The organism is Mycobacterium sp. IDUB_37, from assembly GCF_055419245.1.
Genome location: NZ_JBVAXG010000012.1, coordinates 1 through 57671 on the forward strand (window position 1 = coordinate 1; position 57671 = coordinate 57671).

Consider the following 57671-nt stretch of genomic DNA (forward strand, 5'->3'; position numbering starts at 1 on the left):
CTGGCCCTGGCCGGAACACTCACCGGCAACCTCGGCGGCCTCGGCGCGGTCTTCTCCGCAGCGCTGGACAACCTCTCCGCCAGCATCGGCGCGGCTCTCGGCGGCGGACCGGCGTTCGCCACGATTCTGAACGGATTGATCCAGACCGGAGCCAACCTGACCGGGAACTTCCCCGCGCTGGCAACCCAATTGACCGGCGGTTTCGGCACCGGCCTGGCCACTCTCAACGCCGCTCTCAACGCGGCGTTCGGCACTGCCCTCAGCGGTGCTCCCGCCTTCCAAAGCACCATCGGCGGGCTGATCGGATTCGGCCAAGGTCTGGCCGCGAACTTCGGCGCGACTCTGCCGAACCTCGGAGCGCAATTCAACGGTGCCCTCAATGCAGTCCTCACCGGCGGATTCCCGGCATTCCAAGGCGTGGTGGGAGCCGGGCAGAACCTGGCCGCCCAACTCGCCGGCGGCTTCGGCCCCGGCCTGGGCACTCTCAACGCTGCACTCAACGCGGCCCTCAGCGGTGGACTGCCAACCTTCCAGGCAGGCCTGGGCGGGCTGCTCGGCATCGGCCAAAACCTGTCGGTCGGCGTCGGCGCGATCCTGCCGACCCTCGCCGCGCAACTCGGCGGCACCCTCGCCGGTGGCTTCGGCACCGGGCTTGGCAGCCTCAATGCAGCCCTCAACGCGGCCTTCACTGGCGGCGTGCCCTTCTTCCAGTCGGCCCTGGGCGGATTCATCAACGCGGGCCAGACGCTAGCTGGCACACTCGCGGGTGCATTGAACGGCGGACTAGGCGGCGGGCTAAGTGCCAACCTGGCCGGCCTGAACGCCGCCCTGGGTGGTGCGTTCTCAGGTGGTCTGAGCGGCTTCGCTGGGGCGCTGACCGGCGGCTTCAGCGGCCTCAACGCAATTCTCGCCGCCAGCCTCAGCGCCGACATAGGAACCCAACTGGGCGCCGCGCTGACGGGAGCATTCAACAGCGGCCTGGGCGGCCTGCTCAACTCAGGCCTGTCGCTCGCCGGCGGCCTGGGTGGTGCCCTGAACGGGTTGACACAGACCGGCGCTTTCGTGACAGGCAACCTGGCAACGGCCCTTGCTGGAAGCGGGCTGACCGGGCTGGCCGTGGCGAGCATCTACACCAACGCGCTGAGTCAGATCGCTGACATCGCCACCAGCAGCTTCGGCGCAAGCCTCGGCGTTGGACTGGCGGGTCTCGGCTTCTCCGGCGGGGCGCTCGTGAACGGCCTGCAGGGCGCCTTCTCCGGCGTCACCCAAACCGGCGGCGGCCTGCTGGGGACCGCGATCGGGACCGGGGGTGGCCTCGCCGGCACCGCCGCCAACGTCGCGTCCAACCTGCGGCTTGGTCTTATGGCCGCTTTGGCAGCCAGCCTCGGCCTCTCACTGGCTTAATCGGGCGCGGTGCTTGCGTCGCGGCTCTTGCCGGCCGACGCAAGCACCGCGAGAGTGCTCGAATTGCCAGCATTTAAATCGTTTCTCTAAACATCTGCGCACCCTCGCCCGCCGGCCCGGCCGTCTGGGACGCCGACATCCCGCACCGCGGCGAAGACCGGAAACCCGAACACCTTCTACCTCGCACGCACCCCATTCTTTGCAGGGGATCAATCGAGCATCATCTGCCCCTACAAAGACAGATGCGCCCGGCCAGAGGTGGCCGGGCGCATCTGATCCAACTGTTCCTATCCGGAGGAATTCTGGTAGGACATTGCCTTCGCGAGATCCTGAGGCAAGGAGTTCAGCAGGAACGGAAGGAAACCACCGAACTTTGTGCCGCCGAGCTCGATGACGAGTGGCGGAATGCCAGGTATACCCAGTACCTGGCTCAGGGGCACCGTGGCGTTGATCGGGTGCGGGTCGACCAGTAGGCCTGACATTGGCAACCCTGCGATGGTCGGAATGGTGATGGGGATGGGCAGGAGCGGCACGGGTATCGTCACGGTCACCGGAAGCGGCGTATCGATGATGACCTCACCGTTGAGGAAGCCGTCCAAGACATAGGCCGGCATATTCCCAACTGCGTTCGCCGCGCCCAAGAGGTTGCCTCTGACGATTGCATCGCCAAATGCCGTCGATCCTTCGGCCAACCCGCCGAAGGCGGCGAATGGCGAACCTATGGCCGCAAATGCGAGTTGCAGCGGCAGCCCGAACATGGCTTGCCCGCCGATACCGCTCGCGCCCGGATTCAGGAGGTCGAGGGTCACTGCGAAGTCCGCCGAGACGCTCGAGTCGGTCAGTGCACCGATGCCGTTGGCGAAGTCACGCGCGATGAAACCGCCCCACGAGTTAGCCGGGAACGTGCTGGCGGTTCCCTGCGCCTGCTGGCCGAGAGCGGTAACTATGGGGAGCAGGGCTGCAACCGGGCCCTTCAGCCCAATCGGTCCAGAGATCACGATCTCCGGAGCCGTCAGGTTGGAGAGATCGAGCGAGATGCCCAATCCGCTGGTGTCGAATCCGGTGATGAAGAGATCGATGCCACCCTTGGCGACGTATTCCACTGCGTCTTCGTAATGGCCCGTCTGGATCGACGTGCCAGCCAGGGCAATGTCCTTCTGGAACGTCGGGAATGTTTGTCCAAGGCCCGCGCCGATCTCCTGCAACTGGTGTCCGAGAAGGCTGTAAAAGCCGGTCGTGCCGTTGACAAACTGCTGCACCCCGGCCGTGAAGTTGGCCGGGTTACCGCTGTTCAGGAACAGACTGATGTTGGGGCCCAGGTTTGCAGGGAAGCCCTTCATAAACGTCGCGTACTGCTGCCCGGCAAGCTGCGCATAGTGCGCCTGGTTAACGCCGATCTGGTTCAGGACCGGGAAGGCCCGGTAGTGAAGCCCCATCGCGCTCAGGTTCCGGGATGTGTTGTCGAAAAGTGTCTGGTAAGGGCTCGGGTAAGGCTGTGTCCCTGCGTCAGCCGCGGGCTGCGGGAACAGCAGATTCGTCAAGTTCGTCAGGGCCGAGTTGAGGGTTCCCGGCAGGTTGGCGAGGTTAGCCGGGTTTGTGAGCGCACCAAGAGTCGTCGGCAGATTCGGGAGTACTAGGCCGAGCCCGTTGAGGTTGAGTCCTGCGGTGCCGTTGCCGAAAATCCCACCTAGCAACCCACCGAGGCCGCCGCCGCCGGTGGTGGTACCCCCGCCACTCGTGCCCCCACCGAGCAAACCGCCCAGCAGCCCGCCGAGCGGGTCCGTGGGAGCCGCGCTGAAGCCTAGGGAGAGGCCGCGTGCGGCGGCGATCTCGGCCTCGACGTAGGACGCAGCACCGCCGTTCAACAACTTCACGAATTCGGCGTTGAACGCCGAGGCTTGGGCGTTGACGGCCTGAAATTCCTTGCCGTAGGCGCCGAACAGATTGGAGATAGCCACCGAGATCTCGTCGGACGCTGCGGCAGCGATACCTGTGGTCGGTGCCGCCGCAGACTCAGCCGCGGCGCCAAGCGAGGACTGCAGCCCCGCCAATTGCCCGGCCGCAGCAGACACAAAATCTGGCTGAGCGATTACAAATGACATGGACTTACTCCCCTCGACACACACCCGACGTATGCCGCCTGTACCCGTTACGTTTGAGCACCAAACGCTGATGCGCAGCATAGTTTGACGACCTAGTCACGCGGGGCGGAATTGATGCATTACATCCAAAATTGGATAGGGATGTGGCCGGTGCCGAGCGATACGCCGTATTGATACGGGCGTTAATAAGCCTATCTAATTTGGTTTTGGCCGCAGCGTGCATGTTCTGAAATGCCGTCGACCCGACCGCGCCACGCCTGTTGCACACTCCATCAGATGAAGTAGCGGCGATGTTAACGATGATTCCCAAGTTAGAGAAGTTACGCGCGCACTGGCCGGGATCGCGGACCAGCCGATCCCAAGATGAAAGCTTTCTTCGTTTTCTGCCGATAATAGCCGCATTACGAAGGTCGCAAGATGCAGCGCCCCGCCTCCTGTACCAATCTGTGGGGAAGCGACCCACCACGGCGCGTTCCGACGGCTGATGCCGCCCGGGTTGGGTCCAACAGTGCCAACAGCTGCCTTTTCGTCGGCCGGCCGAACCGCTGGCGCCGGAACTCGCCGCGGTTCGGGGACGCCCAGATCGCTGGCGTCCCCGAACTGACGTACTAGAGACCGATCGGCGGGAAATCGGGAGACACGCCGCCGAGTGCGGCTGCGAGGCTCCGAGGCAGGAAGTCGAGCAAGCCGGGAAGAAGGCCGCCGAGCGGCGTCCCCGTGACTGTCGAATTAATGTTGACTCCCGGCCCGAAGAGGTTACTTCCGTCAATCACTGCGCTGTACGGAGCCGCGGGAACGAGGATCCCGTTCAAAGGAACATTGAGGGTGGTGGGGAAGACCTCTCCGCCAAGGCTGACGCCGAGCGAAAGAGGCAAGGTCGACTGGCCGTTGAGGAAGCCATTCACGAAAGCACCCGGAGCGTTGATCGCCGCAGTAGCGGCGCCCAGCACGTTTCCGCCCTGAATTGCGCTGGCAAATGTTCCCAGGTTCGAACCCAGCGCATTCAGGCCGTTGACTGGCCCTCCAAGCGCATCGATGGCCAACGCAAGAGGCAACCCCATGTGAGCGTCGATCGAAATTCCGAGGCCGAACGGGCCGTTTGGATCATTGATGATGCCGACCGTCGACGTGACCTTAGTATTTGTCAACGCGTCGATGACATTGGTGAAGTTCTGCGCAACCTGCGTTCCGATGGTGCCGGGCGGGAGCGCGTTGGTGAAGTTCTGCGCCATCTGTCCCGGAATCGAGAAGATGGGCAGCAGGTCTCCCGCGGCACCCAACGGAGTCACGGTGATAACGCCGTCCGCGCCGGTTACGGTACTGAAGCCTGAGAAGAGCGGATTGAGGAGGCCTCCGCCGATCCACTTCAGCCCACCGTTGACATCGCCCACAGCGAAAGCCTGTTGCGCGTTCTGGAAGTAGGTCGGGAATTCGCTGAAGCCGGTCTGCAGGTCATGACCCGCGTTCTGCAGCGAGGTGCCGATCAGGTTGGCGTAGCCGACCTGATTGTTGACGATCCCCTGCAGGATGGCGCCGGGGTTCGAGGGCACCAGAGCGGCGATGTTGGATGGCAGGTTAGCGAATTGAGCAGGAAGGTTCTGGATCGCGCCGGAGAAGCCGGTCGAGATAGCCTGCCCGTAAGCCGACTGGTTGATTTGCAGTTGGCTGAGGATCGGCGTCGGATTGGCGCTGAGCGCTGCTCCCAGAGCCTGCAGGTTGGCGGAGGTAGTGCTGGCCAGCGATTGGTAAGTGCCAGTGACCGCATCTAACAGGCCCTGCGTCCCGGTCGCCTCCGCGCTGGCATAGGCACCCGCTCCGACGTTCAGCAACCCGACGAACTCGTCGTGAAACGAGGCGGCCTGAGCGCTGAGGACCTGAAACTCGCTGCCGTGTGCGCCGAAAAGCTGCGAAATCGCCGCTGATATCTCGTCCGCGCCCGCGGCCAGAATTCCGGTCGTCGGACTGGCGGCGGCCGCGGTGGCCTGCTCCAGAGACGACTGGATTCCCGCCAAATTTTGCGCCGCCGCTTGCACCAGTTCTGGCGCGGCGATCACATACGACATAACTATCTCCCTTAGTTGCCCGATGGGTGACCGGTGGTCACCGTGTAAATAAATTTAACTTGGAGAATCCTACTCGCCAGTAAGTTCCGGCAAATTCCCAGGAAACTGACAGGTTTGGCATGTTGCGCCGGACGCTAGGTTGCAACAGCCAGAAGTAATGAATTCATTCCAAGCGGGAGCGGGCTGGTGTGGCCAACGGGCCTCACAGCGATGTCAACGCAACACCGGGCAACGGTAATCCCCAGCTCAGCGCTACACAGCCACCGCCCCGATCGCCTGCGCCAACTCGGCTGGCAGGAAACTCAGCAGCCCCGGCAGCAAGCCACCGAAGGTTGTGCCGGCCAGTGGCACAGTTGCCTCGAGCAACGGAACGTTCAGCGACGCCACTTGCAGCGGAGTCAGCAACCCGCCAAGCGGGATGAGGGTGATCGACTGCAGCCCGCCGACGCAAAGTGAAAGCGGGAACGTTGCCTGGCCGTTCAAGAAGCCGTCGGCGACGGCAGCCGGCGTGTTGATCAGTGCGGCCGCGGCCCCGAACCCGTCGCCGGTCTGGACGGCGTCGAGTACCGTATTCATGCTGAACCCCAACGCGTTGAACGCCGTGACCGGCGGACCAACCGCGTCAAAGGCGAGCGCTAACGGCAACCCGACGTGCAGATTGCCGGTAGCCAGGTCCAGCGTCTGGGAGGTATCCGTCAGCGCGCTGATCACGTTGGTCACGTTCTGCGCTGCCATTGCGGCGACGGAGCCCGGAGGAAGCAGGTTGGTGAAGTTCTGCGCCATCTGCCCCGGGATGCCGAGGATCGGCACGAGGTCGCCCACGCTGCCCAGGGCAAAAATAGTGATGATTCCCGTGTCGGGATTCAGGCCGACGTTGAAGCCGGTGAAAAACGGGTTCAAGAACGCTCCCCCGGTCTGCAGCAGTCCCCCGGTGACATCGCCGGTCATGAAGGCCTGCGACGCCGCCTGCATGCTGGCCGGGAAGGCATTCAAGCCCGCCACGAAGTCGTTGCCGGCAACCTGTAGCGACGTGGAGATGGTCTGGGCATAACCGAACTGCTGGGCGACCACTTGCTGGAGGACGGCGCCCGGATTCGACCCGGCCAGCCCAGAAAGCGCGCTTTGGATGTTGGTTGGGACGTTGGCCAACTCGGCCGGCAAGTTCTGCACAGCATTCTGGAACCCCGTGGCAATGCTCCGCCCATAGGCCATCTGGTTGCTGACGAACCGCTGCAGCAGCGGCGCCGGATTGCTGGCGAGCGCGTTCTCGAGGGTCTGCAGATTGCTGGCGGTATTCGACAAGAACGTTTGGTACGGGGCTGCGATGTCGCCCACGAGTGCCAATTCGGCATTGGTCGCCTCGGCATGCAGGTAGGTCGCGCCCCCAGCTGTCATCGCGCCGACGAACTTCTGGTGAAACGCCTGCGCCTGGGCGCTGACGGCTTGGAAATCCTGACCGAAGTTGCCGAACATCGATGCGATTGCGACCGAGATCTCGTCCTGAGCCGCGGCGGCGATTCCCGTCGTTGGCGTCGCTGCGGCCGCTGCGGCATCGGCCAGCGACGAATGGATACCGGCCAGGTCTGCAGCCGCTCCCCGGAGCAACTCTGGCGTGACAAACACGAACGACATCGCGAATCTCCCTTGATTCAATCCCTAATGACCACTGGTCATAGGTATGTGCAAGGGTTACGGCCCGCCCGCGCCGCGATTCTTGAGAGCGCATGGCCTAGGAGCGCAGAACGGCTCCGACTCGCTCGGCGGCACATCGCACCGCGGCATCGCGGGCTGCGGTTGCATCGTCTTCGGTCAGCGTGCGGTCCGGTGCGCGGAATCGCAATGCGAACGTCAGCGACTTGCGTCCCTCGCCGACCTGAGGGCCGACATACACGTCGAATAGCTGCAGGTGTTCGAGCAGATCGCCGGCGCCGTCGCGCACGGCGTCGGCGACCGTCTGCGCGGCGGCGTCGGCCGACACCACCAGGCTGAGGTCCTGAAAAACAGCCGGAAAAGGCGACACCCGTGGCGCGGGCAGCAACCCAGCCGTCGGAATCGCATCAAGGTTCAGCTCAATCGCGCAGGTGCCCTTGGGTAGCCCCGCGCGTTCGATGACGGCGGGATGCAACTGGCCCGCGTACCCGGCAACAGCGCCGGCAACGAGCACTTCGGCGCACCGGCCCGGGTGCCATGGCAGGTGCTGAGCAGGCTGCAGCGTGACGTCGACGCCACTGGCTCGCGCAATGATCCGAACCGCTTCAAATGCATCGGCTGCCTCGACGGCACGTCCCGGGCCCCACGGACCACGCGGCTCACGGAGTCCGCACAATACAGCGGCAACGTGCTGAGGTTGCCGGGGCAGCGAAGCGTTCAGGGTGGCGATCTCATCGCCGGTAGGCCGACGGTCCACCGGGATCAGGTCGACGCGACGCGTCTGGTCGGTGGGCTGCACCACCTGTGCGATGGCGAACAGCGCGGCATCACCCAAACCACGGGAAACGTTGCGGTTCAACGCTTCCAGTAGGGCCGGCAATAGGGTGGTGGCCAGCCGTGGGCGATCGGCTTCCAGGGGGTTGATCACGTTGGTGGTGTCACGTCGCGGGTCATCGACCGGCAGTCCCCAGAGGTCGAACACGCCGGCCGGCAGGAACGGCGTCGGCAGGATCTCGACGTAGCCGGACAGCGCCAGCGACTTACCGACGGCGCGTCGCCGCTGCTGGGTGGCGGTGAGCCCGCGGCCCGCGGGTGCCGTCGGCAGCACCGACGGAATGACCTCGAGTCCCTCCAGTCGCAGCACCTCTTCGACGAGGTCCGCGGGCTGCAACAGATCGGGCCGCCAACTCGGCGGGGTCACGGTCAAGGTGTCTCCGTCGGCGTCCACCCGCGCTCCAATCTGAGCGAGGCGCCGCGCGGCGGTGCCCGGGGCGTAAGCCACTCCGGCGAACCGGTCCGGCAGATCGGCGGGGATCCGGATCGCCGGTGGAGACCAGTCGTCGCGCGGCGGCTCACCCCGCCAGTCGGTCAGGGTGGGTTGTACCTCTCCCCCGGCGATGTCGACCAGAAGATTGGCGCAGCGATCCAGGACGGCCACCGAAATGGCCGGGTCGACCGCGCGTTCGTAACGGCGGGCCGCCTCACTGGGCAGGTGCAGTCGCCGCTGCGTACGCGATATGGCGGCGGGGTCCCAGACGGCAGCCTCCAAGAGCACGTCTGTCGACTCGTCTCGCACCTCGGTGCTGGCTGCTCCCATCACGCCGCCGATCGCCGATGTCGCGACATCGTCGACGATCAGAACATCAACGGGTTCGAGCTTGCGCTTGATGTCGTCGAGGGTCACGACGGTCTCACCCGGACGGGCGAAGCGCACCTCGAAGCCGCCGGTGATCCGGGCACGATCGTGGGCGTGCATCGGGTGGCCGAGCTCGAGCATCACGTAGTTGGTGACGTCGACCGCCGGCGACGTCGCACGAATCCCGCACAGCAGCAGACGCCGCTGCAGCCACCACGGCGACACCGCAGCCGGGTCGATGCCCGTGACCGGGCGGAGCGCGAAGCGCCGCACCCCGGTTTCCGGGTGCACGATCAGCGGCCAGGCCTCACCCTCGGCGGGCAACGGCGCTACCGCAGCAGGATCCGCGAACTCCAAGTCGAAAGCGCACGCGATCTCGCGGGCCAGACCCCGCACGGACATGCCGTACCCGCGATCCGGGGTGATGGCCAGATGGAAGACCACGTCGTCCAAGCCCAACACGGCGGTGCCATCGTCTCCGGGTTCGGCGGTGCCGGCCGGCAACACCAGGATCCCGGAATGGTCGGCGCCCAGACCTAGCTCGGCCGCCGAGCAGATCATCCCGTTGGAGTTGCGTCCGTAGGTCTTACGCTCGGCGATTTTGAAGTCGCCCGGCAGTGTGGCCCCGGGCAGTGCCACCACCACCAGGTCATCGACCACGAAATTGGTTGCGCCACAGACGATTTCTTGTGGCGTGTGAGCACCGACGTCCACCAGGCAAGCTCTGATCGGCTTCTTGAATCCGGTCAGCTCTTCGACCTCGGCGACTCGCCCCACGACCAACGGGCCCTCGACGGGACCGAGCGTGGCCACCTCTTCGACCTCGTGGCCGACCCGGACCAGCGCTTCCGCCAATTCCGCGGGGCTCACATCCCAACCCGGGGCGCCGGCCGAGACAACCTCGCGTAGCCAGGAGTAGGGAACCCGCATCACGCACCCACCCCGAATGGCAGCGAGAACCGGACGTCGCCCTCAACCATGTCGCGCATGTCGGGGATGCCGTTGCGGAACTGCAAGGTTCGTTCCAATCCCATCCCAAATGCGAAGCCCGAGTAGACCTCTGGGTCGATACCGGCAGCACGCAAGACGTTGGGATGGACCATTCCGCAGCCACCCCACTCCACCCAGTCTGCGCCGCCCTTCTTGTTGGCGAACCACACGTCGACTTCGGCCGAGGGCTCGGTGAAGGGAAAGAAATGCGGGCGCATCCGAGTCCGCGCCAGCGGTCCGAACTGCGCACGGGCGAATGCGTCCAGGGTGCCGCGCAGATGCGCCATGGTCAGTCCGCGATCCACTGCCAACCCTTCAACCTGATGAAAGACCGGCGTGTGGGTGGAGTCGAGTTCGTCGGTGCGGAAAGTACGACCGATCGAGATGACGTAGACCGGCAGCTCACGCTCCAGCAGGGTCCGCACCTGCACAGGCGAAGTGTGGGTTCGCAGCAATTGCCGGGAGTTCTCCGGAGCGATGTAGAAGGTGTCCTGTTCGCTGCGCGCGGGATGGTCGGGCGGAAAGTTGAGCGCATCGAAGTTGAACTGTTCGGCCTCGACCTCTGGGCCTTCCGCTAACTCCCACCCCATCGCGACAAAGGTGTTCGCGATGTTCTCGGCAAGGATCGTGATCGGGTGGCGGGCGCCGGTCGGCTGCCGGGTCGACGGCAGGGTGACATCGATGCGCTCGGCAACCAAAACGGCCGCGTCCCGCTCCGCACGCAGGACTACCAGGCGCTCGTCGTAGCTGCGTTGTGCCTCACCGCGGGCGATGTTGACCCGCTTGCCTGCGTCGCTACGTTCTTCCTTCGGAAGGCTGCCGAGCGCCTGTCGAGCCAGCGCAAGTGGCGAACGATCGCCCAGGTACTCGGTCTTGGTGTGTGCGAGCGCATCCAAACTATCGGCGCGTGCGATTGCTTGCTGGGCGGTCTCGACCGCCTTCGCCAGCGCTTCCGGCGACAGATCAACGGGTTGATCACCCACGCGGGGGCACTCTCCTTGCTGACGAGGTTGGTCGGGCTGCCCGGCCTCTACCTGGCGCGATGGGCTAGATCGCGGCCCGCATCGTCGTCGCGGACGGGTTCACGGCGCGGGTGAGGCGCAAGTGCCGATCATAAGACATGACGGGTTGTGTCCCGGATCACCGTCTCGATCGGTTCTGCAGCCGTGGCAAACGCAAGTGGACGCCCGACGTCGCGTGATTGCGTCGTCGGGCGTCCACATGCGGGTTAGTTGTCGTCGAACTCCTCGAACGTCTGCGAGAACTGCCACGGGTTTTGCGGCGTACCACTAGCGGTGTTCGACAACTGCCCCAGCGGACCCGGCATGTCGCGGTTGGCCGACCACATGTGCAGGCCACCCAACCCCTTCTCCTCAGCAAAAGCGGTCAGCTTCTGGGCATCCGCCACGGTGAAGACCTCGGCCGGGTTGTCGTTGACACCGATCATCGGCGTGACGGCGATCTTGTCCCAGAGTTCGGCATCGGTCAGCGTCGGATACAACACCTTCAACTGGCCGTGCACAGCCGTGGCTGCGGAAATCGCGTGATCACCCATCCTGCCCTGGACCTCCAGACTTGGGTCGAAATAGTCCATCGCCATGATGTTCACCCGGTCGATGTGCACACCGTTGGCGATCGCGTTCGTCACCACGCGCAGACCATCATGAGTGAGCCCGCTCGGCAGTACCGGAAGCGTGAACGACACCTCTAGCGGCTCACCCGCAGCAATCGCCTCCTGCTGCAGAATCGCGATCGCCTGCGACCTGCGGGTCAGCGACGCCACGTCGCCCTGAGCGGAACCCTCGATGTCGAAGTCCATCTTGGTGAAACCATAGGTGTCCATTACCGAGCGGTATTTCGCTGCCAGGACATTGACATCCGGGGTGACCAGCGCGAGTTCCTGGTTGGCCGCACCACCGAAGGACACGGTCGCGTTGATGCCCGCATTGTGCATCGCCGTGATCTGGTCATTGATCTGATACAGCAGGTTGCCGCCATGGACCGCGTACGCGTCGAAACCACCCCAGGCCGCCTGGCCGGAAGAGTCGGCGGTGATGAAGCCCAAAGTGACGTCGTCAATCCCACCGAATTGAGCGGCACCAGAGAAGTTGAACTGCGGCCATAACGTCATGTCGATGTACGGCGAGAACACCGGCTCACCCGTGTTACCCGGGTTCGGGTTGGTGGGTGGGTTCGTCGGCGGGTTCGTCGGCGGGTTCGTCGGCGGGTTGGTCGGTGGGTTAGTCGGTGGGTTCGTGGGCGGGTTGGTCGGCGGCTCAACCGGATGACCATTGACCACCGCGTTCTCCGGTGCCGCCGACGTCCCGGCGGCGTGCTCAACCTGGAAGCCGATCGTCACTGACTGCCCCGGTGCGATCGTCTGCGTCCAAGACTCTGACGTGATCACCACGTGGTTGCCCGTCTGAGTCATCTGCCCGTTCCACGCGCTCGACATCGTGGCACCCGCCGGCAAGTCAAACTCGACCTTCCAGTTCGTCAGAGGAGTCGTGCCTGTGTTGGTCAGCTTGTAGTCAGCGACATAGCCGTTGTCCCACTGGTCTTGCATGACGAACTGGCCAGTCACCCCAGTTCCGCCGGCCGGCGGAGTCACCGGCGGGTTGGTCGGCGGGTCTGTCGGGGGGGTCGTGGGCGGGTTCGTCGGCGGATCCGTCGGCGGATTGGTCGGCGGGTTCGTCGGAGGATTGGTCGGCGGGTCCGTCGGCGGGTTCGTCGGAGGATTGGTGGGCGGGTTTGTCGGAGGATTCGTCGGGGGGTTGGTGGGCGGGTTGGTCGGCGGCGTCGTCGGTTGGCCGTTGACCACCGTGTTCTCCGGCACCGCGGGAGCGCCCGAGCCGTGCGCAACCTGCATTCCGACAGTGACCGACTGACCCGGCGCGATCGTCCGCGTGTAGTCCTCCGGAGTCAGAACGAAGTGGTTGCCCGAATGCGTCAGCTGCCCGTTCCACGCGTTCTCGACCCGTGCATTCGCCGGTAGGTCGAACTCGACCTTCCAGTCCGTCAGCGGAGTCGTTCCCGAGTTAGTGATCGTGTAATGCCCGACGTAGCCGCTGTCCCACTGCGACTGGACCGCGAACGACGCTTGCGCGCCCGGCTCGACGGCGCTCAGAGTCGCGAGTTGAGCAGCATGCCCCGAAGCACTCGACTCCGAACCGGTGCCTGCCGCGCCGCCGGCACTGGTCAACGCCTCGCTGCTGCTCGCCGGGCCCTGCCCGCTGGAACCAGTGCCGCCGCCGCTGCCGGCCAGCAGGCCGCCGGTGCCGCCGCTACCGCCCGCGGCACCCGTACCACCTGCGCCGCCCAGCCCGCCGTTGCCGAACAGTCCTGCGCTGCCACCGGCACCCCCGGTTTGACCGGCCGCTCCAGCAGCGCCTTTGCCACCGTTTCCGTACAGCAACCCGCCGTCGGCACCGCGAGCACCCGGAGTCGTTGCATCCGCCCCATCGCCAATCAGCGGACGGCCCAACAGCGCCTGTGTGGGCGCGTTCACCAGACCCAGCACCTGCTCCTCGAGAGCCCGTAGCACCGACCCGTTGGACGCTTCAGCACTCGCATAGGAACCCGCCCCAGCAGTCAAGGCCCCCACAAACCGGGCGTGATATGCCTCTACCTGAGTACGCACCGATAGGTACTCCTGGCTGTGCGTACCGAATAGGGCCGCGATAGCGGTCGAAACCTCGTCGGAGGCCGCGGCGACAATGTTGGTCGTTGGCCCGGTAGCGGCGTTGACCGCCGAACCGATGTCTTCCAGTCGGGCCGCCGCGGTCAGCAGCAGTTCCGGCTCCAAGAGCACAAATGGCATGTGATCCTCCGTTTATTTTTTGGCGGCCGGCCATTCCGGCACGTGGGGTTTCGCAATTTCTGAGCTGACATCGATTCGGCTTCTTTGCCGCATTTTTGGCGCGCTCTGACACCACCGCGGATGCAGCGACGGATCGCACAGCGGTGTTAGTTATCTCGATATGAGTCGATATTCAATTCCGAGGTGGATATGAATCAGGTGTCGTCGAACTCCTCGAACGTGTGGGAGAACTCCCAGGGGTTCTGACTCACACCACTGCTGGTATTCGACAGGACACCCAACGGACCTGGGAAGTCGCGGTTCGCCGACCACATGTGCAGTCCACCGAGACCGTTCTGCTCCGCAAAATCGGTCAGCTTCTGTGCGTCAACAAGAGTGAAAATCTCGGCCGGATCGTCATTGACACCAATCATTGGCGTCACGTCGACCATTGCCCAGATCTCTGCGGAGGTCTTCGTTGGATAAAGCGGCGTCAATTGCGCGTGGACAGCTTTAGCCGCGTCAATCGCGTAGTCACCCATTTTTCCGGCATATGGCAAGCCCGGGTCGAAGTAATCCATCGCCATGATGTTCACGTGCCCGATGTCCACGCCATTGTCGATAGCGTTCTGCACCACTCGTAGGCCGTCGGCGGTGAGACCGGTCGGCATTACCGGAAGCGTGAATGAGACTTCCACCGGCTTACCGCTGGCGATTCCGTCGGCCTGCAAGATGGCGATGGCCTGCGAGCGACGCGTAAGTGATGCGATGTCACCTACGGCGGCGCCTTCGATATCGAAGTCGAGCTTTTGAAAGCCGTAGGCATCCATCACGGATCCGTATTTCGCGGCCAAGTCGTTCACGTTGAGAGTCACCAGGGCAAGCTCCTGGCCGGCCGCGCCGCCGAACGAGACGGTGGCGTGGATGCCTGCCTGGTTCATGGCGGTGACCTGGTCGTTGATCTGGTACAGCAGGTTGCCGCCGTTGATCGAGTAGGCGTCGAAACCACCCCAGGCCGCCTGACCCATTGAGTTGGCGGTGATGAAGCCGAGCGTCACGTCGTCGATGCCACCGAGGCCGGCGGCGCCCGCGAAGTCGAATTGCGGGAACAGGGTCATGTCGACGTAGGGCGAGAAAACGCCGTCTCCGGGCGGAAACGGAGGTGTGCTGCCGCCCGACACTCCGGCAATCCCGGGCTGGCCGAACAGCAGTCCGGGACGCCCGCCGGCACCGCCGGCGCCGGGATTGCCACCACCCGGGGCTGCCCCACCATTGCCGCCGGGACCGCCGTTGCCGAACAGTCCGGCATTGCCGCCGGCACCACCGACGGCGCCGGAACCGCCCCGCCCGCCGGCACCGCCGCTGCCCAATAACCCTGCGTTGCCACCCGCGCCGCCCGGCTGACCGGCCCCGCCGCCTGCACCGTCGCCTCCGCTGCCGTACAGCAGGCCGCCATCTGCGCCACGACCGCCCGCCACCGACGCGTCGGCGCCATCACCGATCAGGGCACGTCCCAACAGCAGTTGAGTGGGTGCATTGATGAGATTGAGCAACTGCTGCTCAAGGGTGCCCAGGACGGACGCGTTAGCCGCTTCCGCGCTGGCGTAAGCACCCGCGCCGGACGCCAACGCCTGCACGAAACGGGCATGGAATACGTCCACCTGCGCGCTGACCGCGCGATATTCCTGGCCGTAGGCGCCGAACGCCGCCGCGATGGCGGTCGATACCTCGTCGGCTGCCGCAGCCGCCACGCCCGTCGTCTTTACCGCGGCGGCGTTGGCTGCGACCACACCCCAACGAACCTCCGCCAGATCGCTCGCGGCAGCAGCCACTACCTGCGGGTCCGCGATCACATACGACATGCCCGGCCTCCGATCGACTCATCGCGACCGGGTCACATTGACACTTCGTCAATAATTTTTCAATTTATAGCCACAATCCGAATTTTTCATTTGTGGCAAACATGAATTTGACCTGAGAGGACATATTTCGCCTGGTGAAGCGAACGTTTCGCAAATTGCCCAGAGTTTGCCTGAGCTCATCAGTTTGCGGTCAGCACCTGCTGCGGAGGGGCGACTGTCGACTCAGACGCCGGGTCACGCTCCGGGCTTGGTAAGAAACGACGCGTCGCGACGTAGGCGACCAGCGCCCCCAGCACCCCGAACACAATCCCGGCGGCCATCCCCCACATGCTGTGCGCCAGTACCAGGAACCCGAATCCGGCCGAATTGACGAGCATCACGAACCGCACCGGCGTCCAGTGCGCAGATCCGGGGAACCGCGTGCCGACCAGCATTCCCAGCATCAGCGCGACGGCGTGGCCGGCATTGGTGAACTCACCACCGATGACCGCGGCCGACACGCTCACGGCAAACCACCAGACAATCCACGCCGGCCGGAACTGCCGGGGAATCGCGGCGGTCAGACCCCCGAGCACGGCGAGGGCGCCATAGCTCATTCCGACATCGCTGGCTCGAGTGACCGACCACGGCATCCACCCGAACTTGACGGCCGTGGCCAAGGCCGCGGCCACCACCAGCGTCGCTCCGATGTGGCCGACGAGAAAAGTGAGGACGAGGCGAATGGTGTGAAGTTGCAGTTCGGCCAGCACGAGCAAACACGTCAAGAAAGGCAGCCAGAAGTAGAGCGGCCCGGCTTCGACGACAAACGCGCTGCCCAGCAGCGTTCCCAGGCGTCCGTGCGACAAGTTGTGCAGGTTGGTGCTCGCATGCCGGATCACCCGGTCGTGCGCCTGCGGGCTCAGCATCAGCATCGTGGTGCTGATCGCGAACAGAGCTGCCACGTAGCCCACCGTGAAGCGGACACGCGACAGCCGAGCCAAAATGTCAGAGATCATTACTAACCACTATGCATGGGCGTTTGTCTCATCCGTGTTATCGCCAGCTGACAACTCCCTATCAGTCTTCAAGCGATATATCGCTAAGTCCGGCGGAATCCCTGTCAGTTTGCTGGAAAACATCGGCCTGCGTGCCCTTTTGGCGGTCACGCCCATTGCGTCCAACTCACTCTGCGGGATCAAATCGAGCGTCGGACTCGACACCATGACGCCGCCCTTGGTGGCGCGCTCCATCACTCGCGCAGCGATGTTCACGTCCACGCCCAGCCAGTCCGAACCCAGTCGTTGCGGACGGCCGGTATGGATACCCGCTCGCATACGAGGCGAATAACCTTCGACTTCAACGGATTTGATTGCTTCTTGGGCGGCAATCACCGCCTTGACCGCAACCCCGGGTCGACGGAAGACCGCCATGATCCCGTCGCCCATCCGCTTGACGATGTGTCCGCCCGCTTCCAGCAGCGGGGACTCGACGGCACGGGCAACCTGGCGCAGCAAAGTCAGCGCCGCATCGTCCCCCGCCTGCAACGACCAAGTCGAAAATCCCACCAGATCGGTGAACACGAGTGTCACCTCGGGGTTTGCCGGTTTCCGTGAGACAGCCTCGGTCATGGCTTGCCAGACCTGCAAGACACCGAGGCCGACCTCACGCGAGGCCGCGTCGCGATCCCCCAGCAGGCGGTCGGCGGCGCGCGCGGCGGCTCGGGGACCACCCTCTCCGGCTGTCGACAGCGGATCGCCGAACTCGGGGTCACCGGGCAGGAAGCGCCGCGCCCGCTTGAAGAACTGCACAGCGTCTGGACTGGTGTTGGTGCTCTTAAGCCACTGAGCTGGGGTTTTTCTCCGCCGAGAGTCCGCCGCTACGGCTGTTGCAGTCTGTTCGGTCGCGTCGGACTCCGCTTCGCCAGCCCCGACCTCCACTCGGCCAGGGTAGGCGGTTTCCACTGGGGCAGGCAACGAGGTCTACGCCACTCGCGTCACACTTGACAACAAACGCGCTGCTCACACCGCCGCGGCGGCAAAGAGATCGCACCAGCCGAGCCGTTCACGTTCGGGTGAGTAGGCGCGTTATCTCGCTCCCCAGGCCGGCAAAGGGACCGCCGAACTGAGTGCCATCCAGGGGAATGATTGTTGACGTCCCTCCGGTGCCGTGCAGCGTCACGATAGCGGGCGACACAGGCGAAAATAGGCCGCCGACGGGGAAGTTGTAGTCGAAGGCCGTGTAGCCCGTCAGCGGATTGACCTCCACCGATCCGGTAACTGTATTTCCGCCGAAGAAGAAACTACCCAGGGCATTGAACGGTGTTTGAAGGAGCGCCGTCGCGGCGCCGCCAGGATTTCCAGTCTGCATCGCGGTGTTGAAGGCGATCGCCCCAGACCTGACTGAGAGGGCCACGTTTGCAAATGGACTGACTGTGTCGTAGAGAAGCGCGAGAGGCGTGGGTACGTTCAAAAATCCTTCGCTGAACGCGTATGTCAGTCCGCTGGACTGCCCATACAGGGTCAGATTGATCGGACCGAACGGAGTCGAGTAGTCCAAGACCGGATAGCTGACAGGCGCAGCCGTCAGGCCACCAATCGGGATGATCGCGCTCAACGCTTGCTGGACATTGGCGGCTTCCGCGTTCGCATATTGAGCGAAGCCGGCTCCCAGGTTGCCGAGGAATCGCTGCTGAAACGCCTGCGCCTGCGCGCTGACGGATTGGAACTCCCGGCCAAAGTCACCGAAGACCCGGGCAATCGCGGCTGACACCTCGTCTTGGGCCGCGGCGGCTATGCCCGAGGTGGGTGCCGCAGCCGCCGCCGAGGCTCCCTCCACTTGGGGGCCAAGGCCCTGCAGAGCCGCAATCGCATCCGCCGCAGCGTCCGTTGCCACGCTTACAAACGACATGTCAATCTCCCCCGAGTTGCCGAGCACCAACGACGACCGATGCTCACATGTGGCCCGTATCGACTCAGTTCAAACCTGTTTGGACTGATTACGAAATAGTTCATCGATTCCTTACCACTGCGCTTGCCCGCACGACTGGATAACTACTCGATAAACCCTGCGCCGACACGTGCGGATCACGTAGACAACGTGTGTTGTCAGCGTTTATCGTGGGCGGAAATCAGGGGCTCGGGAGGCCGTCATGACCGTGACATCTACGACAGCTGACCCTCTCGGGCCCGATTCGCTGACCTGGAAATATTTCGGTGACCTGCGCACCGGGATGATGGGCATCTGGATCGGCGCGATTCAGAACATGTATCCGGAGCTGGGCGCGGGAGTCGAAGAACACTCCATCCTGTTGCGCGAACCACTGCAGCGCGTGGCGCGGTCGGTGTACCCGATCATGGGCGTCGTCTATGACGGCGAGCGGGCGGCCCAGACCGGCCAACAGATCAAGGGCTACCACCAAACCATCAAGGGAGTCGACAGCGTAGGACGCCGCTATCACGCGCTGAACCCCGAGACGTTCTACTGGGCGCACGCGACGTTCTTCATGCTCGTCGTGAAGGTGGCGGAATACTTCTGCGGCGGCTTGACCGAAGCCGAGAAGCGCCAACTATTCGACGAGCACGTGCAGTGGTACCGGATGTACGGAATGAGCATGCGCCCGGTGCCGAAGACGTGGGAAGAATTTCAGGAGTACTGGGAGCGGGTCGGCCGCGAGGAGTTGGAGATCAATCAGGCAGTCCTGGACATCTTCGAGATCCGCATTCCCAAGCCAAGATTCGTGCTCATGCCCACGCCGATCTGGGATCAGATTCTGAAACCCCTGGTTGCGGGTCAGCGCTGGATCGCGGCGGGGCTGTTCGAGCCGGCCGTCCGGGAAAAGGCGGGCCTGCGCTGGACACCAGGGGACGAGATCCTGCTGCGATTGTTCGGCAAGCTGGTGGAGTTGGCTTTCATCGCCGTGCCTGACGAGATCCGGCTGCACCCGCGGGCTTTGGCGGCCTACCGCCGCGCGGAGGGGAGGTCCCGCACGGACGCGCCGCTGGTCGAAGCGCCCTCGTTCATGGGCCCCCCACGAGACCGTCGTGGCCTGCCCATGCATTACTTCCCGCCGCGGCCGAAATCCCCGCTGGATCCCGCACGGGCCTTGATGGAACGCGCCGGCTCGCTGGTGCACAGCACGCTGTCGATCGCCGGCCTGCGACCGGCGCGGGGCCGCAGCCGCGCCGCCTAGCGATCCTGACTAACCCAGACCGAATCTCTGCAGGAACAGCGGCGTCACGCCGAACCGGGTCCCTTCGAACCAGAACTGCAGACCCGTGGTGCTGATCGAGCCTCCGGTGATTCCGAAGGGCAATGACCCGCTGACTGCGATACCTTCCGGGCCGAGTGGACCAGATTGACTGAAGGAGGTCGCGAATTGGCCGGTGGCAGTGGCAAGGTGGCTCCCACTGAACGAAAACCACTCAACCGGACCGAGTGGCGTGTTCACTGCTCCGTTGATATTCGCGATCAATCCGCTGTACCCGGTTCGATCAGAGGCAACGATAGAAGCCGCGTTCAGCGACACGGAAGCCAACGGCCCGAATGCGCCGTTTAGCGTCACGGTCTGAAATACGCCTTGCGGGCCCACGCTGCCAATGATCGAGATCGGGCCCAAGTTGGTGACCTGATTCAACGCCGCGGGTTCGGCCGTGCCGAGCAACCCCGCGGCCGGCGCATTCACTGCACTCGCCAATGCCTGCTGGGCATTAGCCGCCTCGGTGCCTACGTACCGAGCGGCCCCGCCATTCAACAAATTCACAAACTGATCGTGAAAGTCTGAGGCTCGAGCACTCACTGTTTGGAATTGCAGGGCATGCGTGCCGAATACAGAGGTAATGGCCGCCGACACCTCATCGATGGCCGGAGCCACGATGGCGGTCGTCTGAGTCGCCGCCGCCGCGTTGGCGGCGCGCAGGTCAGAGCCGATTTTCTGCAGGTTTCCACTTGCTTCCGCCACGAAATCGGGCAGCACGCGCAGAAGTGACATAGTTCCCCTTCATTGGAAACCTGCTGCATAGGCGTCAATTATTCAACGCAAGTTAAACGGTAACAGTCGCGGGTTAGACGACCTGTTATTGAATTTCGAATGTCGCGACAAGATTCACCGGCATTGACGCCGGTGTTCGATTTGCCGTTACGGCCCTTGGCGAAGGTTGTTTGCAGTCAGGCGGGCAAACCGAGCCGCAGTGCCCGCGCGCTCTGGTACAGGCAGATCGCCGCCGCAGCAGCAACATTGAGACTTTCCGCCCCGCCCGCCATCGGAATTCGGACCCGATGATCTGCTAACCGCGCGACGTCGGCCGGCAAGCCCTGCGATTCCGGTCCGAGCACCCACGCCGTCGACTGGCCGAGCAACTTCTCCGCGTCATCGAGCGTCGTCTCGCCGTCCACGGTGGTTGCCAACACCTGCATACCGGCCTCCCGCATTCCAGTGAGAGCGGCCGGAGCGTCGGGCGCGACGACGACCGGGATCGTGAAGATGCTGCCGGTCGAGGCGCGCAGACACTTGCCGTTGTAGGGGTCGACGCTATGCCCGGCCAGAACCACCGCCGCAGCACCCATCGCATCGGCAATGCGGATCAGCGTGCCCGCATTTCCGGGCTCACCGATCTCCACGGCGACCACAATCAGCTGCGGAGACCCGCTCAACACCGCATCGAGGCTGGTGTCCGGTATTTCGCACACCGCGACCAACCCCGTCGGAGTAACGGTGTCCGACAGCGCTTTTGCGGCCCGCTCGGTGACAAAGTGCACCGGCGCCTGCCGCCCGGCCACCAAGCTCTGGTGCCGCCGGGCCGCATCCTCGGTGGCGAAAACGTCGCGGACCAGCCCGCGCTGCAGCGCCGCCGCGACCAGGTTGGGTCCTTCGGCCAGGAACCGCCCCTCGCGGCGCCTGCCGACATGACGATGCAGCTTGACCGCCGCGACCACTCGGGCCGAGCGTTCGGTGAGCACGGGAGGGCGCCGGTTAGGCGGCCTCTCCCGAGGGTGCGTTGACGTCCTCAGGCAGTGCTGCCCGCGCAACCTCGACCAGCGCGGTGAACGCCGCTGCATCGGTGATCGCGATGTCGGCAAGGTTCTTGCGGTCCACCTCGATGCCAGCGGCCTTGAGGCCCTGGATCAACCGGTTGTAGGTGATGTCGTTGGCACGCGCGGCCGCGTTGATACGCGAGATCCACAGCTTGCGGAACTCGCCCTTGCGAGCGCGGCGGTCACGGTATGCGTACTGCAGCGAATGCAGCTGCTGCTCTTTGGCCTTGCGGTAGAGCCGGGAGCGCTGCCCGCGGTAGCCCTTCGAAGCTTTCAGGACGCTGCGCCGCTTCTTGTGGGCGTTTACCGCCCGCTTCACGCGTGCCATTGGTTGTTCCTACTCTCGTTCAAAATTCGGTCGGGGGCTGCCGCCAGCCCGCTGTCTTTGGGGGTGCGCCGGTACGGCGCGTCGAGCTAGCCGTTCAGCAGTGCTTTGACCCGCTTGGTGTCGTTGGCCGCGACGACCGTGCGGCCATCCAGACGCCGGGTGCGCTTGGTCGCCTTGTGCTCGAGCAAGTGCCGACGGTTGGCTTTCTGCCGAACGATCTTCCCGGTGCCGGTGCGCCGGAACCGCTTCGAAGCCCCGCTGTGGGTCTTGGCCTTAGGCATGTTTCCTCGGTCCTCGTCAGTTTCTGATCTTGGTGCGGCATGGTGCTGCACGGTGGTTCTGTATCGGTCTGGCGTTATCCAGCCGTGTCGGCTGGGCCCGCCCCCGGTTGATCCGGATGCTGCGCCCTGGCGCGAGTCTTCGCGCCGCGGTGCGGTGCCAGCACCATCGTCATGTTGCGGCCGTCCTGCTTGGCCGACGTCTCCACGAATCCGTATTCGGCGACATCGGAGCCCAGACGCTGCAGCAATCGATAACCCAACTCCGGCCGGGACTGCTCGCGTCCGCGGAACATGATGGTCACCTTGACCTTCGACCCTGCTTCCAGGAAGCGGACCACGTGGCCCTTCTTGGTTTCGTAGTCGTGGTCGTCGATCTTGGGTCGTAGCTTTTGCTCTTTGACGACGGTCTGCTGCTGGTTCTTGCGCGATTCGCGCGCTTTCTGAGCCGCCTCGTACTTGTACTTGCCGTAGTCCATGATCTTGCAGACCGGCGGCCTGGCGTTGGGGGCTACTTCGACGAGGTCGAGATCGGCATCGGCGGCGACGCGAAGTGCGTCTTCGATACGCACGATGCCTACCTGCTCCCCACCGGGGCCGATCAATCGAACTTCAGGCACGCGAATGCGCTCATTGACGCGGGTCTCAGTGCTGATGGGGCCTCCCTCGTTGGCTGCTAGTTCAGTGCGGCCCAAACCTGGACCCCAGCCGGAAACAGCGGTGGGAGGACACCAACCATCAGCAAAAAAGCCCTGCAAAAAGCAGGGCCCAATGCCGACCGATCGAGGCTTGAACTGGTCAAGCCGCCTGCGACACGCGCAGAACAGGCATGTCAAGATGCCTGTGACCGGACCGAATTGCCTGGAAGAGCTCTATAGAAACTCGAGCCATTTCGTGGCAACCGGTGGGAGTGGGACTCCACTTAACTGTCCCTGGCCTTCGCCGGGATGGTCGCAGCGGTCAGTCTAGCAGCCAGGACGCACCTTCTCGGCATTGCGCCGACTCAGCCGTCCGCTGCCGTCGGATCCAGGGACGACACGCGGCTCATCCTGGCCTTGTCGGCTCCGACCTCAAATCCGACGTAGCTGGTGCGTGGCATCGTCAGGTATTTCACGGCAACAACGAATATCCTCGCGGTTTGTGACTGCAATCAAGTCCCTCTCGACGCGCCGAGCGACGTCCCGATACCACTGGCTGCCCGCGCTGGCCGGTTGGACGGTCGGCGTCATCGCGACCGCGTCGCTGCTGGCCAGCATCTCGCCCCTGATCCGATGGCTCATCCACAAGCCGCGGGTCTTCATCAACAGCTATCTGTTCAACTTCCCCGACACCAGCTTCGCCTGGTCTTTCGTACTTGCCCTACTTGCCGCTGCGCTGACCGCGCGCAAGCGCATCGCATGGTTGGTGCTGCTCGGCAACATGGTGGTGCACGCCGTGGTGAATGTCGCCGACATCGCCGCGGGCGGCAACACGCCGGCCGAGGCGTTCGGCGAGAACCTCGGGTTCGCCTTCCACGTGGTGACGATTGTCCTGCTGGTGCTGGGCTATCGCGAGTTCTGGGCAAAGGTGCGGCGTGGCGCACTGTTCCGAGCCGCCGGGGTTCTGGTAGTCGGCGGCGCCATCGGGATCCTGGCCTCCTGGGGCTTGGTGGAGATGTTCCCCGGAACTCTGGCGGCACCGGACCGGCTGCCTTACGTGGCCAACCGGGTGATCGGGTTCGGCTTGCTGGAGTCCGATCTGTTCACCGGCCGACCGCACGTTTTCCTCAATGCCATCTTCGGGTTGTTCGGCGCATTCGCGCTGATCGCGGCCACCATCGTGCTGTTCCTGTCCCAACGCGCCGACAACGCCCTGACCGGTGAGGACGAGTCCGCGATCCGTGGGTTGGTCGAGTTGTGGGGAAAGAATGATTCGCTGGCGTACTTCGCAACACGTCGCGACAAGTCGGTGGTCTTCGCCCCCAGCGGCCGCGCCGCCCTCACCTACCGCGTCGAGATCGGTGTCTGCCTGGCCAGCGGTGATCCGGTGGGCGACCCGAAGGCCTGGCCACAGGCCATCGCAGCCTGGCTGCAGCTGTGCCAAACCTACGGCTGGGCCCCGGGCGTCATGGGGGCCAGTTCGGAGGGCGCGCAGGCATACCGCGACGCCGGACTCAATGCGCTGGAACTGGGCGACGAGGCGATCCTGCGGCCGGCCGAATTCAAATTGTCCGGTCCGGAGATGCGCGGCGTGCGCCAAGCGGTGACGCGGGCCCGTCGGGCCGGGCTGACAGTGCGCGTCCGGCGCCACGGCGATATCTCCGAGGAGGAGATGACCCAAACGGTCGAGCGGGCAGACGGCTGGCGCGACACCGAATCTGAACGCGGCTTCTCCATGGCGCTCGGCCGGCTGGGCGACCCGGCGGACTCCGACTGCCTGCTGGTGGAAGCAATGAACCCGGCCGGCGAGGTAGTGGCAATGCTGTCCCTGGTGCCGTGGGGCACCACCGGCGCCTCGCTGGACCTGATGCGCCGGTCCCGGGAGTCCCCGAACGGCACCATCGAATTGATGGTCAGCGAGTTCACCCTGCATGCCGAAAATCTCGGTATCAGCCGGATTTCGTTGAACTTCGCCGTATTCCGGTCGGCCTTTGAGCAGGGGGAACAACTCGGCGCCGGCCCGGTCGCACGGTTGTGGCGCGGGCTGCTGGTGTTCTTCTCACGCTGGTGGCAAATCGAGACGTTGTATCGATCCAACGACAAATATCAGCCCGAATGGGTTCCTCGCTACGCCTGCTACGACGACGCCCGGGCATTTCCGAAGGTCGGGGTCGCCTCGGCGCTTGCCGAGGGCTTCCTGTCGTTGCCGTTCACCCGGCGGGACAAAGTGCACACCGGGCACCATTCCGCCGTACCCCAGCGCCTGGCGGACTCGGGTTTGTTGCATCAAGACGGCTCGGCACCCGATGTCAGTGGCATAGATGTCGATGAGCTGCCCGACGGCGACGAAGGGCTGCGCCGCCAACCCGAACAGGTGCGAGTGCGGCTGGCCAAGCTGAAGAAGCTGCGCGACAACGGAGTTGACGCGTATCCGGTGGGTCAGGCCCCCAGTCATACCGTCGCCGAGGCGCTGACGGCCGACGACCAGACCGCCGTCTCGGTGGCCGGACGCATCTTGCGGATCCGTAACTACGGCGGCGTGTTGTTTGCGCAGCTGCGCGACTGGTCCGGCGAAATGCAAGTGCTGCTGGACAATTCACGTCTGGAACAGGGACGCGCTGCCGACTTCAACGCATCGATCGATCTCGGTGACCTGGTGGAGATGACCGGTCACATGGGTTTCAGCGATAAAGGCAACCAGGCGTTGATCGTCAGCAGTTGGCGGCTGACCGGAAAATGCCTACGGCCCCTTCCGGATAAGTGGAAAGGTCTGACCGACCCGGAAGCCCGGGTGCGGACCCGCTACGTCGACCTGGCGGTCAACACGGAGTCCCGCGATCTCATCACGGCTCGCAGCAGCGTGTTGCGCTCGATCCGGGACACGTTGTTCGGCAAGGGATTCATCGAGGTCGAGACGCCGATCCTGCAGCAGATTCACGGCGGGGCGACGGCCCGCCCGTTCGTCACCCACATCAACGCGTACACCATGGACCTGTTCTTGCGGATTGCGCCGGAGTTGTACCTGAAGCGACTCTGTGTGGGTGGTGTCGAGCGGGTCTTCGAACTCGGCCGGGCCTTCCGCAACGAGGGCGTCGACTTCAGCCATAACCCCGAGTTCACCTTGCTGGAGGCCTATCAGGCCCATGCCGACTACACGGTGTGGATCGACGGCTGCCGCGAAATCATCCAGAATGCCGCGCAGGCCGCGAATGGCACGCAGACGGCGATGCGGCCCCGAACTCAGGATGATTCCAATAGCCAGGACGGGCGTCTCGAGCCGGTGGACATCTCCGGCATCTGGCCGGTGAAGACCGTCCATGATGCGGTGTCCGAAGCACTCGGTGAGCACATCGACGCCGACACCGACCTGACCACGCTCCGCCGACTGTGCGACGCCGTCCACATTCCCTACCGGGGCTACTGGGACGCCGGTGCCGTGGTCCTGGAGTTGTACGAACACCTCGTCGAGGACCGCACCGAGCATCCGACCTTCTACACCGACTTTCCGACGTCCGTGTCACCGCTGACCAGGCCTCATCGCAGTAAGAGGGGTGTCGCTGAACGCTGGGACCTGGTGGCGTGGGGCGTCGAGCTCGGCACTGCCTACAGCGAGCTCACCGATCCCGTCGAGCAGCGGCGACGCCTTGAAGAACAGTCGCTGCTGGCCGCCGGCGGCGACCCGGAGGCGATGGAGCTCGACGAGGACTTCCTGCAGGCGATGGAATACGCGATGCCTCCCACCGGCGGCCTCGGCATGGGCGTCGACAGGGTCGTCATGCTGATCACTGGGCGGAGCATCCGCGAAACGCTGCCGTTCCCGCTGGCCAAACCGCATTAGCTGGCGCCGGATACGCCGCGATCCGCCACGTTGATCGGTCGCGTCAATTCCCAAATCAGCACAAGTAACGTTGCGGGCATGCCCGACCAACCACCCGACCCCGGGTTCGACCGCGCAGGCGTACCGACGTTCGACTCGGTGCGAGAGAAGATCGAGTCCCGCTACGCGACCGCGCTGGGCGCCGAGGAACTCGCTGCGGACACCGCCGACGGCCGCGCCGTCGAGGAGCAGTACGAGGAACGTCAGCGCGCGGCAGCTGAGCGTTTGGCGAAGATCCGGGAGTCGATGCGCACCGATGAGTGAGACCGTGCCGACTTCTCGGGCGGGCCAGCAGTTCGGTCCCTACCGGCTCCGAAGACTGCTGGGACGCGGCGGAATGGGCGAAGTCTACGAAGCCCATGACACGGTCAAAGACCGCACCGTCGCACTCAAACTGATGTCCGAGCAATACAACTCCGACGTGGTGTTCCGGCAGCGCATGCAGCGTGAGGCCCATACCGCCGGACGGCTGCAAGAACCCCACATCGTGCCCATCCACGACTTCGGGGAAATCGACGATCAGCTGTTCATCGACATGCGCTTCATCGAGGGCGACGATCTCAGCGCGCTACTGAAGCGCGAGGGAGCCCTGCCGCCGCCCCGGGCGGTCGCGATCATCACCCAGATCGCCGCCGCACTCGATGCCGCCCACCGGGCTGGGGTCATCCACCGTGACATCAAGCCGGAAAACATCCTGATCACCGGTGATGACTTCGCCTATCTGGTCGATTTCGGTATCGCGGCGGCGGCCACCGACAAGCAACTCACCCAGACCGGGACCGCGGTCGGCAGCTGGCGATATATGGCGCCCGAACGCTTCTCCGACGACGAAACCACCTACCGCTCCGACACCTACTCGCTCTCCTGCGTGCTGTACGAGTGCCTCACCGGCGCGCCGCCCTACCAAACCCAGAACCTCAGCGCCCTGGTGGCGTCACACCTGATGCAGCCCATCCCGCGGCCGAGTCACGTGCGGCCGGGCATCCCGACAGCGTTCGACGAGGTCATTGCCCACGGCATGGCCAAGGACCCCGCCGGACGCTATCCGACCGCCGGTGAACTCGCGCGTGCCGCCAAACAGGCCCTCAGCGCTCCGGACCGGGACCGTGCAACGACCATCATCGCGCACACCCAACAGTTCACTCCCCCACCGAGCGGCCCGGTCGGCCCAGTCGCCTGGACTCCGCCGTACCAGCAGCCTCCCGGACCGCCGCGGACTCCGGCACCGCAGCCACCGCACCAGCACTGGCCCCCCGCCGCACCGCCGCCCACTAAGCGCAACCGCTGGCCACTGGTCGTCGGGACCGTCGTGCTGCTGGCCGGCACCGGAATCTGGCTGACTGTTGGTCAAGGCAGCGAAAATCAGGCCGGCAGCGGCGCGACCACCACCACCTTGACCCCCGGCACGCCCACCACTGCCGCCAGCAGCACGACCATCGCGGCACCGACCCTGAGTCCCACGCAACTGCAATCGCTGCTGCTCAGCCCCGAACAGATCGGCACGGTTGTCGGTGCCACCGGGATGGTTGCCGATCCCAACACCACGGATACCAAGGACCCGGGCCCGGAGAACTCGCTGTCGGACGAAAGCTGCCTCGGCGCGCTCATTGGTTACCAGGCCCGGACGTACAAGAGCAGCGGTTACACCGGGATACTTGCCCAGATGGTGCAGCGGCCACACGTCAACCCCGGCTGGGTGGTGGTCCAGGGTGCGGTGGTGTTCGCTTCGGCCGAACAGGCGATGAGTTTCGTGACCGGACAGCAGGCCCAATGGCGAGGATGCGCAAACAGAACGATCACCCAGACCAATAACGGCAAGAAGATTGACTGGGCCTTCCAAGACGTGGTCGGCGACCCGCCGAAGATCTCGCTGCGGCGGACTCCGACGAGCGGCCTGAAGGACATTTCGTGCCAGCACGCGCTCAGCGCCGTACTGAACATCGTCATCGACGTCAATGTCTGTGCGCCGGGAACCGTCGACCAGGCCCTGCAGATCGCCGATCAGATGGCCGCCAAGGTGCCCCAATGACGCCTCGCACCTACTGAGCCGTTGCGAAAATTCAGCGTCGCGGAGCGACGAAACCGACTGGCGCGCCGGCACTTTCTGTCCGTTGCGGGTTCAGCAACACGGGTTACCGGCGGGTTGATAGGGCTGCACGCCACTGATCCCGCCACCCCGTACCTGTCGTTGTGGGCACGCAACACCCGCTTCGTGACCGCCGACCTGGACCGGATGCTGTACCAGAACCGTTCTGCGGTAAAGCATCTGGCAATGCGGCGAACGTTGTGGGTGGTCAACGCCGACGACTTGGCGCTGATTCAGGCGGCGGCCAGTGATCGAGTGGCCGACAACGAGCGACGCCGACTGATCGCCGACCTGCACAAATGCGGGTTGACCGACGATGGCGAAAGTTGGCTCAGCAACGCGGGTGCCGCGGTGTTGCGTCATCTGAGTGAGCAGGGTCCGGCGAGCAGCACCGAGTTGCGCGCCGCATTGCCCGAGTTGGCCGGCAGCTACGATCCGGCACCCGGCAAGCGTTGGGGCGGTGCCGTTCCTGTTGCCCCACGGGTGTTGACGACGCTTTCGGCACGCGGCGACATTGTGCGTGGTCTCAACGACGGAAGCTGGACGTCGTCGCGCCCACGATGGCATGCCGTCGAGGAGTGGCTGGTCGAACGCAATCCCCCGGTACCCGAGGCGGCGGCTCGAGCCGAACTCACGCGGCGGTGGCTGCGCACGTTTGGCCCCGCCAGCGTGACGGACATCCAGTGGTGGTTCGGTACCACGCTGACGGCAGTACGGGCCGCACTCGCCGCCATCGGGGCGGTAGAGGTGGACCTGCACGGCAGCCCTGGATACGCGTTGGCCGACGACCTCGGCACCGAAGCTCAAGTGCCGCCGTGGTGTGCGTTGCTGCCGGGTCTGGATCCCACCACCATGGGTTGGTCCGAGCGGGCCTGGTATCTGGGCGACCACCGCGGTCAGGTTTTCGACAGCAACGGCAATGCCGGTCCCACCGCATGGTGGAACGGGCAGATCGTGGGCGGGTGGTGTCAAGACAGCGATGGACGCGTCCAACTGCAGCTGCTGGAGGATCCGGGACCCGACGGCAGCAAAGCGCTGCAGCAGCGCGCCGACGGGCTCACCGAATGGCTGAACGGCGTCCGGATCAGCCCCCGGTTCCCGTCACCGCTGTCCAAAGCCGGGTCGAAGTCGGGCGCGACCCCTGAGTAGACATATGGCACGGGAACCCGGACTGACGGCATCAGCAACCGATGGTGTCCAACAAGTGATGCCTGAGTCAGGCAGCACGACAGGGGGTATGACGAGGGCATGGACTGGCTGATGTCGCATGCAATAGCGATTGGATCGGCGATGCTGGCGTCGCTGGTCGCAGCGATAGGCATCGTGGTGCGGCAGGCTGCCCTGCAGCGACCTACCGTTCACGAAACTGCAGGTGGAACGGTCCAGGCCGTGCTTCGCGACGGGTTGTGGTGGGCCGGGACGGCCGCGGCTCTATCCGGGTATGCATTTCAGGCTGTCGCCTTGGCACACGGGTCGCTGTTGCTGGTGCAACCGTTGCTGGTGTCGTCGCTGCTGTTCGTGCTCCCGCTCAGCGCATGGCGGTCTCACACGCGGGTGACCGGCTCCGAGTGGGCCTGGGCGCTGATGCTGACCGCCTCTTTGACGGTTTTCGTGCTGGTAGGGCGACCACGGGAAGGCCATTATCGGCCCGCGGTGCCCTCGTGGACGCTGGCTCTCGCCGTCGCGGTGCCGGTGGTGACGTTGTGCGTGATCGTTGCCCGGCGCAGCACCGGCAGAGTCCGCGCTTCGTCGCTCGGGGTGGCCACCGCAATCCTCCTCGGCATGATCGCGGTGCTGACGAAGTCCTGTACCCACCGATACGGGGTCGGGGGTTGGCACGCGCTGCTCACCGTCCCAGCGCCGTACCTGCTGGTCACGCTGGCGGTAGCGGCAACGGTATTGCAGCAGTGGGCCTTCCAGGCCGGAGCGCTACAGGCATCCGTACCGATCATGTTGGTCGGTGAGCCGGTCGTCGCGGTGCTGCTCGGAATGGTCGTGCTGGGCGAGCATCTGACGGTGCACAACGCCGCCGGAATCGCGGCGCTCCCCGCAGCGGTCGTCGCCATGTTTGCGGCCACCATCGCGCTCGGCCGCGAGGAGGGCGCGCACACTGAAGCGGCCGCTCATCCGGAGGCCGCCGCCCGTCCGCACGGGCTCGCGCACCCGGAAGCTGCCGCGGATGCCCCAGAACCCGACTCGACCCTCAGGCGCTGACCCGGCGTCTCTTGGTCGTCCGTCGGGGGTTTGTCGTCGACGGCGTCGATGGCGCCAACACTTCGGCGAGGAACTTGCCGGTGTAGCTTTCCGGCACCGCGGCGATGTCCTCCGGAGTCCCCTGTGCGACAACGGTTCCGCCACCGGCGCCGCCCTCGGGGCCCATGTCGACGATCCAGTCCGACGTCTTGATCACGTCCAGGTTGTGCTCGATCACGATCACCGTATTGCCCTTGTCCACCAGGCCATTGATGACTTTCAGTAGCTTGCGGATGTCATCGAAGTGCAGGCCGGTAGTCGGCTCGTCGAGCACGTAGATGGTCCGCCCGGTGGACCGCTTCTGCAGCTCCGACGCCAGCTTCACCCGCTGTGCCTCGCCACCGGACAGCGTTGGCGCGGGCTGGCCGAGCCGTACATACCCCAGCCCGACCTCCACCAAAGTGCGCAGGTAGCGGTGTATTCCGGAGATCGGCTCAAAGAAGTCCGCCGCCTCCTCAATCGACATGTCCAGCACCTCGGAGATGGTCTTGCCCTTGTAGTGCACCTCGAGGGTTTCCCGGTTGTAGCGCGCCCCGTGGCATACCTCGCAGGGCACATATACGTCGGGCAGGAAGTTCATCTCGATCTTGATGGTGCCGTCGCCGGTGCACGCCTCGCAGCGGCCGCCCTTGACGTTGAACGAGAACCGTCCGGGCTGGTAACCCCGAACCTTGGCCTCGGTGGTGGCGGCGAACAGGGTGCGGATCTTGTCGAACACCCCGGTGTAGGTGGCCGGGTTGGATCGGGGGGTGCGGCCGATCGGCGACTGGTCTACCCGCACCAATTTGTCCAAGTGTTCGAGGCCGGTGACCCGGGTGTGCCGGCCCGGGACCTGGCGGGCGCCATTGAGCTTGTTCGCCAGCACCGACGCCAGAATGTCGTTGACCAGGGTCGACTTACCTGAACCGGACACGCCGGTCACCGACGTAAGCACGCCGAGCGGGAACGCCACGTCGATCCCGCGCAGGTTGTGCTCGCGGGCACCGACAACCGTGAGCCGGCGCTTCGGGTCGGCGGTCCGCCGCAGCGCGGGCATCTCGATACTTTCCCGCCCGGACAGGTACGCGCCGGTGATGGACTCCTTGTTGGCCAACAGGTCGCGGTACGTCCCGCTGTGCACGATGCGGCCGCCGTGCTCGCCGGCCCGCGGGCCGATGTCGACGATCCAGTCGGCGTGTTCGATGGTGTCCTCGTCGTGTTCGACGACGATCAGCGTGTTGCCCAGATTCTTCAAACGGGTGAGGGTTTCGATCAACCGCCGGTTATCGCGCTGGTGCAGGCCGATGGACGGCTCGTCGAGTACGTACAGCACGCCCACCAGGCCGGACCCGATCTGGGTGGCCAGCCGGATCCGTTGCGCCTCGCCGCCGGACAGGGTGCCCGCCGCCCGCGACAGCGACAGGTATTCCAGCCCGACATCGAGCAGAAATCCCAGCCGGGACTGGATTTCTTTGAGGACCTGTCCTGCGATCGCCTGCTCGCGCTTACCCAAGGTGAGCGCGTTGAGGAAATCGGCGCAGTCGGCGATCGACAACTCGCAGACCTCGGCAATGGACTTGGCGCCGCGCTCCCCCTCGGATCCCCCGGCCAGCGTCACCGCCAGAATCTCCGGCTTGAGCCGAGTGCCCTCACACACCGGGCACGGGATGTCGCGCATGAAGCCCTCGTAACGCTCCTTCATCTGCTCGGACTCGGTCTGCGCCATCTTGCGCTGCAGGAACGCCAGCACACCCTCGAAATCGGCGTAGTACGAACGCGTGCGCCCGTACCGGTTGCGATAGCGGACATGCACCTGTTCGTCGGAGCCCTCCAGGATCGCCTTGCGGGCCTTGGCCGGCAGCTTGCGCCATGGCGTATCGACGTCGAAACCGAGGGCCTCACCGAGCCCGGCCATCATCCGGGTGAAGTACTCCGCGGTGTGCCCGGTCGACCAGGGCGCAATCGCGCCATCGGCCAGCGTGAGCTCCGGGTCGGGCACCACCAGGTCAGGGTCCACCTCCTTGCGGATCCCCAGACCGACGCAGTCGGGGCAGGCGCCGTACGGCGAGTTGAACGAGAAGGACCGCGGTTCCAGGTCGTCCACCGCCAGGGCGTGCCCGTTGGGACAGGCCAGCTTCTCGGAGAACCGCTGCTCGCGTGGGTGATCTTGCTCGTCACGGTCGTCGGGGAACTCCAGCACGACGATCCCGTCGGCCAGACCCAACGCGGTCTCGACCGAATCGGTGAGCCGCTGCTTGGCGGCCGCCTTCACCGACAGGCGATCCACCACCACCTCGATGTCGTGCTTTTCCTGCTTCTTCAGCTTGGGCGGCTCGGTCAGCGGGTGTACCACGCCGTCGACCCGCACCCGGCTGTAGCCCTGCGCGTTGAGTTTGTCGAAGAGGTCGGCGAACTCGCCTTTGCGGGTACGCACCACCGGGGCGAGCACCAGGAATCGAATGCCCTCCTCCATCGCGAGCACCTGGTCGACGATTTGCTGGGGTGTCTGACGGGCGATTCGCTCACCACATATCGGGCAGTGCGGTGTGCCGGCCCGGGCGTACAGCAACCGCAGATAGTCGTATACCTCGGTGATGGTGCCCACCGTCGAACGCGGGTTGCGGTTGGTCGACTTCTGGTCGATGGATACCGCCGGCGACAGCCCCTCGATGAAATCGACATCCGGCTTGTCCATCTGCCCCAGGAACTGCCGCGCATAGGCCGACAGCGATTCCACGTAGCGGCGCTGGCCCTCGGCGAAAATCGTGTCGAAGGCCAGCGACGATTTGCCCGAGCCGGACAGCCCGGTGAAGACAATGAGGGCGTCACGCGGTAAATCGAGGTCGACGCTGCGCAGGTTGTGCTCGCGTGCTCCCTTGACGATGAGGCGGTCGGCCACGCTGCCCCTTTCAAAAATCTGGTGCGAATCTCGCACTGCCCAGCCATGACAACCAGTCACAGCGCAGGGCGCATTCCATGCTAGGTGGCCGCACCGACAAGAACTTCCGGCAAGACTCCGCCAAGCAAACCTCTGCGGCTTCTAACCAAGTAGCGTGGCCGGTATGAGTGCCCCGGTCCAGCCCAGCGACACCTACACCGGACATGTGGACCCAGGCACTGCTGCTCGGCGCACCCTGCCCGGCGCAACGATCCTGAAGGCCTCGGTGGGCCCGATGGACAACAACGCCTACCTGATTACCTGTTCAGCGACCGGAGAAACCCTGCTGATCGATGCGGCCAACGACGCCGAAGTGCTCGTCGACCTGATCCGACGCTACGCGCCCAAGTTGACACTGATTCTCACCAGCCACCAGCACTTCGATCACTGGCAGGCGCTGGAGGCTGTCGTCCAAGCCACCGGTGCGCCGACGGCCGCCCACGAGATCGATGCCGAACCACTGCCCGTCAAAGCGGATCGTCTGCTTGCCAATGGCGACGTCCTGCAGATCGGCGAGCTGAAGTTCGACGTGATCCACCTGCGCGGGCACACGCCTGGGTCGATCGCGCTGGCCCTCAACGGGTCCTCGACAGGCTCGGGAACGGGGGATGTCACCCACCTGTTCACCGGCGACTGCCTTTTCCCGGGTGGTGTGGGCAAGACGTGGCAGCCGGGTGACTTCGAGCAATTGCTCGACGACGTCTCCACCCGGGTTTTCGACGTATACGACGATTCCACGGTCATCTATCCCGGCCACGGCGACGACACGGTGCTGGGCGCCGAGCGCCCACATATCGCCGAGTGGCGCGAACGCGGCTGGTAAAACACGCAGCGGCCCGGATCCGGCTCAGATCCGGGCCTGCGCGAGCCGGCGAGACGCCGGCGTAACTACCCAGACGAACTACGTCGTGTGCACGATCAGCACGTCGACCTTGGCCCGCCGCGAGACGTTGGCCGGCACCGAGCCCAGCAGCCGTCCCGCGATCGTGCTCAGACCGACATTGCCGACCACCAGCAGGTCAGCGTTCTCCGACTCGGCGAGATGCACCAGCGCATCCACCGGTGCGCCTTCGATCGCCCGCTCGTCGATGTTCTTCGCGCCGGAGGCGGTGGCCCGCTCGGTGGCGTCGTGCAGGATCTCGTAAATCGGGCCGGTGCCCGTCACTTTGTAGCTTTCATTCTTCAGAACGTCGACGGCCCGAGCGTCCTCGTGCTGGGGCAGGTACGCCGAGGCGATGATCAGTTTGGCGTCGGGCCCGGCAATCCTGGCTGCCCTTTCTACCGCGCGCAGCGACGAATCCGAGCCGTCGGTCCCTACGACCACGGTTTGATAGGCGCTCATTTACCCTCCCAGGTATCGGTGTGTCAGCCAAACCAAGACAGTATCTTGTTGCTGGACGTAGGTGGGAGAGATTTGCGCGTGGCAGCCCTCACGCCGGGGCGGCACTGCAGCGCGGGTCACTCTTCACACCACTGCACTGAGCCCTCCGGCGCAGCTCCACTTAAGGTTGAACACAATCATGTCTGTGTCGATCGCCGAGAATTCCGTAGCTGACGTGGGCGAGCCGGTGCCGCCGGCGAGCCCGCGTGGCCGATTGCTGGACCCGTGGGCGATTGCCCTGCTGGCCGCGGTCATCAGCGGCGCCTGGGCAAGCCGGCCGTCGCTGTGGTTCGACGAGGGCGCAACGATCTCGGCGTCGGCCAGTCGTACGCTGCCCGAGCTGTGGAAGTTGCTGGGTCACATCGACGCCGTCCATGGCTTCTACTACCTGCTGATGCACGGCTGGTTCGCGATCTTTCCGCCGACGGAGTTCTGGTCCCGAGTGCCCAGCTGCCTGGCGGTCGGTGCCGCCGCCGCAGGTGTGGTTGTTTTCACCAAACAATTGGCGCCGCCGGCTTCGGTTGCCACGGGGCGAACCCTGGCGCTGTGCGCGGGTGTCATTTTTGCCATCCTGCCCCGCGTGACCTGGGCCGGGATCGAAGCCCGCTCGTCTGCGCTGTCGGTCACCGCCGCGGTCTGGTTGACGGTGTTGGTCGTCACCGCACTACGCAGCAACAGGCCCCGGCTGTGGGTTCTGTACGCGCTGGCGTTCATGCTATCGATCCTGGTCAGCATCAATTTGGGCATGTTGATCGTGGTGTACGCCGCACTGCTGCCGCTGCTGGTTCCGCGGAAATCCCGCAAGTCGCCCGCCATCTGGTTGACCGTCAGCTCCGTGGCCGCAATCGGCGCGATGACACCGTTTGCCCTGTTCGCACATGGCCAGATATTTCAGGTCGGGTGGATATCCGGGCTGACGCGCAATCTGTTTTTGGATGTGGTGCACCGTCAGTACTTCGATTACAGCGTCCCGTTCGCCATCCTGTCGGGCGTCATCATTCTGGCCGCGATCGTCGCCCAGTTGGTCAAGCGCGTCGGGCCGGCGGGCACCCGACAACTGGTCCTTGCCAGCGCGGCATGGGTTGTCATTCCGACCGCCGTCGTCCTGACGTATTCGGCGACCATCGAGGCCATCTACTTTCCGCGCTACCTGATTTACACCACGCCGCCAGCGGCGATCCTCCTCGCGGTCTGCATTCTGACGATCGCCCGCAAGCGGTGGCTGATCATCGGCGTCGTCGTGCTGTTCGCCGCGGCCGCCTTCCCCAACTACTTCTTCCATCAACGTGGGCCCTACGCGAAGGAGGGCTGGGACTACAGCCAGGTCGCCGACGTCATCAGCGCCCACGCCGCCCCCGGAGACTGTCTGTTGGTGGACAACACGGTGCCGTGGCGGCCGGGGCCGATCCGCGCGCTGTTGGCAACCCGGCCGGCGGCCTTCCGATCGCTGATCGATGTGGAGCGCGGTTTCTACGGCCCTAAGGTCGGTGCGTTGTGGGACGGGCACGTCGCCGTGTGGCTGACGACGGCCAAAATCAACAAGTGCGCCGCGCTGTGGACGATCACCGCCTACGACTCGTCAATGCCCGATCATCAAGCGGGACAGTCGTTGTCGCCCGGTAAGGCATTCGGGCGGGCGCCGGTTTACCTATTCCCCAGCTACATAGGTTTCCACGTTGTCGAGCGGTGGCAGTTCCACTACTCGCAGGTGATCAAGTCGACACGGTAGTTAGCGTATGGCTCGGGCCCGCGGCGCCCGGCTTCGCCGCGCTTGCGACCCTCGCGAGGCTCTTAACCCTGAGGCATTAGCGTGTCGGGCATGCAAATCGGGCTGGCCCATTCGCTGATCGGTGGCCCCGGACAGGGCAGCCGACAAATCATCGAACTGTTGACTGCGTTCGGGCTGACGACCCTCATCGGGCTTGAGCGGACCATTCAGGGCAAGAGCGCCGGACTGCGGACCCAGACCCTGGTCGGCACGTCATCGGCCTTAATCCTGCTGATCAGCAAGTACGGTTTCGGCGACGTCGTCTCCCCCGGAACCGTGGAGTTGGACCCGTCGCGGATCGCCGCCCAAATCGTCTCGGGCATCGGCTTTTTGGGAGCGGGAATCATCATCACGCGGCGCGGCGCGGTGCACGGGCTCGCGACGGCGGCGACGGTTTGGGAAGCGGCCGCTATCGGTATGGCGTCCGGCGCCGGTCTGATCTTGCTGGCTGTCGTCGTGGTGATCCTGCATTTCGTGAGCGTGCTCATGTTTCCCAAGGTCGAACGCCAGCTCACCGCAAGGTTGCGCGGCACCCTCCGGCTGCACATCGTCTACGAAGGCGGCAGAGGTGTGCTTCGGGAGGTCCTACGCGTCAGCGGGCGCAAGCACTGGCAACTCTTCGAACTCGACGCGACCTCCCCCGACGTCGACGGCGATCAGATAACCGTGACGCTGACTCTGTCCGGCGCAAAGGTCATGAGCGCAGTCGAGACGTTCGCCGCAGTCGACGGGGTCGTCGCGGTCTTGGAGGCCGACGACGACTCCGAGTGACCCCGCCGCCCGTCACCGCGGTACGCGGCGATCGCGGTGGGTCGCCTGATACGAAGCGACCAGCCCGACCGCCGCGAGCACGGTGAATACCGCGTACAGCCAGCGGGCCTCGGCCACTTCGCCGCCGGTGGCGGTGTTGACCACCACGCCGGCCAGACCGGCGCCGAACGCCGCCGAGATCAGCTGCACCGTGTTGATCGCCGCAGCTGCCGCGCCGCTCTCCGCCGGATCGTCGACAGAGTCCATCGCGCGCGCCGACAGGTGCGGCCAGGCCATCCCGATACCGATTCCGGCTACCAGCAACGCCACTGCCCATAGCGCAACCAGAGCCATCGAGGCATTCGGCCGCTGACTCACGGCGGCAACGGCCAAACCAGCCGCCATCAGCACAGGCGCGAGCATCACCGCATAACCGATGACCCGAGGGTTGTTCAGTGATGCGCTGACGATCTCGCTCACGGTCCAGCCCAAAGCCAACGATGCGCCCAGGAAGCCGGCCGCAACCGGCGTCAGGTGTCCCAGTCGTTGCCCGAACAGCGGCACATAGGTGTCCACCATCACCGCCATCATCAGCACCGCCATGGTGAGGTAAATCCATTTCAACGGCCCCGATCCGAACACACTGGGCGGCAACACCGCTGAACTGCTACGGCGGTCCACCACCACGAATGCGCCGACCAACAGCAGACCGACGGCCAGCAGCCCGGCGATCGCCCAAGCGTGACGCGGCAGCTGCGCCACACTCACAGCCAGCGCAGCAGCCCCGATCATCAGCAGCGACCACACCGGCACCCGGATCATCGGCGTCTCCGTGGCGGGACCCGCCTGGTCGGCCGGCAAAGCCCGACCCGCCGCCAGCACCACCGGTACCAGGACGGCCATCAACGCCGTCAGGATCGCCATCGCACCGAACGCCCACCGCCAGAGACCGAACTGGGCGAATATCCCACCCATCGCGGGACCGACCACCGTGGCGAGGCCCCACATAGCCGACACCAGCGCCGACCCGCGCGTCCACAGCGAACGCGGCAGTTCGGAGTTGATCAGCGCGTACCCCAGACCGGCCAACGTCCCGCCCGCCACTCCTTGCAACGTGCGTCCGGCGATCAGCACCTCCATGGTCGGCGCCACGGCGCACACCAGACTGGCCACCCCGAAAACCGCCAGACCCAGCAGGAAGGACGTGCGCGCTCCGAAGCGCCGCAATGCCGAGTTGACCGTGGTCGCCGCGACTACCGATCCGACCAGATACAGGGTGACCACCCAGGCATAAAGGCGGCTGCCACCGATTTCTGCGATCGCACTCGGCAACAGGCTTACCGTCAGGAACTCGTTGGTCGCGTACATCGCCACACCACCGGCCAGCACCGTTGACGTACCCAAATGCCGGCCCAGCAGCTCCCGCCAACTACCGATCTCGCTCGTCGTCTCCGTCACTTGAGGCCGGCGGCGTCCATCCCGCGCAGTTCCTTCTTGAGGTCGGCGATCTCGTCGCGGAACCGGGCCGCCAGCTCGAACTGCAGGTCGCGAGCGGCAGCCATCATCTGCGCGGTGAGGTCCTTGATCAGGTCCGCCAGTTCGGCGCGCGGCATGGCAGAGGTGTCGCGACCCTCGATCACGCCCGCGCTGACGGACCGGCCGGGCTCGCCCTGGGCACGCCGACCGCGCGAAGAGTTACGCCCCGAGCCACCGACACGGACGGCCTCGCTGGCTTCGGTGTCGTCAGCCTCTCGGTAGACCTGGTCGAGGATGTCGGCGATCTTCTTGCGCAGCGGTTGCGGGTCGATGCCGTGGGCCTCGTTGTACGCCACCTGCTTGGCGCGTCGCCGCTCGGTCTCGTCGATGGCTTCGGACATCGAGGCGGTGATCTTGTCTGCGTACATGTGTACTTCGCCGGACACATTCCGGGCGGCACGGCCGATGGTCTGGATCAGGCTGCGGGTCGACCGCAAAAACCCTTCCTTGTCGGCGTCGAGGATCGATACCAGCGACACCTCGGGCAGGTCGAGACCCTCGCGCAGCAGGTTGATTCCGACCAGTACGTCGTAGTCGCCGAGCCGAAGCTGACGCAACAACTCCACCCGGCGCAGCGTGTCCACCTCGGAGTGCAGATAACGCACCCGGATGCCCATCTCCAGCAGATAGTCGGTGAGGTCCTCGGCCATCTTCTTGGTCAGCGTTGTCACGAGTACCCGCTCGTCGACTTCGGTGCGCTTGCGGATCTCGCCGATCAGGTCGTCGATCTGTCCCTTGGTCGGCTTGACCACCACCTTCGGATCGACCAGCCCAGTGGGACGGATCACCTGCTCGACGAACTCACCACCGGTCTGACTGAGCTCGTACGGCCCCGGCGTTGCGGACAGGTAGACCGTCTGCCCGATCCGATCGGCGAACTCCTCCCAGGTCAGCGGACGATTGTCGGTCGCCGACGGCAACCGGAAGCCGAACTCGACGAGGTTGCGCTTACGCGACATGTCGCCCTCGTACATGCCGCCGATCTGCGGCACGGTGACATGCGACTCATCGATGACCAGCAGGAAATCTTCCGGAAAGTAGTCCAGCAAGGTCGCCGGCGGCGTTCCGGGCCCCCGGCCGTCGATATGACGGGAGTAATTCTCGATCCCCGAACAGAAGCCGACCTGCCGCATCATCTCGATGTCGTAGTTGGTGCGCATCCGCAACCGCTGCGCCTCGAGCAGCTTGCCCTGGCCCTCCAACTCGGCCAAGCGCTCCTCTAGCTCCTGCTCGATCGTGGAAAGCGCCACCGCCATCCGTTCCGGACCGGCGACGTAGTGCGTGGCCGGGAAGATGCGCAGCGAGTCGACCTGGCGGACGACGTCACCGGTCAGCGGATGCAGGTAATACAACGCCTCGATCTCGTCGCCGAAGAACTCGATACGGATCGCCAGCTCTTCATAGGATGGGATGATCTCGACGGTGTCACCGCGCACCCGGAACGACCCGCGGGTGAAGGACAGGTCGTTTCGGGTGTACTGCACGTCGACCAGCAGTCGCAGCAAACCGTCCCTGGGCACCTCATTGCCCACTTCCAGCTCCACCGAGCGGTCCAGGTAGGACTGAGGTGTGCCCAGGCCGTAGATGCAGGACACCGAGGCCACTACCACCACATCGCGCCGGGACAGCAGTGACGACGTCGCGGAGTGCCGCAGCCGCTCCACGTCGTCGTTGATCGAGCTGTCTTTCTCGATGTAGGTGTCGGTCTGCGCGATGTAGGCCTCGGGTTGGTAGTAGTCGTAGTACGAGACGAAGTACTCGACCGCGTTGTGCGGCAACATCTCTCGCAGCTCGTTAGCCAGCTGGGCGGCCAGCGTCTTGTTCGGCGCCATCACCAGGGTGGGCCGTTGCAGCCGTTCGATCAGCCAGGCGGTGGTCGCCGACTTGCCGGTGCCGGTGGCGCCGAGCAGCACTATGTCGTGCTCCCCCGCCTGGATACGGCGCTGCAGTTCTTCGATCGCGGCCGGCTGATCTCCGGCAGGTTGGTGCGGACTGACCACCTCGAATTGCGCGCCGGCGCGCACGAGTTCGTCGACGGCGCGGTATTCCGAGTGGGCGACTACTGGATGTTCGGTGGCGAAAGCCATGGTCGCCAGGGTAGTCGGCGGGTCCGACATTGATGATGGAATGCGTTCCGCACAGGTTGTGACTCTGGGTCTGACTGACCCTGCTGCGGGTGGGGATCGAGCGCGCTCCGGGATGAAATCGCGTACCGCCGCGATCAACCAGATCAAAACCATGCTGGTGGCCAACATGGACATTCTGCGAATGCTCATACGCGCTGTAGCACGCGAGATCTTCAAACTGCTTACACGGCCTATCGGCATCCCCGACTACGCCGACCTACGTCCTGCACGCCAGGCGGAAAACATCACCGTCACCGTCGCTGCCAACCACTTCGGCGTCTGGCCCACCGTGATCTCCCGCATCGAACGCGGGCAACAGCGGATCGATGCCTTCGCAGATACCTATCGAAACCGGCTCACAGCGGCTTGACACGAATATGAGCATCAAGCCCGTCAGGGCGAAGGACGCCCGGCCGCCAGCAGCTAATGATCGTCGACGTCACCAAGGGTGTCGTGCCGTAGCGGTCAGCAACGACAACGAGCGCCACGGCGCTGGCGCAAGGCTACAGCGAGGGGGCCGAGACCGAGCCGTCGAGCCACTCGACGACCTCGCCCAGCGGGAGGCGAGGAGTTGGAGGCAGCGGGTCGGCATTGGCCGGCGACCACCCTATGCGGACCAACATCTGTGGGAACCCGGTGCCGCCGAACACGTAGGTCTGTACGTCGTCTCGGGTGTCGGTAATCTCCAATGGCTCGGTCACCGGGCAACTCGCCAATCCCTGTGCCGTGGCGGTCAGCAACACGAGACTGGTGGCCTCGCCGGCGCGCAATCTGGCTAGCGGAGTGTCGTCTTTGGTGCCCAGTGCCAAGACGACCGCGTTGTCGTGTGCCGGTTCGGTATCGGCGGGTTGGGCCAGTGCGGGCCCGGGGAACACGCGACCCGGCAACGGCGACGCCGGGTCCGAGTGCGGTATGTTGCGAGCCGGCACGCCGGCCACCGACGCCTGCTTTCCGCTCCAGATGCTCAGCTCGTCGAGATAATTGCTGTCGGTCGAGTGTTGCGAGACCGCTCGCGAGACAATCTGCTTCAGCTTCGGCAGTGAATTGACCTCGCGCAGCATCATCCCGGCCGCTGTCGCGCGTGCACCGATCACCGTGATGTCGCCGCTCGGCACATACCAGGGGCTGTAGTGCCTCCTATCGGTGCGTCGTCGCGGAATCGCCGCGGCCAGCGTCACGTCGAGCTCGGTGGCGGGGTGGCGGGGTGGCGGCGAACTTTCAAGGCGGCAAGGTGTTGTGGTGCAGCAGGATCGGGGAACCGGTGGACCTTGGCTTGCCAACCCATGGCAGCCAATGCCACCACGCAGTGATGAAGCGCCGCACCGCAGCTAAGCATCAGGTCGCGACCGTCGGGATCGGTACTTGGCAGGCGCCGGTCGAGGTCGGCGTACAGATGCAAGCGGCTCGCGCCGACTTGCCATCGCCACGGCTGAGAGTTGTGCACCGATGGCGCCCTCGTGGCCATCGACAAGACTGTGCGAATCGTCTCGATATCCGGAAAATGAGCGCTCATCGCCAATACTGCTTTCTGTTGACAGGTCTAGTGCTTCCACACTCGCGCCGGGACGCTGACGCGCCTAGAGGCCAAGGTCCCCGCTCCCCTGGGTCTTCTGGCGCCGTCACGAGAGTGGCGCCGGCCGCCGAACGCAGCGGACGGCCAAGCGAACGCACAGTACCGAGGGGGCCGCTGGGATGAACGAAGCCCAGCACAGCAGTACCGGCTGATTGGGACTTCTGGCCCTCGTGTGACATAGCGCCGACAGTCAGACTTGAGGTCCGTGGTGCAGCGGCACCCGTAACCATGAGGAGGTTCCGTTGTCCGGTGTACCCGAACTCGATGAGCTGCGCGGCCTCATCAGTTTTCTGCGCCAGCGCGTAGTGTCACTGCAGGCTCGGTACCACGACCTCGTGCCGATGCGCCGCATTGTCAATGACGGCGAGCGACTGCTTAACGATATCGACCGGCTCGACATCGACTCCGCTGAACTGGAATTCGAGTGTGCGGCACCACAGCCGGACAGCCGTGAAAGGATCCTGGTGCCGGACACGGAATACGACGCCGACTTCTGGCGCGACGTCGACGACGAGGGCATCGGCGGGCAATTGCGCTCCGGATGACAGCCGCCGCGCCGACCGGCGGACAAAATCATCCCAGCCGATGCTGAACGATCGAACAAAAGCCGCCCGGACATCTGATCGGGGGGCTTTACCTGCCTCTCGGCAACCCTGCCGCACGCATCAGCTGTGCCGGTTCCAGACCCGGGTCACTGGGTTGCACTCGATCAGGTACCCGTCGTTCGTTGCGGACATGGCGAATACCGGGATGTCGGGACGGTCGCAGGAGCTACCCGCGGCATGGACGCCGGTGGTGATCGGCGCCTTGCTCCAGGACCCGCCCTCGCATACGACCTGCTCGTTGCTGGTCTGGTCATACCCGAGCTTGTCCACATCGGTGCAGGCGCCACCGAGCACGGGCGGCGATGGCCTGGCGGCGGGCGTCGCCGGTGCAGCGAACGACTGTGCGGGATCCGCCCACGTCAGCCCCTGCGGGGGGTCGCCGACCCGGGTGGCCACCACGGGCACCCGCAGCACCGCGCCCTGGGCGCCGCAGTCGTTGGTCAGGACTGTTTCGGTTTCCACACCACGCAGCGTCCCGTCGGCCTGGGGTGCCAACGACCAGGAAACCGTTTCCTGTTGGCTGGCGGTCACTCCATTCTGTTGGCGACAGGCCACCTGCTCCTGCTGCGGCGTGCCCTGCCAGTAACCGGCCACAAAACGCAGCGCATCGGTCTGGGCGTCGGCAGCGGTGCCGGCGATCAGGTGGTTGGTGTCGTCCAGTTGGATACCGGTGGCCGCACATCCGCTGGTACTGCAGACCGAGTGAAACGCCCACCAGTCGGTGGTTGGGCCGTCATGCCGGATTCCGAGGCCGTTGCTGGTTTTCTTGGAGCGGTTGTAATCCAGCCGGTAGGTGCCGTCCAAAACGCGGGCGCCGGTAGCGGCGACCGGTGCCGGATTCGGACCTGGATCGGAAGCACCAGGCCTGGCCGCCAGTGCCGGGTTGGGCTGGGGGGTGTTGTCGGGCTGGAATGAATACAGGATCGACCAGGTGGCTGCCACTGCGATCAGCACGGCGCAGACCAGCGCGGCCGCGACCCGGGTGCGGGTGGATAACTTGCGGAGTTGCTCCCTGATCACACCGCGCCGGTCGGGTTCGGTCGCCGAAAATCCCTGCTCCTCGAACTCGCGAACCGCGTTCACCTGTGCGCTGAACTCGGCGGAGAAATCGCGGCACCGCGCAAACCTGTCTTTGGGGTCCTTCGCGAGGGCTCTGACGAACGCTTCGTCGAGGTGGGCCAATTCCGGACGGTGGTCGCTGAGTCGCGGCGGATCATCGTTCAGGTGCTGGCTGATCACCGCGATCGAATTGGGGTGCTGGAAGAGCGGCGCACCGGTCAGCAGATGAAAGGCGGTGGCGGCCAAGGCGTACTGGTCGGCCCGCCCGTCGATGTTCGAACCCGTCAACTGTTCCGGCGCGGCGTACGCGACCGTTCCGACGGCGACATTGGTCTGCGTGATACCGCTGATGTCACCCAGGTGGCGGGCAACCCCGAAGTCCGCCAGCAGTATCCGCCGCTCGTCCTCCTCTGAATGCGTGAGCAGGATATTGGCGGGTTTGACGTCGCGGTGCAGCAGACCGCGATCATGGGCGTAGTCGAGCGCTCCGGCGACGGCGGTGAGGATCGCGCTCACCTGCTCAACCGGCATTCCGTCGGGGTAGCTCTCTTTGACCAACCTGGACCCGTCGGTGCCCTCGACATAGTCCATCGAAATCCAGAGTTGACCGTTGTATTCGCCGCGGTCGTGCACTCCAACGATGTGCGGATGCCAGAGCGTGGCAGCCAGATCGGCTTCGCGGTTGAACCTCTCGCGGAATTCGCTGTCCGCCGTAATCGCTTCAGCGAGAACTTTAATCACGTCGCGGCGCGGTAACCGCGGGTGCAAGGCCAGGTACACCTCGGCCATTCCGCCGACACCCAACTGACGCAAGATCGTGTAGCCGGCGAACGGTGCGCCGCGGGACAACTCGGCGCGCGAGGCACCTTTTTGGCGCGCGACGACCACCGGACGCTTCTGTTCGGTGGGTTTGGGACGCTGCTCCGCCGGTGGCGACGCGCTCGGCGGCGGATCGACCGGTGGCACCCGACGCAGCAGGTGCGCGACCGTCGTACCAGGTAGCGACTGGAAACCGGCACGCAACACCGCTCCGGCCAGTCGAGAATTGGTCAGCAACCGCCGCCCGGGAGGTAGGCGCCGGGTGGCATCGTTCTGATCGTCCATCTGCCGCCTCCCCTCTTTCTCACGGGCGGTTGTGCGGGTATAGCCGGACCTGTCGCCGGTCGGAGCACCCTGGGCCTGGATCGGGCGCGAGCCCGCTTCGTCGTGGTACGCCGAGCCGAAAGAGTCGTCTGCTCGGCCATACAGACATTCCCCTACCGTCGCATCATGCCGGAAAACAAGCCGCCGCTGGGCGATTGGCGGCTATGTAGCAGCTATGAGTGGCGAAATCGAAACAAAGCTGACTCACAGGCGGGTCCCACAGAACTCACCCAGAAACGCCGCCGATACTGGAAAGGTGACCCGACCCGCCCCGCCCGCGCCCGCGCTGACCATCCGGCACGACGGTTCCCAGGTTTCATTCGCGCCTGGCTATGAGGTGATCATCGGCAGAGACATACAGGCCGACCTGCGAATCCCGGACCCGCGCATCTCGCGCGCGCACCTGATTCTGCGCTTTGACCAGGGCCGTTGGCTGGCTATCGACAACGGCTCGCTGAACGGAACCTACGTCAACGGTTACCGCATGCCGGTGGTCGACATCCACGACGGCCAGAGCATCAACGTCGGAAACCCCGCCGGTCCGCGGCTGACCTTCGAAATCGGACAACAGCGGGGGCCGACATCCCGGCCTCCCATTACCAAGCCCACCGCGAAAGCCAGGCCGGTACACGACAGTGGTCCACCCACCCTGCTGTGGTCGACGACGCCGGCGATGCCAACGGCCCGTCCGCCTGCGCCCCCGGCCAAACCGCCTCGTGGTCCTGTGCATCCCGCACCCGCTCGACCTGCAGCGAGGCGGCCCGAGCGTCGGCCTGTGCCGCCCCCCGACGAGGTCACCACGGTCAACGTCCCGCCGGTGCCCGCCGAGATGACCCAGATCGACATCAAATCGGCGGATGTCTCGAGTCTGGCGACCCGGATGGTGCGGATCCTCAACCCGCGTGCGACCGGGGCTGCCGGAACCGCGAAAACCACCGGAAGCCTCACGATCGGGCGCGCCAACGACAACGACATCGTCGTCTCGGACGTGTTGGCCTCCCGCCAGCACGCAATCCTGCGGGACACCCCGTTGGGGACCGAGATCCAAGACCAGAGCATCAACGGAACGTTCGTCAACGGCACCCGGGTGGGATCGGCGATTCTGTCCAAGGGCGACGTCGTGACGATCGGCAACATCGACCTGGAGTTCCGAGACGACACCCTGGTCCCGCGCAGCGAAACGGCCGCCCGCACCGGCGGCCTCGAGGTGCGCAACGTGATGTACACCGTCGACAGCGGCAAACGACTGCTCGACGGCATCTCGCTGGTCGCCAGGCCCGGCACGCTGACCGCCGTGATCGGCGGTTCGGGCGCCGGAAAGAGCACGCTGGCCAGGCTGATCGCGGGCTACGCCCGGCCCAGCTCGGGCTCGGTCAGCTTCGAAGGCCACGACATTCACAGCTCGTACGCTTCGCTGCGCAGCCGGATCGGGATCGTTCCCCAGGATGACGTCGTGCACCGTCAACTGACGGTCAACCAGGCCCTCGGCTACGCCGCCGAACTGCGCCTACCGCCCGACACCAGCAAATCCGACCGCGCCCGCGTCGTCACCCAGGTACTCAAGGAACTAGACCTGACCAAGCACGCCGACACCCGGGTGGACAAGCTGTCCGGCGGTCAGCGCAAACGCGCCTCGGTGGCCTTGGAACTGCTCACCGGGCCATCCCTGCTGATCCTCGACGAGCCGACGTCAGGCCTGGATCCCGCGCTCGACCACCAGGTCATGATGATGCTGCGTCAGCTGGCCGATGCCGGCCGAGTGGTCATCGTGGTGACGCACATGCTGTCTTACCTGGACATCTGCGACCAGCTGCTGTTGGTGGCCCCGGGCGGCAAAACCGCGTACTGCGGTCCGCCCGGTCAGATCGGCGACGCGATGGGCACCACCAACTGGGCCAAGATCTTCGGGCAGGTGGGCGCCGACCCGGACGAGGCCAACCGGCGCTTTCTGCAACAGAGCGAAGCCCAGAACCTGCGCACCCCGCCGGCCGGTGTCGCTGAACCCGCGGACCTGGGTGAACCGGTGCACACCAGTACGCGGCGGCAGATCTCGACCATCGCGCGGCGGCAGGTTCGTCTGGTGGTCGCCGACCGGGCTTACTTCATCTTTCTGGCGGTGTTGCCGTTCATCCTGGGCGCGCTATCACTGACCGTTCCCGGCTCGAACGGATTCCGGGTCGTCGGCGAGCACGGCGGAACTCCCGACGAATCCGCGCAGATTCTCAACCTGCTGTTGTTGGCCGCGGCATTCATGGGCACCGCGCTGACCATCCGAGATCTGGTCGGTGAACGGCCGATCTTCCAGCGAGAACAGGCGGTAGGGCTGTCTACGACGGCCTACCTGCTGGCCAAGACCGGGGTGTTCTGCGCATTCGCCGTCGTGCAGGCGGCGATTGCGACCATCATCGTGATCGTGGGCAAGGGGGGGCCGACCCGCGGCGGCCTGCTGCTTGGTCACGGCAACGTGGCGGCCACCATGGAACTGTTCCTGAGCGTCGCCGCGACGTGCGTGGCATCGGCGCTGCTCGGCATGGCCATTTCGGCGCTGGTGCGCTCTAACGAGCAGATCATGCCGCTGTTCGTGGTGTCGATCATGGCGCAACTGGTGTTGTGTGGCGGGATGGTCCCGGTGACGCACCGGATCGTGCTGCAGCAGGTTTCGACGGTGATACCCGCACGGTGGGGCTATGCGGCTGCCGCGTCGACGGTCGATGTGCGGAACCTGGTGCCGGGCTCGCTCATTCCCCAGGACAGGTTCTGGCAGCACACCGAGAAGATCTGGCTGCTCGATATGGGCATGCTGGCCGCGCTGTCGGTGTTCTACGGCGGCTTCGTTCGCTGGAAGATTCGTCTCAAAAGATAGGCCGGCCGTTAGGGTGACACCATCCACCCACCGAAACACGAAACCTTCGACCTCACGGCCCGCACCAATACCGACCCCAAAGGCATCGTGCGGGCCGTCGACGAGTACGCGGTGCATCCGTGGGGTCTCTATCTGGCCAGACCCACGCCGGGTCGTGCTCAGTTTCACTATCTCGAATCGTGGTTGCTGCCGTCGTTGGGCCTGCGTGCCACGGTCTTTCATTTCAATGCGGGCCACGAACGCGACCATGACTACTACCTCGACGTAGGCGAGTACACCTCCGGAGACACGCAGTGGCACTCCGAGGACCACTACCTGGACATCGAGGTTCGTACCGGTCGCGGGGCAGTACTGGCCGACGTGGATGAGTTGCTGGCCGCCGCGCGCATGGGGTTGTTGACCCCCGAGGTCGCCGAAGCGGCGGTACGGCGCGCGGTGACTGCCATTGATGGCCTGGCCCATCACGGCTATGACCTGCGAGCCTGGCTGGCCACCTGCGGCATTCAGCTCACCTGGCGGGGGAAGTGACCGGGTCGTCAGTTTTCGGCAGGTCCGACCGGGCAACCCAATCTCCATGCCTTTCAGCGTGTATCACCGGAAACAAAGGGCCGGCCACGACCCGGATTCGCGCGGACGGCACCGCCGACAGCACCGACCAGCAGTGGCCCGGCCTTGTTTTGTGATTCAGCATCACCTGGCACGCGCCGACTACTACGACTTCCGCCTGGAAATCGCGGGCGTCTTGGTGTCTTGGGCGATACCGCACGGCCCCTCAATCCATCCGAAGGACAAGAGGATGGCATTGCGCATCGAGGACCGCCCGCTTGAATATGCGACATTCGAGGGTGTCATTCCGGACGGCGATGACGGCGCCGGCGGCGTCATCGTCTGGGATCACGGGACTTACGCCAACCGCACCCGCCACGAAATGGTGAAAGGCCTTGAGTGCGGCCATCTTTCGTTCCAGCTGCAGGGCGAGAAACTATCCGGGGGTTTCGCCCTCACTCGGATCCGGGATGGCGAGGACGAGACCTGGCTGCTGGTCAAACGCAGCGACGAAGAGGCGCAATCGATTTCGTCGCTCAGCCGGAACGGAGCTTAGTCATATGGTCGCGACCCGCTGCACGCGGTGTACCACCGCGCTTGCGATCGCGACGAGTCATATGGTCGCGACCCGCTGCACGCGGTGTACCACCGCGCTTGCGATCGCGACGGGCCACACAGTCAGCTGACGGCGAGTTCCGCCGTCATGTGTCGCCGCACCAGTTTGCGCCAGCGACGCTGCCGATACCGGTAGATTCCGCTGGCCACCGCCACCACCACGCCGGTGGCGACACCGGCCTCGATGTCGACGGTGTCGCTATAGCGGCAGGAATTCGCGCCGAGCGGTTCGACATGCAGAGTGTGGTTCCAGGCTTGGAGAACCCCGCCGTGTTCGCGGGTGCGGATCGTTCCAGCGGCCTGGTCCACCTCCACGACCTCGATGGTGTGTCGATACGTAGGCAGCACGTGGAAGGCGAACAGCCAACCGGTGCCGGACTCACCGAGTCGCAGCGCCGCTGTTCGTCCGGCCAACGCCGGGAAGCCGATGAGGCCTTTGCAGACGTAAAGAAACGTGGCCGGCGACAACATCGCCGACCAAACTCGATCCGCGCTGGTGGGCAGGATAGTTTCGACGTGGACGGTACGCACAGCCGACTCCTTGCATTAGTTAGGTGAGCCTAATTTTGCTGGCGTCAGCGCCGAATGACTACTCGCTTTTGCCCAGGAGGCGCACCATCGCCCCGACAGACCGATTTCGGCAGCGTAAGCAGCCCAAACAGGAGCGGGCAGCCGAGACCCGGCAACGCATACTGGATGCGGCGGCTCACGTTTTCTCCGAGCACGGGTACGCGGCCGGCACCACTAATCGCATTGCCGAGCAGGCGGCCGTGTCGATCGGCTCGCTGTATCAGTACTTCCCCAATAAGGACGCCGTGCTGCGGGCGTTGATGGACGCTCACGTCGACGCCGGCGCCCTCCTAATCTCCGAACGGTTATCCGGCGGTCTTCCCGCGGGTCTCGACGAAACACTGCGGCTGTTCGTCCGCGCAACCATCGACAACCACCGCGACAACCCGCGACTGCACCGCGTGCTGTTCGAGGAGGCACCGCGAGCGCCGGCCTTCCTGGCGCGATCGCACGAATTGGAGCAGTTCAGCGTGGCGGCGGCCGTGCAGCTACTCGAGCAGCATCCCGAGGTGCGGGCCAACAGCCGACTGAATGCGCAGATCGTCGTCGCGACCGTCGATTCTCTGGTGCACCGGCTCGTCACGTCCGGGACCGAGGTGGACTTTCAGCAGGTCGAAGACGAGATCGTGGTGCTGCTGACGGGATATCTGTGCCGCGACGAAGCCGCCTCCGCGCAGCACACCTCATCGAATATCGAGTAGCGCGTCCAGATCAGCGATCGAGCGCAACGTGTCGTTGAGATGCGTGCAGGTGCTGGTGCCGACGAATTCGGCGCGGACGCGATCGCGCAACTCGGCAAGCGTCATGCCTCGAACCCGTGCCGCACTTCCGATCGCGCCGGGGCATTCCTGCCACGGCAGCACCCTCACCTCGGCAGTTACCGATGTGATGGTCCGCGTCGGGACGTCGACCGTGCCGGCGACGGTGTACTCGTGCACGATCGTCTCGACGAGGTCGTCGTCCATGTGAGAGTCGCGGAAGTGGGCGTCAAACTCCACCGAACCGCCGTCCACCGGCCACACATCGAGCCGACGGAATCTGCGCATCCCCCGCGCTCGCAGCGGCTCGACGTCATGGAGTCCGTCCAGCGGCGGCGCCACCGGTCCACGGCCGGTCGGAATGACATCGTGCTGACGGGCGTATCCGACCAGCGACGCGTCCGGCGCAAAACCCGCGCAGATCCCGGCCATCCGGTCGGCGACGCCGGGAGGCATTTTCTGCTCCACGCCCAGGACGATCGCCGTGTGTTGAGTGCCGTACCCAGACACCAGCGCCGCACCCACCCAGTCGTCGAGCAGTAGATTCAACAGGCTCGCCCGCTGCACTTCCTCGGGGAGTAGCTGGCCGACCTTGGATCGGAATCCCGGTCCTACCCGACAGCCATGCAGCGATTCCAATCGGTGTGCCGGCGGCGACGAGGTGATGTCCTCGATGACCTGGTTGACCAGGTGCGCCGTGACCCGAACTTCGTCGATCACGTCGACGCCCTCGGCTGCGCCAGCTGCCGCGTCACGCGCCCGAAGGTCGACGCGCGAGCCGCGCGCCTCGTCCGGGTGGGTGTCGACGGTGCTGGTACGTCGCCGGCGGCCGGCCACCAGCGGCGCCGTCTGATGAACGACGGGCTGCTGCGGTCCGAGAATGTCCGTAACGAACGGCATAGAACGACGTTACCGGGTCTAACCAGGGCGAGCGCAACAACGTCAGCGCAAGCTAAGGCTTCCAACCCGTGCTGTCGGCCCACTCCCAGGCTCGTCGGTACGCATCGCGGAACCACGGCTCCTTGGCGGTGACATAGCGCATGATGTCGCCGTTCGCCGTGCTGTCGGCGCTCCGCTTGACTTCCAGATAGTTGGCGCGCGCTTCGGGATTGGCTTTCAGCCAGTCCACGAACAGCAGTGCGAACTGCTGATTGGGCTGACCGGCCACCCGGATATGCACGTTGGTCGGCCGCCCGGGGTCCACCGAAGCATGAATACGCTTGTGCCACAACGCCGGATCGTCACTGTGGTCGAATCCGGGCACCGTGCTCCGGGCGTCCGTCTTGGCCGCGTCCTGGGTGATGTGCTCGAGACGCGGATACCCGGCAGCCAGCAAGGGTTCGACGAGTTCGTCAGCTAAATCAAGTGATTCGACGGTCACCTGGATATCGATGACATCCTTCGCGTCGAAGTCTGCCAACGCGGTCGACCCGATGTGGTCCACCCGCAGCGCGCGATGCCCGCAATTGGTCTTCAACCGGTTGACGATCCGCGCAGCCTGGTCCGGCCAGGTCGGGTCGGCCGGCACCAAACGTGCTGGGGCGCGGGCGATCTGACGCTCATCAAGGTTGCGTGCGAATGGCAACACCCGGTTGTCCCACACGTCGCGGGCCCGCTCAACCAGAGCTTCTTGGCTGCCGGAGTTGTCCAGCCAGATGTCGGCAACCGCCCGCCGTTGTTCCTCGGTGGCCTGCGCCGCGATCCTGGCGCGGGCGTCATCTTCGGACATGCCGCGGATATCGACAAGCCGTCGCACCCGTAGTTCAACATCGGCGTGCACGATGACGACCAAGGGAAACAGCGGTGCCATCCCCGACTCCACCAACAGTGGAATGTCTTCTACGACAACAGCATCCTGCGGCACAGCGGCGATGATCTCGGCGCGGCGCTTGCCGACCAGGGGATGCACGATGCCGTTGAGCTTCTTGCGTTGCTCTTCGTCGGCAAACGCCTTGGCCGCCAAGGCCGGCCGATCCAACGCGCCGTCCGGCAGCAGGATGTCCTCGCCGAACGCCTCGACCAAGGCTGCCAAACCCTCGGTGCCCGGCTCGACCACCTCGCGTGCGATGACGTCACCATCAACGATGACGCCACCGCACTCCGAGAATGTCTTGGACAGCGCCGACTTTCCGGCACCGATCCCACCGGTCAGGCCGATGCGCAGCATATCCGGCGGCCGAGTCTGGAAAGGTTACGCGCTACCGGCGAGCTTTTCCCGCAGAGCAGCCAGCTGGGCGTCGCTGGCCAGCGACCCACCCGCGGACTTCTCCGAGGAGCTGCTGCTGCTCGACGAACCGCCACCACTGCTGTGCTCGGCAGCTTCGGCCGCGGCGAACTTCTCCATCTGCGCGGTGTGCATCTTGTGCCGGCGCTCGGCCTCCGCGTAGCGGGCCTCCCACTCGGTGCGCTGAGTGTCGAAGCCTTCGATCCACTCGTTGGTCTCGGCGTCGAAACCTTCCGGGAAGATGTAGTTGCCCTGGTCGTCGTAGCTGTCGGCCATGCCGTACTTGGCCGGGTCGAACTCGTCGGTGTAGTCCTCGTTGGCCTGCTTGAGCGACAACGAGATCCGGCGCCGCTCCAGGTCGATGTCGATGACCTTGACCATCGCGTCGTCGCCGACGGCGACCACCTGGTCGGGCACCTCGACGTGGCGCTCGGCCAGCTCGGAGATGTGCACCAGACCTTCGATGCCTTCCTCGACGCGGACGAACGCACCGAACGGAACCAGCTTCGTGACCTTGCCCGGCACGATCTGGCCGATGGCGTGGGTACGGGCGAAGTGGCGCCACGGGTCCTCTTGAGTCGCCTTCAGCGACAACGAAACCCGCTCGCGGTCCATATCGACGTCGAGCACCTCGACGGTGACCTCGTCGCCCACCGTGACAACCTCGGACGGGTGGTCGATGTGCTTCCACGACAGCTCGGAGACGTGCACCAGACCGTCCACACCGCCGAGGTCGACGAACGCGCCGAAGTTGACGATGGAGGAGACCACACCCTTGCGGATGGTGCCCTTCTGCAGCTGGTTGAGGAACTCGCTGCGCACCTCGGACTGAGTCTGCTCAAGCCAGGCCCGGCGGGACAGCACCACGTTGTTGCGGTTTTTGTCCAGCTCGATGATCTTGGCCTCGATCTCCTTGCCGATGTACGGCTGCAGATCGCGGACGCGACGCATCTCGACCAAGGAAGCGGGCAGGAAGCCGCGCAACCCGATGTCGAGGATCAGGCCGCCCTTGACGACCTCGATGACGGTGCCCTTGACGGCCTCGTCCTTCTCCTTGAGCTCCTCGATGGTGCCCCAGGCGCGCTCGTACTGTGCGCGCTTCTTGGAGAGGATCAGGCGGCCTTCTTTGTCCTCTTTGGTGAGAACAAGGGCCTCGACCTCGTCGCCCACGGTAACGACCTCATTGGGGTCGACATCGTGCTTGATCGAGAGTTCGCGGGCGGGGATGACCCCTTCGGTTTTGTAGCCGATGTCGAGGAGCACCTCGTCCCGGTCAACTTTGACGATGGTGCCTTCGACGATGTCGCCATCGTTGAAGTACTTGATCGTTTTGTCTATTGCTGCGAGAAAGTCCTCGGCGGAGCCAATGTCGTTGATGGCTACTTGCGGCGAGGTGACGGTGGGACTCGGCATATTGTTGGGTTGCTCCGGACAGCGTTCATCGTAGGGATCTGGGACTTGTGTTATTGGTGTGACCCGCGATCGAGCACAAACGGGTACCAGGCAAGGCTACTCGACCGCGCTCACGCTGGCCAAACCGCCCCGCGTTAAGGAATCTACACTCCCCCGGATCGACCGCGACGTCCGAGCGAATCCGACACCAGTCCGCCCGGCATCAGCCACTGGTCCGGCTCTCGATCGACGAATTCCCCGATCGCGTCGGCGACCCGCTGCGAGGTCTCCTGCACCGTGTCTCGCACGTTCTGGTCGCTGCCGTCGAGCGGCACACCAGCGGCGATCGGTTGGCTGAAGACAGGCTCACGCTGATGCTTTTGCTGGAAGACCGCACCGGGCACAATCAGAGCGCCGGTGCGTAGAGCCAGCAGTGCCGGTCCGGGACCGACCGGACGTTTGATACCCGCGAGGTCGACCTGGACGCCCGCACTTGTCCCGCCCTGAGCGTTTTCGCGGGCGCGGAAGTAGTCGCCCGCGATGGCGACGATGCGGCCCCGTCGGATGGCGTCGGCCATCGCCGCCGTGACGCTGGTTCCGCCGGTGCGCTCGACCACGATGAGTTCCAGGCCCGCCTTTTGTGCGCCGCGCGTGATAACCCACTGCATCAGCGCGCCCTGCCGGTTGGCGACCACGGTGGTCGGCAGTCCGTTGAGCGCGAGCACGATCGGTAACGCCGCATACGAGCCGAGATGAGGGAAGGCGACGATGACGCCAACCCCGGCCGGACGGCCGGCCTCGAGGGCGGCGTGCAGCGGGGACGGGTCTGCGATCCGGAAGCGTCGCAGCGCGGCGGCGCGCGGTGCGGCCAGGAACCAGATGGCGTCATTGGCGTTGCGGACCAGGGCGCGATACATCGCCCGGACCGGCTGCCATTTGCGCGACGAGAACTGCGCCGTCGGGTCAACGTTGTCGCGAAAGTCCTGCAGGACGTTCAAGTGCTGGGCGCGGCCGCGCCAGTAGACGAGCCGCGCGAGTACCGCCAGCAGCGCGTCGGCGATCTGGGCCGGCAACATGCCGAACAGCTTCGACGCGACCAACAGTGGGAATCTCAGGAGCGGTCGACGTTCAGCGAGATCCGACATCTCAGCAGTCTAGGTATGCCGCGCCGCAGCAAACAGGATTACCGCCTTTAGTGCGCGGCGGTGTCCCAGCTGCGGCCGTAGCCCACCGACACCTCGAGCGGCACATCCAGCGGGTAGGCACTGCCCATCTTGTCGCGGACCAGCGCATCGAGCTGATCACGCTCCCCCGGCGCGACCTCGAACAACAATTCGTCGTGTACCTGTAGCAACATCCGCGACTCCAGCCCGGCCGCAGTGATCGCCCTGTCGACCTCGATCATCGCCACCTTGATGATGTCAGCCGCGCTGCCCTGAATCGGCGCGTTGAGCGCCGCACGCTCAGCGGCCTCGCGCACCTGGCGGTTGCTGCTGTCCAACTCGGGCAGGTAACGCCGCCGGCCCAGCACGGTTGAGGTGTAGCCGTCCTTGCGGGCCTGCTCGACGACGGCCAGCAGGTAGTTACGCACCCCGCCGAACCGGGCGAAATACTGGTCCATCTGGTCTTTGGCCTCTTCGGTGGAGATTTTGAGCTGAGCGGACAATCCGTATGCGCTCAACCCGTAGGCCAGGCCGTACGACATCGCCTTGACCCGACGCCGCAACTCGGCGGTGACCTCGTCGATCGGCACGCCGAAAGCACGGGACGCCACGAACGAGTGCAGATCCTCGCCGGTGTTGAAGGCCTCGATCAGGCCGTCATCCCGGGACAGGTGCGCCATGATCCGCATCTCGATCTGGCTGTAATCGGCGGTCATCAGCTCGGTGTAACCGCCCTTGCCCACGACGAACGCGTCCCGGATCTGGCGGCCGGCATCGGTGCGGATCGGGATGTTCTGCAGGTTGGGTTCGGTTGACGAGAGCCGGCCGGTGGCCGCGATCGTCTGATTGAACGTGGTGTGAATGCGGCCGTCGGTGGCGACCGAGTTGAGCAGTCCGTCGACGGTGACCTTGAGTCGCGTGACGTCGCGGTGCGTCAACATGTGCTGCAGGAACGGGTGTCCCGTTTTGTCGAACAGCGACTGCAGGGCGTCCGCATCGGTGGTGTAGCCGGTCTTGGTCCGCTTGGTCTTGGGCATGCCGAGTTCGTCGAACAGCACTACCTGCAGCTGCTTCGGCGAACCCAGGTTGATCTGTTTGCCGATCACGGCATAGGCGGCCTCGGCAGCGTCGCGGATCTCGTCGCCGAACTGGCTCTGCAGCCCGGTGAGCAGGCTCAGGTCCACGGCGATGCCGATATTCTCCATTTTGGCGAGCACCTGCTGCACCGGCAGTTCCATCTCGCCCAACAGCGCCGTGGAGTCGATGCGGGCCAATTCGGTATCCAGGGCATCGGCCAGGTCGATGACGGCGCGGGCGCGCAGGATGCTCGTCTGAACGGCCTGCTCATTCACCCCGCCCGCCTCGTCCAGGTCATCCAGTAGTGAGAGCTGTTGCTGTTCGGCCGTTTCCGCGCGCAGCTCACGTCGCAGATAACGCAACGACAGGTCGTCGAGGGTGAAGCTGCGCTGCCCGGGCCGCACCAGGTAGGCGGCCAGCGCGGTGTCGGAGGTGAGACCACGCAACGACCAACCGCGACCCGTCAGGTCGTGGTGCGCCATCTTTGCCTCATGCAGCGCCTTGGGCTTGTCGGCGTCAGCCAGCCACTCGGCCAAGGCCGCGTCGTCCTCTTGAGTCAGCGTGGCGGTGTCGATAAAGGCGCCGTCCCCGTCAGCGGCCGCGATCGCCACCGCGGTTGCGTCACCCCCG

The 57671-nt window shown here is 65.0% G+C and carries 42 protein-coding genes and 1 pseudogene (1 of these 43 running past the window's edge); 16 read left to right on the forward strand and 27 right to left on the reverse strand.

The window, feature by feature from the left end:
• The coding region (locus ACZY1I_RS28275) for a hypothetical protein (protein WP_463760411.1) at nt 1-1404 on the forward strand (1404 nt) is incomplete at its 5' end.
• 287 nt (nt 1405-1691) lie between these two features.
• Here ACZY1I_RS28275 and ACZY1I_RS28280 read toward each other — a convergent pair.
• The 10 genes from ACZY1I_RS28280 to ACZY1I_RS28325 all read right to left on the reverse strand — a co-directional run bounded on the left by ACZY1I_RS28280 (nt 1692) and on the right by ACZY1I_RS28325 (nt 18419).
• Nucleotides 1692-3506 (reverse strand): PE family protein, encoded by a 1815-nt coding sequence (locus tag ACZY1I_RS28280; RefSeq protein ID WP_463760413.1) that lies wholly within the window; start codon nt 3504-3506, stop codon nt 1692-1694.
• A gap of 608 nt (nt 3507-4114) precedes the next feature.
• Nucleotides 4115-5569 (reverse strand): PE family protein, encoded by a 1455-nt coding sequence (locus ACZY1I_RS28285; protein WP_463760415.1) that lies wholly within the window; start codon nt 5567-5569, stop codon nt 4115-4117.
• A 252-nt stretch (nt 5570-5821) separates the two neighbouring features.
• Nucleotides 5822-7201 (reverse strand): PE family protein, encoded by a 1380-nt coding sequence (locus tag ACZY1I_RS28290; RefSeq protein WP_463760418.1) that lies wholly within the window; start codon nt 7199-7201, stop codon nt 5822-5824.
• A gap of 97 nt (nt 7202-7298) precedes the next feature.
• The gene (gene pheT, locus ACZY1I_RS28295) at nt 7299-9785 is read right to left on the reverse strand and encodes a phenylalanine--tRNA ligase subunit beta (protein WP_463760420.1); all 2487 of its coding nucleotides are present in this window, start codon (nt 9783-9785) and stop codon (nt 7299-7301) included.
• Complete coding sequence (gene pheS, locus ACZY1I_RS28300) at nt 9785-10828, reverse strand: phenylalanine--tRNA ligase subunit alpha (RefSeq protein WP_463760423.1); 1044 nt, start codon at nt 10826-10828, stop codon at nt 9785-9787. Before pheS ends, pheT begins: the two co-directional genes overlap by 1 nt.
• 245 nt (nt 10829-11073) lie before the next feature.
• Nucleotides 11074-13665 (reverse strand): cellulose binding domain-containing protein, encoded by a 2592-nt coding sequence (locus ACZY1I_RS28305; protein ID WP_463760426.1) that lies wholly within the window; start codon nt 13663-13665, stop codon nt 11074-11076.
• 194 nt (nt 13666-13859) lie between these two features.
• Nucleotides 13860-15506, reverse strand: a complete 1647-nt coding sequence (locus tag ACZY1I_RS28310; protein ID WP_463760428.1) for a PE domain-containing protein — start codon at nt 15504-15506, stop codon at nt 13860-13862.
• 179 nt (nt 15507-15685) lie between these two features.
• Entirely contained in the window at nt 15686-16501 is an 816-nt protein-coding gene (locus ACZY1I_RS28315) for a rhomboid-like protein (RefSeq protein WP_463760431.1), read from the reverse strand.
• Nucleotides 16502-16510: 9 nt separating this feature from the next.
• The gene (locus ACZY1I_RS28320) at nt 16511-17422 is read right to left on the reverse strand and encodes an adenylate/guanylate cyclase domain-containing protein (protein ID WP_463760433.1); all 912 of its coding nucleotides are present in this window, start codon (nt 17420-17422) and stop codon (nt 16511-16513) included.
• 124 nt (nt 17423-17546) lie between these two features.
• Nucleotides 17547-18419 carry a PE family protein gene (locus ACZY1I_RS28325; protein ID WP_463760751.1) on the reverse strand — a complete coding sequence of 291 codons (873 nt, stop codon included), beginning with the start codon at nt 18417-18419 and terminating at the stop codon, nt 17547-17549.
• A 214-nt stretch (nt 18420-18633) separates the two neighbouring features.
• Between ACZY1I_RS28325 and ACZY1I_RS28330 the strand changes: the two genes are divergently transcribed.
• Entirely contained in the window at nt 18634-19674 is a 1041-nt protein-coding gene (locus tag ACZY1I_RS28330; protein ID WP_463760435.1) for an oxygenase MpaB family protein, read from the forward strand.
• A gap of 9 nt (nt 19675-19683) precedes the next feature.
• Here the strand turns inward: ACZY1I_RS28330 and ACZY1I_RS28335 are convergent, their stop codons facing one another.
• The 5 genes from ACZY1I_RS28335 to infC all read right to left on the reverse strand — a co-directional run bounded on the left by ACZY1I_RS28335 (nt 19684) and on the right by infC (nt 22777).
• A complete protein-coding gene (locus tag ACZY1I_RS28335; protein ID WP_463760437.1) occupies nt 19684-20472 on the reverse strand; it encodes a PE family protein in 789 nt (262 codons plus the stop codon).
• A 176-nt stretch (nt 20473-20648) separates the two neighbouring features.
• Nucleotides 20649-21440, reverse strand: coding sequence for a TrmH family RNA methyltransferase (locus ACZY1I_RS28340; RefSeq protein ID WP_463760440.1), 792 nt, complete (start codon nt 21438-21440; stop codon nt 20649-20651).
• A gap of 13 nt (nt 21441-21453) precedes the next feature.
• On the reverse strand, nt 21454-21843 hold the full coding sequence (gene rplT / locus ACZY1I_RS28345; RefSeq protein ID WP_463760443.1) for a 50S ribosomal protein L20: 390 nt from the start codon (nt 21841-21843) through the stop codon (nt 21454-21456).
• 86 nt (nt 21844-21929) lie between these two features.
• Nucleotides 21930-22124, reverse strand: coding sequence for a 50S ribosomal protein L35 (gene rpmI, locus ACZY1I_RS28350; protein WP_463760445.1), 195 nt, complete (start codon nt 22122-22124; stop codon nt 21930-21932).
• A gap of 74 nt (nt 22125-22198) precedes the next feature.
• Entirely contained in the window at nt 22199-22777 is a 579-nt protein-coding gene (infC, locus tag ACZY1I_RS28355) for a translation initiation factor IF-3 (protein ID WP_463760753.1), read from the reverse strand.
• Nucleotides 22778-23261: 484 nt separating this feature from the next.
• Here infC and lysX point away from each other — a divergent pair, with 484 nt between their 5' ends.
• The 5 genes from lysX to ACZY1I_RS28380 all read left to right on the forward strand — a co-directional run bounded on the left by lysX (nt 23262) and on the right by ACZY1I_RS28380 (nt 30936).
• Entirely contained in the window at nt 23262-26597 is a 3336-nt protein-coding gene (gene lysX, locus ACZY1I_RS28360; protein ID WP_463760447.1) for a bifunctional lysylphosphatidylglycerol synthetase/lysine--tRNA ligase LysX, read from the forward strand.
• Between the two features lie 78 nt (nt 26598-26675).
• Nucleotides 26676-26900, forward strand: coding sequence for a hypothetical protein (locus ACZY1I_RS28365; protein WP_463760450.1), 225 nt, complete (start codon nt 26676-26678; stop codon nt 26898-26900).
• Complete coding sequence (locus tag ACZY1I_RS28370) at nt 26893-28665, forward strand: serine/threonine-protein kinase PknH/PknJ (RefSeq protein WP_463760453.1); 1773 nt, start codon at nt 26893-26895, stop codon at nt 28663-28665. Before ACZY1I_RS28365 ends, ACZY1I_RS28370 begins: the two co-directional genes overlap by 8 nt.
• Before the next feature lie 21 nt (nt 28666-28686).
• Nucleotides 28687-29871, forward strand: coding sequence for a winged helix DNA-binding domain-containing protein (locus ACZY1I_RS28375; RefSeq protein WP_463760456.1), 1185 nt, complete (start codon nt 28687-28689; stop codon nt 29869-29871).
• 111 nt (nt 29872-29982) lie between these two features.
• Nucleotides 29983-30936, forward strand: a complete 954-nt coding sequence (locus ACZY1I_RS28380) for a DMT family transporter (RefSeq protein WP_463760458.1) — start codon at nt 29983-29985, stop codon at nt 30934-30936.
• On the opposite strand, the gene uvrA is transcribed toward ACZY1I_RS28380, so the two are convergent.
• Nucleotides 30926-33853: an excinuclease ABC subunit UvrA gene (gene uvrA / locus ACZY1I_RS28385; RefSeq protein ID WP_463760460.1), complete on the reverse strand. Its 2928-nt coding sequence runs from the start codon at nt 33851-33853 to the stop codon at nt 30926-30928. The genes ACZY1I_RS28380 and uvrA overlap by 11 nt on opposite strands.
• Nucleotides 33854-34016: 163 nt before the next feature.
• Here uvrA and ACZY1I_RS28390 point away from each other — a divergent pair, with 163 nt between their 5' ends.
• Nucleotides 34017-34715: an MBL fold metallo-hydrolase gene (locus ACZY1I_RS28390; RefSeq protein WP_463760462.1), complete on the forward strand. Its 699-nt coding sequence runs from the start codon at nt 34017-34019 to the stop codon at nt 34713-34715.
• A 78-nt stretch (nt 34716-34793) separates the two neighbouring features.
• Here ACZY1I_RS28390 and ACZY1I_RS28395 read toward each other — a convergent pair whose 3' ends face one another.
• A complete protein-coding gene (locus tag ACZY1I_RS28395; protein WP_463760464.1) occupies nt 34794-35234 on the reverse strand; it encodes a universal stress protein in 441 nt (146 codons plus the stop codon).
• 178 nt (nt 35235-35412) lie between these two features.
• Here ACZY1I_RS28395 and ACZY1I_RS28400 point away from each other — a divergent pair, with 178 nt between their 5' ends.
• Nucleotides 35413-37002 (forward strand): mannosyltransferase, encoded by a 1590-nt coding sequence (locus ACZY1I_RS28400; RefSeq protein ID WP_463760466.1) that lies wholly within the window; start codon nt 35413-35415, stop codon nt 37000-37002.
• Nucleotides 37003-37092: 90 nt separating this feature from the next.
• Nucleotides 37093-37812, forward strand: a complete 720-nt coding sequence (locus ACZY1I_RS28405) for an MgtC/SapB family protein (protein WP_463760468.1) — start codon at nt 37093-37095, stop codon at nt 37810-37812.
• Between the two features lie 12 nt (nt 37813-37824).
• On the opposite strand, the gene ACZY1I_RS28410 is transcribed toward ACZY1I_RS28405, so the two are convergent.
• Both ACZY1I_RS28410 and uvrB read right to left on the reverse strand, forming a co-directional pair.
• Nucleotides 37825-39249, reverse strand: a complete 1425-nt coding sequence (locus ACZY1I_RS28410; protein ID WP_463760470.1) for an MFS transporter — start codon at nt 39247-39249, stop codon at nt 37825-37827.
• Nucleotides 39246-41414, reverse strand: coding sequence for an excinuclease ABC subunit UvrB (gene uvrB / locus ACZY1I_RS28415; RefSeq protein WP_463760472.1), 2169 nt, complete (start codon nt 41412-41414; stop codon nt 39246-39248). The genes ACZY1I_RS28410 and uvrB overlap by 4 nt, the downstream gene beginning before the upstream one ends.
• 112 nt (nt 41415-41526) lie before the next feature.
• Between uvrB and ACZY1I_RS28420 the strand changes: the two genes are divergently transcribed.
• A complete protein-coding gene (locus ACZY1I_RS28420; RefSeq protein ID WP_463760475.1) occupies nt 41527-41823 on the forward strand; it encodes an XRE family transcriptional regulator in 297 nt (98 codons plus the stop codon).
• Between the two features lie 133 nt (nt 41824-41956).
• Here ACZY1I_RS28420 and ACZY1I_RS28425 read toward each other — a convergent pair.
• Nucleotides 41957-42966, reverse strand: a pseudogene (locus tag ACZY1I_RS28425) (Acg family FMN-binding oxidoreductase).
• A gap of 302 nt (nt 42967-43268) precedes the next feature.
• Between ACZY1I_RS28425 and ACZY1I_RS28430 the strand changes: the two are divergent.
• Complete coding sequence (locus tag ACZY1I_RS28430; RefSeq protein WP_463760477.1) at nt 43269-43571, forward strand: hypothetical protein; 303 nt, start codon at nt 43269-43271, stop codon at nt 43569-43571.
• A 120-nt stretch (nt 43572-43691) separates the two neighbouring features.
• Here the strand turns inward: ACZY1I_RS28430 and ACZY1I_RS28435 are convergent, their stop codons facing one another.
• Nucleotides 43692-45794: a serine/threonine-protein kinase gene (locus ACZY1I_RS28435; RefSeq protein WP_463760479.1), complete on the reverse strand. Its 2103-nt coding sequence runs from the start codon at nt 45792-45794 to the stop codon at nt 43692-43694.
• 295 nt (nt 45795-46089) lie between these two features.
• Here ACZY1I_RS28435 and ACZY1I_RS28440 point away from each other — a divergent pair, with 295 nt between their 5' ends.
• The 3 genes from ACZY1I_RS28440 (at nt 46090) to ACZY1I_RS28450 (ending at nt 49798) form a co-directional block, all read left to right on the forward strand.
• Nucleotides 46090-48696 carry an FHA domain-containing protein gene (locus ACZY1I_RS28440; RefSeq protein ID WP_463760481.1) on the forward strand — a complete coding sequence of 869 codons (2607 nt, stop codon included), beginning with the start codon at nt 46090-46092 and terminating at the stop codon, nt 48694-48696.
• A gap of 87 nt (nt 48697-48783) precedes the next feature.
• On the forward strand, nt 48784-49224 hold the full coding sequence (locus tag ACZY1I_RS28445; protein ID WP_463760483.1) for a ribonuclease FAU-1 family protein: 441 nt from the start codon (nt 48784-48786) through the stop codon (nt 49222-49224).
• Nucleotides 49225-49270: 46 nt separating this feature from the next.
• Nucleotides 49271-49798, forward strand: coding sequence for a DNA polymerase ligase N-terminal domain-containing protein (locus ACZY1I_RS28450; protein WP_463760486.1), 528 nt, complete (start codon nt 49271-49273; stop codon nt 49796-49798).
• A 122-nt stretch (nt 49799-49920) separates the two neighbouring features.
• Here the strand turns inward: ACZY1I_RS28450 and ACZY1I_RS28455 are convergent, their stop codons facing one another.
• Nucleotides 49921-50388: a hypothetical protein gene (locus tag ACZY1I_RS28455; RefSeq protein WP_463760490.1), complete on the reverse strand. Its 468-nt coding sequence runs from the start codon at nt 50386-50388 to the stop codon at nt 49921-49923.
• A gap of 68 nt (nt 50389-50456) precedes the next feature.
• Here ACZY1I_RS28455 and ACZY1I_RS28460 point away from each other — a divergent pair, with 68 nt between their 5' ends.
• Nucleotides 50457-51128 (forward strand): TetR/AcrR family transcriptional regulator, encoded by a 672-nt coding sequence (locus tag ACZY1I_RS28460; protein WP_463760756.1) that lies wholly within the window; start codon nt 50457-50459, stop codon nt 51126-51128.
• On the opposite strand, the gene ACZY1I_RS28465 is transcribed toward ACZY1I_RS28460, so the two are convergent.
• From ACZY1I_RS28465 to polA, 5 genes are all read right to left on the reverse strand, one after another.
• Complete coding sequence (locus ACZY1I_RS28465; RefSeq protein WP_463760492.1) at nt 51111-52085, reverse strand: DUF2889 domain-containing protein; 975 nt, start codon at nt 52083-52085, stop codon at nt 51111-51113. The two genes, ACZY1I_RS28460 and ACZY1I_RS28465, sit on opposite strands and share 18 nt — an antisense overlap.
• A gap of 52 nt (nt 52086-52137) precedes the next feature.
• On the reverse strand, nt 52138-53352 hold the full coding sequence (gene coaE, locus ACZY1I_RS28470; protein ID WP_463760494.1) for a dephospho-CoA kinase: 1215 nt from the start codon (nt 53350-53352) through the stop codon (nt 52138-52140).
• Between the two features lie 24 nt (nt 53353-53376).
• Nucleotides 53377-54822, reverse strand: coding sequence for a 30S ribosomal protein S1 (rpsA, locus tag ACZY1I_RS28475; protein ID WP_463760496.1), 1446 nt, complete (start codon nt 54820-54822; stop codon nt 53377-53379).
• Between the two features lie 143 nt (nt 54823-54965).
• Complete coding sequence (locus ACZY1I_RS28480; protein ID WP_463760498.1) at nt 54966-55946, reverse strand: lysophospholipid acyltransferase family protein; 981 nt, start codon at nt 55944-55946, stop codon at nt 54966-54968.
• A 47-nt stretch (nt 55947-55993) separates the two neighbouring features.
• Nucleotides 55994-57671, reverse strand: the 3' portion of a protein-coding gene (gene polA, locus ACZY1I_RS28485) for a DNA polymerase I (RefSeq protein ID WP_463760758.1). It continues 998 nt past the right edge of the window; 1678 of the gene's 2676 nt are visible here — the last part of the coding sequence; its start codon lies beyond the right edge, outside the window; the stop codon is at nt 55994-55996.

What these genes read in the sequence shown, in the direction of transcription:
- ACZY1I_RS28395 (WP_463760464.1), bottom strand. Translation starts at nt 35,234, where the DNA reads ATGAGCGCCTATCAAACCGTGGTCGTAGGGACCGACGGCTCGGATTCG.
- ACZY1I_RS28480 (WP_463760498.1), bottom strand. Translation starts at nt 55,946, where the DNA reads ATGTCGGATCTCGCTGAACGTCGACCGCTCCTGAGATTCCCACTGTTG.
- ACZY1I_RS28400 (WP_463760466.1), top strand. Translation starts at nt 35,413, where the DNA reads ATGTCTGTGTCGATCGCCGAGAATTCCGTAGCTGACGTGGGCGAGCCG.
- ACZY1I_RS28370 (WP_463760453.1), top strand. Translation starts at nt 26,893, where the DNA reads ATGAGTGAGACCGTGCCGACTTCTCGGGCGGGCCAGCAGTTCGGTCCC.
- ACZY1I_RS28310 (WP_463760428.1), bottom strand. Translation starts at nt 15,506, where the DNA reads ATGTCGTATGTGATCGCGGACCCGCAGGTAGTGGCTGCTGCCGCGAGC.
- rplT (WP_463760443.1), bottom strand. Translation starts at nt 21,843, where the DNA reads ATGGCACGCGTGAAGCGGGCGGTAAACGCCCACAAGAAGCGGCGCAGC.
- ACZY1I_RS28285 (WP_463760415.1), bottom strand. Translation starts at nt 5,569, where the DNA reads ATGTCGTATGTGATCGCCGCGCCAGAACTGGTGCAAGCGGCGGCGCAA.
- ACZY1I_RS28435 (WP_463760479.1), bottom strand. Translation starts at nt 45,794, where the DNA reads ATGGACGATCAGAACGATGCCACCCGGCGCCTACCTCCCGGGCGGCGG.
- ACZY1I_RS28365 (WP_463760450.1), top strand. Translation starts at nt 26,676, where the DNA reads ATGCCCGACCAACCACCCGACCCCGGGTTCGACCGCGCAGGCGTACCG.
- ACZY1I_RS28380 (WP_463760458.1), top strand. Translation starts at nt 29,983, where the DNA reads ATGTCGCATGCAATAGCGATTGGATCGGCGATGCTGGCGTCGCTGGTC.
- rpmI (WP_463760445.1), bottom strand. Translation starts at nt 22,124, where the DNA reads ATGCCTAAGGCCAAGACCCACAGCGGGGCTTCGAAGCGGTTCCGGCGC.
- pheT (WP_463760420.1), bottom strand. Translation starts at nt 9,785, where the DNA reads ATGCGGGTTCCCTACTCCTGGCTACGCGAGGTTGTCTCGGCCGGCGCC.
- ACZY1I_RS28290 (WP_463760418.1), bottom strand. Translation starts at nt 7,201, where the DNA reads ATGTCGTTCGTGTTTGTCACGCCAGAGTTGCTCCGGGGAGCGGCTGCA.
- ACZY1I_RS28280 (WP_463760413.1), bottom strand. Translation starts at nt 3,506, where the DNA reads ATGTCATTTGTAATCGCTCAGCCAGATTTTGTGTCTGCTGCGGCCGGG.
- ACZY1I_RS28450 (WP_463760486.1), top strand. Translation starts at nt 49,271, where the DNA reads ATGCCTTTCAGCGTGTATCACCGGAAACAAAGGGCCGGCCACGACCCG.
- coaE (WP_463760494.1), bottom strand. Translation starts at nt 53,352, where the DNA reads ATGCTGCGCATCGGCCTGACCGGTGGGATCGGTGCCGGAAAGTCGGCG.
- ACZY1I_RS28390 (WP_463760462.1), top strand. Translation starts at nt 34,017, where the DNA reads ATGAGTGCCCCGGTCCAGCCCAGCGACACCTACACCGGACATGTGGAC.
- uvrB (WP_463760472.1), bottom strand. Translation starts at nt 41,414, where the DNA reads ATGGCTTTCGCCACCGAACATCCAGTAGTCGCCCACTCGGAATACCGC.
- ACZY1I_RS28330 (WP_463760435.1), top strand. Translation starts at nt 18,634, where the DNA reads ATGACCGTGACATCTACGACAGCTGACCCTCTCGGGCCCGATTCGCTG.
- ACZY1I_RS28405 (WP_463760468.1), top strand. Translation starts at nt 37,093, where the DNA reads ATGCAAATCGGGCTGGCCCATTCGCTGATCGGTGGCCCCGGACAGGGC.
- ACZY1I_RS28315 (WP_463760431.1), bottom strand. Translation starts at nt 16,501, where the DNA reads ATGATCTCTGACATTTTGGCTCGGCTGTCGCGTGTCCGCTTCACGGTG.
- ACZY1I_RS28465 (WP_463760492.1), bottom strand. Translation starts at nt 52,085, where the DNA reads ATGCCGTTCGTTACGGACATTCTCGGACCGCAGCAGCCCGTCGTTCAT.
- ACZY1I_RS28305 (WP_463760426.1), bottom strand. Translation starts at nt 13,665, where the DNA reads ATGCCATTTGTGCTCTTGGAGCCGGAACTGCTGCTGACCGCGGCGGCC.
- ACZY1I_RS28420 (WP_463760475.1), top strand. Translation starts at nt 41,527, where the DNA reads ATGAAATCGCGTACCGCCGCGATCAACCAGATCAAAACCATGCTGGTG.
- rpsA (WP_463760496.1), bottom strand. Translation starts at nt 54,822, where the DNA reads ATGCCGAGTCCCACCGTCACCTCGCCGCAAGTAGCCATCAACGACATT.
- ACZY1I_RS28335 (WP_463760437.1), bottom strand. Translation starts at nt 20,472, where the DNA reads ATGTCACTTCTGCGCGTGCTGCCCGATTTCGTGGCGGAAGCAAGTGGA.